This window comes from Halorarius halobius (assembly GCF_024298865.1).
Lineage (GTDB): Archaea > Halobacteriota > Halobacteria > Halobacteriales > Haloarculaceae > Halorarius > Halorarius halobius.
In genome coordinates this window covers 1-55029 of sequence record NZ_CP101161.1, presented here as the reverse complement: position 1 = coordinate 55029, position 55029 = coordinate 1, and the positions used below count along the sequence as shown (strand labels likewise).

Genomic DNA, 55029 nt, shown 5'->3' with positions numbered 1-55029 from the left:
CGTGTTTCTCGAGGAGATACGGCGTCCCGGGCTGGCGGCCAAGCAGTTCGTCGGCGCGACGTTCGGGACGTTGGACATCGCCTACGAGACGCTGGCGACGCCGGACAACTACCCCGTCGTCCTGCGGGACGTCTCGGTGGCCGGCGACCTCCGCTGTGACCACGCGACGGTCGATGCCCCGGTGTTCGCGGGCGGGCTGACGGTCGCCGGCGACGCGTCGTTCCGACAGGCGACGTTCGAGGACGTGACCGCCGTCGAGGGCGCGCAACTCCGAGCGGTCGACGCCGAGAACTGTACGTTCGAGGGGGACGTCTCGTTCGAGGGGTCGGAGCTCCGGTCCGCGACGTTCGCGGACTGCTCGTTCGAGGGCGACGCGACGTTCGACCGCGTGAGCGTCCGGGAGTCGCTGGACGCCAGCGACGTGACGGTCGCGGACGACCTCGGCTTCGTCGGCGCGGCCGTGACGGGCGACCTCGACTGCGCGCACGCCCGTGTCGCCGGGTCGCTTCGCCTCCGGAAGACGACCGTGGGCGGCCGCCTCGACGCCGAAGCCGCGACCGTCGAGGGCGACCTCGTCGCCGAGGACGCGACTCTCCGCGACGACGTCACGCTCGCGCGTGCGACGGTCGACGGCGTCACGAACGCCGACGAGGCGTCTGTCGGCGGCACGCTCGAACTCCGCGAGGCGACGGCCGCTGGTCGGGTGTCGCTCGACGACGCGTCGCTCGACGGCGGGTTGGCGCTCTCGACCGGGACGTTCGGCCGCGGCCTGCAGGCCCGCGACGCGACCGTCGGGGGCGACGTCGACGCCGACTCCTGCCGGTTTCGGGGGGCCCTGAAGCTCTCCGACAGCCACGTCGCGGGCGACCTCGACGTGGGGTCGACCACTGCCACGGGGGCGGTGTTCGCCAACCGGGCGTCGCTGGACGGTTCGGTCGACCTCTCGCACGGCGAGTTCGAGTCGGACCTCCAGTTCCGGGAGACGAGCGTCGGCGGCGACCTCTCGGGGGTGTCGAGCCGGTTCGACGGGCCGTTCACGCTCGCCGACGCGCGAATCGAGGGGGCGACGACGTTCGACCACGCCCGCTTTGCGGAGGGCGTCACGTGTTCGGACGCCGCGTTCGCCGACGCCTCGTTCGGTAACTGCACGTTCCGGGGGCGGACGACGTTCGAGCGGTCGACGTTCGCCGGGGCGTTCTCGGCGGAGGCGGCGGCGTTCGACGACCTGCTCGACCTGACGGCGACCGCCTTCGAGGCCGGCGTCTCGTTCGACGACGCCGACATCGCGGACGGACGGTTCGACGGACCCACCGTCGAGGACGGCGGCGTCGTGAGCCTCCGGAACGCGACGCTCCGGAGCGGGGCGATAACACTGCCGTCCGACGTGACCGTCGGCTACGACTGCACGGGGGCGACGCTCGGCGACGTGCAGTTGGGGGTCGCGGGGCGGGCCGACCTGATAGGGCAGACGAGCCATCCGCTGTTCGACCACTTCCGGTTCCACGACACCACGTTCGACGGGTTCGACTTCGGACAGGCGAAGGGCGCGCTCGCGGCCGCCGACTGGCGGCTCCACGACACCGCCGACGAACTCGACTTCGGCACCGAGGCGGCGTTCGAGCGGAAGCTCGTCGGCTGGCTCGGCACGCTCTCCCTCGAGCGGGGCGGCCGGAACAAGCTCTCGATGGCGTACGTGTTGCTCGTCGGGCGACTGAAGTACGGGATTCCGTTCGGCCGGCAGCTCGACCTCCTGAAACAGGTGAACGACGACGCCTCCGGGGAGGTCGTCGACGACCCGACCAGCGAGTGGCAGTCCCACGGCGAACTGGAGAACACGTACCTGAAGGCGAAGAACGGCGCCGACCAGGTGGGCGACCGGAAATCCGCCGCCGAGTTCTTCATACAGGAGATGGCCTACCGACGCCGGAAGAACCGCGACCTCGCGCTCGGGGTCGGGGCGTCGCGGTCGGCGGGCGTCCGTGACCGCCTGACCGCCGCCGGACAGTGGGTCGGCAACTACCTCCTGCACGCCACCTGTGGCTACGGCGAGCGGCTCTGGCGCGTCGTCTACGTCTCGTCGCTCACGGTGTTTCTGTGGACGCTCCTGTACACGCTGTTCACCGAGGGGACGACGGCCTCGACGTCCGGACTGACGACGCGGGGCATCGGCGACCTCGGGGTGCTGGCGACGCCCGAGGGACTGGACGTGCTCTCGAAGAACCTCTACTTCAGCGTCGTCACGTTCACGACGCTCGGCTACGGCGACATCCAGCCAGTGGGGACGACCGCCCGCTTTCTCGCCGGCCTCGAATCGTTCGTCGGCGCGCTACTGGTCGCGCTGGTCGTGTTCGTGCTCGGGCGGCGGGTCGCGTGGTGACTACCGTTCGACCCACTCCAGTTCCGTCGTACACCAGTGACAGAAGTCCAACTCGGGGTCGACCTCCTTCCCGCAGGCGGGACAGGTCGGCTCCTCGCCCGGGCGTCGACGGTCCGTCCGCCCGGCCACGACGTAGGCGTCGACGACGGCGAAGCCGGTCACCGCGGCCAGCGCCAGCGAGCGTGCCAGCGGGAGGTCGGTCAGCGCCGCGAGGAAGCGGTCGATGAACGCCGTCAGGCCGGCGACGGTCGCCGGCGGCACCGTCGAGATGCCGGCGGCGAACAGCGCGGTGGCGACCCACAGCAGGAACCACGACAGCCCGCGACTCCACTCCCGGAGGTAGAGATGGCCGACCCCCGGCTGGAGAAACGAGAGGAGCGCCGCGACCCAGCGCCGCCGGTTCGTCGGCATTGTTTGCCGGGAGTTCGCTCCGGAGGCTGATAAACCCCCGTGTGACGGTCGTCGGGCGTCAGCGGCCGCCGAGGTCGGCCACGAGACGGTCGAGCGTGGCGAGGTCGTACTGGCCGGGCGCGGTCGCCTCCGCGGGGTCGACCGGCGCGTAGCCGATGCGGGAGCCGTACAGCGGCGCGACCACCCGCGAGTGGCGGCCGGCCTCGCCCATCGCCATCGTCGCCACGCGCTCGCCCTGCCGGTCGAGCGCGTCCGTCACGGAGAGCAACCTGAGCACGTCGCCGCGGTCCTCGGCGGTGACGGCGACCTTCCCCACGTCGCCGGCCGCCGCGGCGCGGGCGACCAGTTCCGCCAGGTCGTCGCCCGGCGGGGTCGACTCGAAGTCGTGGACCGACGCGACGACGGTCGCGCCGTGGTCGTGGGCGTGGTCGAGGGTGGCCTGTGCGCCGTCGGCGATGGCCGCCACCTCCACGTCGATGGCTTCGACGGCGGGGTGTTCGACCGCGCTCTCGAGCGTCCCGAGCCGGTCGGCCTCGTCGGCCTCGCAGTCGCCGCCCTCCCAGTCCGGGCGGTTCGTACACAGCAGGGGCAACTCGCCGTCGTAGTCGTCGAGTGCCGCGAGCGGGTCGGCCGCGAGGTCCATCCGGAACTCCACGAGGTCGGCGTGCTCGCGGGCCGCGGGCTCCTCGCTCAACTCGGCGGTCGCGGCCGCCAGCCGGAACGCGTCGAACTCCATGCCGGCCCGTGGCCGCGACCGGACAAAAAGCCAGTCACACCGGCCGGTACTGCGCGGTCCAGCGGTCCCCTTCGCGGTCGACCGACTCGACCGCATACAACTGTATCCGGCGCTCCATCGCCGTCTTGACGCCGAACTCGTAGTTGTCGGTCTCGTACTTCAGGTCCGCGTCCGCGGCGAAGGCTCGCTGGGCCGCCAGCCGCTCCTCGATGACCTCCTGTGAGAGCGCGGGCGCGTCGGCCGCGGCGTCGGCGAACGCCTCCACGAGGTCCGCGTCCCGCTCGTAGCCGACGGAGTTGCGGCCGGCGACCAGCGCCGCCAGCGACGTGGTGCCGGTGCCCCAGAACGGGTCCAGCACCGTGTCGCCGTACACCGAGAACATCGACACCAGCCGGTAGGGTATCTCGAACGGGAACGCCCCCGAGCGGTCGCGGGCGTCGGCGTCCAGGCTCTGTCGGGTGCCCCGAATCTCCCAGGTGTCGGTGAACCACTCGTTGCGCTCCCGCCAGAAGTACGCCGACTCGTAGCGGTCGTCGTCGTGGGGTGGGAACTCGCGCGTGTCGCCGTTCCGGAAGATGAGGAGATGTTCGTGCTCCAGTGTCGGGTAGGCGTTCGTCGGCAACATGCCGCTTCCCATGAAGTCCGCCGAACTGTTCGACGGCTTCCGCCACACGATGTCCGGAAGCGGCTGGAACCCCTGTTCGCGCATCCGCCGGGTTATCTCGGCGGCGTTGGGGTACTGCTGGAACGTCTCGAAGTTCCGGGTCGCGTCCCCGACGTTGATGCAGACGATGCCGCCCGGACGAACGGCGTCCGCGAGGTTGGCCCACACCGCCTCCAGCAGGTCGTGCATCAGCGCGAACGCGCGGTCGCCGTCGCCGTCCTCGAGCGCCGTCTCGATGCGGGGGTCCTGTGCGGCGAAGCAGTCGTCCCACATCTCTATCATCGGGTACGGCGGCGATGTGACCACGAGGTCGACGGCCTCGACGGACAGTTCGCGGGCGTCGCCGACCCGCACCTCGTGGCGCGTCTCCATCCTGTCGGCGGCGAGGTGGGGGGCGGTTACGGGGCTTTCGGTCTCGACCGGGGCTCACCACCCGACACGCGGGGTAGATTCTTGTTGCTCGGCCGACAGCTGGGGGTATGCCGCAACCACTCCGTGCCGGCCGCCGACTCCACGGCCGGCACCCGGTCGCCGTCGACATCGCGGTCGCGGTCGGGTTCCTGTTCGCCGTCCGCCTGTGGGTCGGACTCGTCGGCCTGGCGTATCGGCCGCTCGCAGACCTGCTTCCGGCACCGCTCGCGTCGCCGTTCGTGCTCGGGTCGGCGCTGACGTTCGGCGCCGGGTTCGCGCTGGCGGCGGCCGTCTACCTCCGGGCGGCCGGCCTCGGGGTCGGCCTCGCGCTCCCCACCAGGACGACGGCGCTCCCGACCGCCGGCGCCGTTCTCGCGCCCGCGCTCGCGGTGCTGGCGGTGGCGACGCTGGCGAACGGGCTGGGGTCGAGTCTCGGGGCCGTCGTCCGCCTCGGCTACGGCGAGGCGGCCACGCCCGCGTACCTGCTCCGGAGCGCCCTCCCGGCGGCAGTCCTTGGGGCACTCGGCTACGGGCTGGTGTTCCACGGCGCGGTACTGGGCACGCTCCGGACCCGACTCCCCGCCACGTGGGCGGCGGCGCTGACGGCCGCCGTCGCGGGCGCGTACCGGGCGGTCGGGGACGCGACCCGGCCCGACCCGGTCGCGCTCGCGGTGTTCCTCCTGGCGGCGGTCACGACCGTCGCGCTCGGATTCACGCTCGGTCTGGCGTACCGCACCTACCGCGAGCGGTCGCTGTCGGCGGTGGCCGACCGACGGCTCCTCCCGGTCGTGGCGCTGGGCGCGTTCGGCCTCGTGGGGGTCGCCTCCGAACTCACGACGCCGGACGCACTGCTCCGGTGGGGGCTGTGGGTGACGACGGTCGCGGCGGGTGCGTACGGCACCGCCCGCGCCGAGTCGGTGTGGCCCGGCGTCGGCGCGTTCTTCGCGTACCTGCTCGCGGTCGATTTGGTCGTCTACGCGGAGGTCGTCGTCGGCCTCGCGGCGCCCGCGTGACTCAGTCCCAGGCGTCGGGCGCGAAGTCGGGGTCGACCTGCCGGTCGCGCTCCTCGATGGCGTCGATGGTCGCCACGTCCTCGTCGTCGAGTTCGACGCCGAGGCTCCCCCAGTTGTCGCGGATGTGTTCCTCGCTCGTCGCCTTCGGAATCGCCGTGATGCCCTTCTCGCGGAGCCACGCGAGACTCACCTGCGCCTCGCTGACGCCGTGTTTCTCCGCGATGTCGTTCAGTTCGTCGACATCGAACACCTTACCGCGGGCCAGCGGCGAGTAGGCGACGAGTTCCACGTCGTGGTCGTCGGCGTACGCCCGCAGTTCCTCCTGCTGGAGCAGGGGGTGCATCTCGACCTGGTTGGCGAACGGCTGTTCGCCCAGCACCTCCGCGGCACGGTCCAGATGCTCCGGCTCGAAGTTGGAGACGCCGACGTGTTTGACGTGGCCCTCCTCCTGGAGTTCCGCGAGCGCCGACAGCGTCTCCTCGGGGTCGTAGTCGCCGGCCGGCCAGTGGACGTACATCAGGTCGGCGTAGTCGGTGCCGAGCTTCTCGAGACTCTCCGTCGTCGACGAGGCGACGGCCTCGGCCCCGAGGTTCGAAATCCACACCTTCGACGCGAGGAACACGTCCTCGCGGTCGACGCTCGACCGGGCGATGCCGTCGCCGACTGCGTCCTCGTTCCCGTACGCCTGTGCGGTGTCGACGTGGCGGTACCCCACGTCGAGCGCCGTCGCCACGCTCTCGGTACACTGGTCGGCGTCGTCGTTCTGCCAGGTGCCGAGCCCGAACATCGGCATCCCACGCCGCTCCGGCACGTCGAACTGCTGTCCTTGAGACATAGCTACTCGACGGTACGCGAGGCGAGGGAAAATGCGTTGGGGCACGGAACACGCGTGCCGGGAACTGTGAACGTGTTTTGAATGGCTACAGATAGACGGCAGAACAGGTAGGCGGCTCTACACGGGACAGAGACGTATGAACGACGAGGAACTGACCAGACGCACGCTGCTGCGTGCGGCCGGGGTGGGGGCGGGCGCGGGCCTCCTGCCGGCCCGCGCGCTGGCGGCCGACGACACCGGCGATCCGCTGGCGCGGGCCGCCGCCGAGACGGACGCGGTGCCCCGACATCTCGTGCCGGGTGCCCGCGGGACGCTCCCGGACGGCGTCCCATCGGGGGAGGGGGTCGACGACCTCGAACAGTGCTACTACCAGAACAACGGGAAGGAACTGTACGGGCCGACGGACATCAACGCCCAGACGGGCAACCAGGGGCTGTCGGTCGCGCTGAACGGCCGTGGGACGGTGACGGTCTGCAAGTGGCCCCGCCCCTCGTTTTACGACCAGGTGAAGTACTACGCGTCGGACCGGTCGGCCGACCACTACGGCGCGGACCCCAACGCGGGGTCGTTCCTCGGACTCCGGGTGGCCGGCGACTGCCAGCGCCACACCGAGTGGCTCCGCGAGTGGGAGACGACGCAGGCGTACGTCGACGACTTCTCCGACACGATACTGACGAGGTACCGCTCCGAGGACCTCGGCCTCACGGTCGAGGTGCGCGACGTAGTCGCCGCCGACGATGACGCGCTCGTCCGCGACGTGTCCGTCGAGCGGGACGACGGCTCGCCCGTCGAGACGGCAACCCTGCTTGCCGTTGCCAACGTCAACCCGGTCGTGAGCAAGATACAGCGGTTCCCCGTCTCCGACTGGTGTCTCGAGGAGACGAACCAGAGCATCGCCCGCTACGACGACTCCGTCGGCGCCGTCGTCCACGAACGTGCGGACGTGGACCGCTCGACGGGCGAACCGGGGTCGGTGGCGGTCGCGCTCGGGTTCGCCGGGAACGCGACCGAACACCAGGTCGGCGGCGACGCCTACGAGGAGGCCGCCACGCCGCTGGGCCGTGGCGGGCCGACGGTCGACGCGTACGACGACGCCAGCGACGGCACGCCGCTGTCGGGCAACGGCCGCTTCGTCGGCCAGTCGACCGCCGCGCTCGCGCGGCCAGTCGACCCCGACGGCGGAACGGCGACGGTGATACTCGCGGCCGCCGAGGACGCCACCGGCGTCGGGGAGACGCTCGGCTCCGTTCGGGAACGCGACCCGGCCGACGTGCGCCGGGAGAAGGCGGTGTTCTTCGACGAGCACGTCGGCGACGCGCCGATGCCCGACACCGACGACGAGGCGGTGCGGTCGCTGGCGGCCCGGGCGCTGGTGACGCTCGTGCAGGCGTACGACCCGGAGACGGCGACCATCGTCGCCTCGGTCGCCACGCAGTCGCCGTACGGCGAGGACTGGCCCCGCGACGGCGCGTACTTCAACTACGTCCTGTCGGCGCTGGGCAAACACGACTGGGTCGAAGCCCACAACCGCTTCTACGCGCGGGTCCAGCAGGGGAGTACCGACGCCCATCCCGACCCGGCGATTCCGCCGGGCAACTGGGCGATGAACTACTACGCGGACGGCGTCCCCGGCGGCCCCATCCCCTACGAGATAGACGAGACGGGCTACGGCGTGTTCACGCTGTACGACCACTACGCGGTCACGGGCGACGAATCCTACCTCGAAGACGTGTGGCCGGCCATCCGACGGGGCGCCGACTATCTCGTCCAGTGCAAGGACCCCCAGACGGGGCTCCAGTGTACCGCCTGGGAGGACGACATCCCCCAGCCGAAACAGACCATCGTGGGCGCGGCGACCGTCTGGACGGGGCTCGACGCGGCCGTGAACGCCGCCGAAGCGCTCGGCAACGATGCGAAAGCCGAGGAGTACCGCGCCCGGCGTGACGAACTCGCGGCCGCCATCGACGCGGAACTGTTCGACGACGAGGTGGGCGCGTACGGCCCGGTCAAGGCCGGGTTCGTGATGTCGGAGGTGGCGTGGCCGCTCGGCTTCCGCCCGTCGGTCGGTCCCGCCCCGGAGAACCCGCTGGACCATCCGCGCATCCAGTCGCACATGGACGCCGACTGGGCGGAACTGGCGACGACGTTCGCGGAACCCGAGGCCGGAAACCGGTCGAGCGGGCTCTACGAGGCGAAGGGGCTGGTGCCGCTCGCGAAGGACCGCCGGTCGTCGGGTCCGGGGAGCCTCGACCAGGTGCGGGAGGGGCTCCGCTGGATTGCCGAGCGGCACGCCACCCCGGATACGAACATCCTCGGGGAGGTGTGGACCGTCGAGGAGACCGAGGCGGGCGAGCGCGAGGTGAAGAGCATCATCTCACAGCCGCACGTCTGGGAGCAGGTGCTGTTCTACATGGCCGCGCTCGAAGCGCATCCGCCCGAGGACCTCGATTTCGACCCCGAGTCGTACGGCGGCGTCCTCGGCGCGCTCCGCGAGCAGAACGCGCCCGACCAGCGTGGCCCGCCCGACGACGTGCCGGGCGACCCGCCCGAGGACCCTGGGCGGCGGGAGTAGCAAGTCCGTCCGCGCCCGACCGGAGGGAGGGCCGTAGCGCGCACGGACTGGAGCGCGCCGAAGGCGCGTGGAAGGAGTACGCGCGCATATTTTCCACCAGTTTTTGCCCGACCGAGCGGCCCGCAGGGCCGCGAGGGAGGTGCAAAAAGTGGGGCTACTGGAACCCGCGGATGGGTCGCGCCTCCGTCGACTCGTCGCCCTCGGCCTCCTGAACCTGCCGGGCGAGTCGCTCGCGGGCCTCCTGTATCTTCTCGGCCTGGTCGACCAGCGCGTCCGTCTCCACCTCGATGCCGGCCAGCGGCTCGATGCCGTTCGAGATGACCGCGCGGGCGGCCTCGGGGTCGGGGAACTGCGCTTCCGTCTCCGCGATGAGGCCGACGCTGGCGAGTCCCGAGACGTTCGCCTCGTGGATGAGCGCGCCCGTCGGGCCGGAGACGAGGCCCGACTCGCGGGGCGGGACGACGCCGGCCTCGTCGAGGCGGTCGGTCGCCCCGCCGGTGGCGATGCCGTACACCTCGGGAACGCCGTCCTTCTCCTCCGGGAGCCCCGAGAGGTACAGCGGGAACACGTCGTTGTCGGCGAACCAGCCGGTGAGACAGCCGGCGAACTCGTCGGCCTGCGACGGCGACACCGGCACGTCGCTCTGGAGGACGAGCAGGTTCCGCTCCTCGTCGGCGTAGATGCGGACGGGGGGCATCGTCTCGGAGCTGTTCCCCCGGTAGACGGCGACAGGCGGCAACCCTTCACAGAAACAGCTTGCGACGTGGGTCATCTCGAACTGCTCGACGAGGTGGTCGGCGGCTATCTTCCCGACGAGCCCCGCGCCGGGGAGGCCTTCGACGAGCGTCGGCGAGTCGAGGTCGAACTCCGCGTGGACGTCGACGTGTGCCATGCGCGTGGTGACGGGGGCCGGTGGCTTAAGCGTGTGTCACGGGTGCGTGGCGAACCCGAAACCCCAAGCCCGCCGACGCCCGAACGCGGGCATGGACGTCCTCGCGCGCTACGAACCGCTGGTGGACGACCCGGCGGCGTTCCGGGCGGCCTGCGAGCGGCCGCTCCCGCAGGCCGTGCGGGTCAACACCCTCAAGACGACCGTCGAGCGTGCGCGCCGGGCGCTCGACGAGGCTGGCGTCGACTACGACCCGGTCGCGTGGAACGACACGCTCCTGCGGGTGCCGGACGCCAAGCCGGGCAACACCTGGCCGTACGTCCACGGCTGGCTCTACGGCCAGGAGGAGGTGTCGGCGGTGCCGGCGCTGGTCTGTGACCCCGACCCCGGCGACCGGGTGTTCGACCCCTGTGCGGCGCCGGGGTCGAAGACGACGCATCTGGCGGCGCTGATGGAGGACGAGGGCCTGCTGGTCGCCAACGACTCCAACCTGGGGCGCATCTCTGCGCTCCGGTCGAACGCCGAGCGGTGCGGGCTGACGAACGTCGCGGTGACGAAGTCCGACGCGCGGAACTTCTCGCTGAAACCGTTCGGGGGGGAGAGCTTCGACCGCGCGCTGGTCGACGTGCCCTGCTCGTGTGAGGGGACGATACGGAAGAACCCCGACGCCCTCGACGAGTGGACGATGGACCACGTCGAGGGGGTCGCGGGCGTCCAGCGCGGCATCCTCGGGCGGGCCATCGAGTGCACCCGCCCCGGCGGGACGGTCGTCTACTCGACGTGCACGTTCGCCCCCGAGGAGAACGAGGCGGTGCTGGACTTCGCGCTCTCGGAGTACGACGTCGACGTGGTCGACTACGAGTTGCCCCTGGAGCACGCCCCGGGCGTCACCGGGTGGGACGGCGAGGAGTACGACCCCGCGGTCGAGCGGGCCAAGCGCATCTACCCGCATCTCAACGACACGGGCGGGTTCTTCTGTGCGAAACTGGAGGTCGCCACATGAGGGAGAACGACGGCCACCAGTTCGGCCGCCTGCCCGCGACGAACGACGACCGCGAGGTCGAGGACCGCCCGTCGCGGGAGGCGGTCGTCGCGTTCTGGCACGACCGGTACGGCATCCCCCGGGAGACGTGGGCCGACTACTCCTTCTGGGAGCGGGGGAGCGGGAAGATATGGGCGTTCCACGGCGAGGTGCCCACTCCGGCCCGCATCCAGGGGCTCGGGATGGCTGTGTTGCGGACGGGCGGCGAGCACTGGAAGCCGACGACGAACGCCGTCCAGCGGTTCGGCGACCTGGCGAGCGACTGCGTCATCGACCTCCCGTACGAGCGGGCCAGCCGGTTCCTCGCGGGCGAGGACCAGGAACTCCCCGAGTGGGACGGCGACTGGGGGTATCTGATAGCCGCCCACGACATCGCTGGCGGGCGGGAGCCCATCGGCGTCGGGCTCTACGTCCACGGGGAACTGCGCTCGCAGATGCCGAAGGGGCGGCGCCGCGACCTCTGAGATGGACCGGACGTTCCTGTTGACGGTCGCGGCGGCGCTGTTGTTGCTCGCCGGGGGCGTCGGCGCCGGCGTGTATCTCGGCGGGACGGGCGCGTTCGACCAGCGCCCACGGGTCGAGCCGGCCGTCACCGGGTTCTCGACGGGCAACGCCTCCTGTGTCGGCACCGCGACGGTCGCGCCCCGCGTCCAGGTGGACAACACGACCCGCGGGAGCTTCCTCATCCTGCGGGCGAACCTGACGCTCGCGGACGACCGCGTGCCGACGAACGCCACCATCGAAGAGGCCGGACTGGCGAACTACACGCTCCGCGTGACCGACGAGGCGGGAGCGGTCACCGCGTGTCCCGACGGGAGGACGGCTGTCGCGCCCGTGCAGGTGTTCTTTCAGGTACCCCACCCCGGAGCGGAGCCGTTCGGCGTCACCGTCCGCTACCGGGAGTCGACGCTGTTCCGACTCCGCAACGGCCCCGAGGGGCTCCGCGTGGTGAACGCGTCGAGTAACTGAAAGCCGTTTTTGTTCCTCCGCGGCGTCTAAGTGGACTCCCCCGCTACGCCCGACTGCGGCGAGCCGTCCTGGCACCTGCCTCGCAACTGGGGGCGCGCGAGGCTCGTCGCAGGCCCCCGCCCCGCCACCCCGTTCCCCGCCTTTCACTTCTTCCGCAGAGTGCCGCCGCCGAGCCCCTCCCACTCGACGCGGTAGCCGAGCTCCGACAGCGCCGCGCTCGCGTCGTCGACGCCCCGCTCTTCGAGGACCGCTTCGGCGGCCGACAGCTCCATCCCCGCCTCGATGCGCTCGCGCAGGTCCTCGAGGACCGCGGGCCGCACGAGCGTCCGCCCGACCCGCTCGTGGTCGGGGAACTGCTTTCCCTCGATGGCCTGCTCGCTCACGCCGTGGTCGGCCGCGACGGCCGACAGCGTCACCACGTCGGCGTCGGGCGTCAGTTCCTCGGGCAACGCATCGGCGGCTTCGGCCACCAGTTCCGACTCGTAGGCGTCGAGCGCGTCGACCACGTCCTTCACGCGGACCAACCCCGAGTAGGGGATGGCGCCGTCAGTCAACTCCTCGACCTCCTCGCCGACGCCCAGCGACTCGTCGACGGCGACGAGGAAGGCCACGTCCTCCAACTCGCGGAACCGCGAGAGCTTCTTGGCGACGTACTCGGGCGTCCAGAAGCCCATTATCTCGAAGAACACGCGGAACGGCCGTTCCTCATCGCCACCGGGCCGGTAGTCGAACGCGAAGTCCGGGATGACGACGTGTTCACCCGCCGCCAGCGGCTCCGGTTCGCGGACCAGCGTCCAGTCTAAATCGAGCGACTGGAACCGGGCGGCGAAGTCGGCCTCGACGCCGGAGTCGAACGTCATCTCCCCCACTGGCTCCGTCCCCGGCACCGTCACGTCGCCGGTCGAAAGCTCCAGGAGGCGGTCGGTCCCCCGGTCGTCGATGGTCGCCTCCAGCCGCCACTCGGCGGCGGTCGCCACCGTCCGCAGGAGGCGGGCGAACCGCGTGCCGTAGCGCCGGGAGCGCCGGAACAGGGCGTCCGGCCCCGTGACGACCACCTCGCGCCCCTCCTCGGTGTCGCGTATCTCGTACAGCAGGCGGAGCCGCTTCACCGCCGAGACGAGCGCCTTCGGGTCCGAGGAGCGCACCCGGACCTCGGTGGCGTCGAACAGCGCCGTCTGGGCCAGCGAGAGGTCGTACTGGTCGACGAGCGTCTCGGGCTCCCACCGGGGGTCGAACGCCGTCAGCGTCTGCCGGGCCTCGAGGTCGCCGTACAGCGACGCCTCCACGGCCTCGGGCGTCGCGTCCAGCCGCTCCGCCGCGCGGTCCAGCGCCGCCGCGCGCTCCGCGTCGGTGACGACGCCGTCGGGTTCGGCCGCCTCGAAGGCGGCGGTGCGGGCCCGCCGTGGGTCGACGGGCGTGGTCGTTTCGAAGGTGGCCTCCCGCTCCAGCAGTTTGGCGACCCCGCGGACGAGTTTGAACGGGTACTCGCCTTCCAGGTCGGACAGCGCCTCGTCGAGCGTCTCCCGCGACTCGCCGACGTGACCCTGATACACGCCGAGGACGCGGGCCGCGAGGTCGGTCGCCCCCTCGCCGGCGAACTGGGGGTGGTAGCCGCCGCCGGCCCGCGACACCCGGAGGAGGTCCTTCGTGAGCATCCTATCGCCTCCGGTCCGCGACGCGCTCCTCGGCGGTCTCCTCGGTCACGACCTCGTACAGCAGGGCGCGGCCGCCGTCCGTCTTCGGTCGGAGGACGCGCCCGAGCCGTTGGGTGAACTCCCGTTCGCTTCCCGACCCCGACAGCACGACGGCGACGTTGGCGTCGGGCACGTCCACACCCTCGTCGAGTACGTTCGCGGTGACGACCCGCGAGTAGGTGCCCTCGCGGAACCGCGACAGCACCTCGCGGCGCTCCTCCGCGCCCGTTTCGTGGGTGATAGCCGGCAGGAGGAACCGCTCCGACAGTCGGTAGACGAGGTCGGTGTAGGCGGTGAATACGATGACCCGGTCCCCGCGGTGGCGCTCCAGCAACTCCGCGAGCGTCTCCACCTTCGCGTCGGCGTTCATCATCACCTCGCGGGCCCGCTGTTTGGCGAGCAGGGCCTCGCGCGCCTCGGGGTCGGTGCCCGACCGCTTGACGAGTTCCTGGTAGTCGCTCCCCGAGGTCATCCGGATGTTCGACGAGGCGAGGTAGTCGGTGAAGATGCCCTGATACTGTTCGTAGCGCTCGCGCTCCTCGGCCGAGAGCGACACCTCGACGCGCCGGATGTCGTAGGGTGCGAGGTGGTCGCCCGCCAGCTCGTCGGCGTCGAGGTCGTACACCTTCGGGCCGACGAGTTCTTCGATGGTCTCGTGGGCGCCGTCCGGGCGCTCGAACGTCGCGGTCAGGCCGAGACGGGCCGGCGCGGCGAGCAGGCGGGCGATGTCGCGGTAGCCCTCGCCGCCGAGGTGGTGGACCTCGTCGAACACGACGAGTCCGAACCGGTCGCCGAGTTCGTCCGCCCGGAGGTACGCCGAGTCGTAGGTGGCGACCGTCAGCGGCTCGACGCGCTGTTCGCCGCCGCCCAACTGCCCGACGGCGACGCCGAACTCGCGTTCGAGTTCCTCGCGCCACTGCCCCAGGAGGTCGATGGTCGGGACGACGACGAGCGTCGCTGTCGCCAGCCGCTCGATGGCGGCGATGGCGATGACGGTCTTCCCGCTCCCGGTCGGCAGTTCGAGCACGCCACACTGGCCGTTGTCGTCCCACGCGTCGAGGGCATCCTGCTGGTACGCACGGAGTTCGTAGTCGCTCGACAGCGCCGGCACGTCCGGGCAGTCGAGCACGCTGTCGTCGACGCTCACGTCGAGGGGGTGGAGCGCGTCGCGGACCCCCGCGTAGCGGTAGGCGGGCGCGCGCTTCGACGCCGAGCGGGAGTCGGCCTCGACCCCCGGAAGCGGGACGCCGGGGTCGCCGTCGACCCGAATCGTCCCCTCGTCGTAGGTGAGCGTCACCGCTGGCACACCACCGCGTCGGGCACGCCGCGGTATAAGTCCGCCGCGTCGCTCCGGCGGCCTCCCGCTGTGGGGTCGCTACAGCCCGCTTACCGAGACGCGTTGCGGGGTCGTACGTCGGGGAGGGTGCTCGGTCGACGCGCCCGGGTACATCCGGCTTACGCGTCGTACCCGGCTGATAACGAACCGGTCGGGCGACGGACTGCCGGACGATGGCGCTCCAGCCGTTGTCCGTCACCGGTGCGTCGCTCCAGTACGGTATCGTGTTCTCGGTGCTTTCGGTGCTGGCGGCGCTGGCCGGCCGGCGCGGCGTCGCGGGCGTCACGGCGACCCGCGGCCGCCTGCTCGGGCTGGCGTTCCTCGCGCTGGCCGTCGGGAGCATCCTGCTGTAGTCGGCCCGTCAACACGGTCCAGCGCGTGACGAGCGACCACGCCGAGGGGGCGCGGGCAAGCCGTAACTACGCGTCGGCAACGCGCAACTCGACTTATGTCGACCGGCCGATTACGACGCTACTCCGGGGACGTGCGGCCCGACCGACCCGCCGAACGACGGTTCGACGACTCGACACTCAGGACCATGTCCACGCCGACTCGACTCGTAGTCGTCGTCGCGCTCCTCGTCGGGCAGACGGCGCTCGCTCCTGTCGCGCTGGCCGGAGCGGGAGACGCGCTCGACGAGCGAACCGACACGGCGGCCAGCGCAGACGCGGCCGGGACCCTGCCCGCAGACGTCGTGGAGACGCTGGACGGCGTCGTGCCGGCAGTCGACGCCGTCGACGACGTCACGGTCGGGGTTCTGACCGTGCTGGTGCCCCCGGCGAGCCACCGATGGGCCGGCGAGTTCGACCCGTTCGACAACGACGTCCGCGAGACGGTGTTCGCGGCCGTCGAAGCGACGCCCGGCGTCCACCTCGCGGGCGTCGCCGAACTGACGGACGTCGCTCCTTCGACGGTCCGGTACCACGCCCGCGTGCTCGAAGCCGAGGACCTGGTGCGGACCGAGACCCGTCGCGGCAAGCGGCGTCTCTACCCGGGCGACGCCGACCCGTCGCCGGTGACGGCCGCGCTCAGCGACGACGCGACGGCCCGACTCGTCCGCGCGGTCGCCGAGCGGGAACCGGTCCGCGTGTCCGACCTCGCTGACGCGGTCGACCGCGCACCCAGCACCGTCTCGTACCACCTGTCGCGGCTCGAGGCCGACGACGTGGTCGTTCGCGAACGGGACGGCGAGGCGGTGCGCGTCTCGCTGACGACCTCGGCCCGGCAAACGCTCGACGACGGGGTGGCCTGACCACCCCCTCGCACGGCCCCGGACCTTCTTCGCGAACCCTTTCGAGAGATGCGCGAGAACCGCTTTACCAACCCGGTTCCTCGTCCGAGTGCATGACGATGGACGAGCGGACACGGCCCGTATCGGTGGACGACCTGTTTGACCTGCTCGGTAGCTCCCGCAGGCGGTTCGTCCTGCGGCGTCTCGCAGGTCGGTCGGAGTGGGTCGACGTCGAGGCGCTCGGCCGCGAACTCGCGGCGTTCGAGACGCGCGACGCGGCCGGCGACGGCGCGGGACTCCTCGCGGTCCAGTCGTTGCACCACGTCCACATCCCGAAGCTCGCCGACGCGGACCTGGTCCGGTTCGACGCCGAACGGAACGCGGTTCGGCGCGCGGACTCGGCCGAGCGACTCCGCGCGTCGCTCGACGACGCACAGGGGGTCATCAGTGGGCTCCGACGGGTGGACGCCGACGGACGATTCGCCGACAGCCCCGTTCGATAGCCGGCGGCACCCCCGTCGCGGGCGTGCCTCGTTTCTATACGCTTTTACGGCGCGCGCGCCTCCCTCCGTGCATGAGCGAGAACGAGGGCGCGGAGACGGCGACCGACTCCGCGGCCGGCGACGACGCCACGGCGGGGGAGACCGCTCCCGCGGACGACCCGGTCGAGGACGTCGACCCCGACGAGGAGTTGGTCGACCGCGTGCGCGAGGCGTCGGCCGAGGACGCGGCCCGCGAGATAGCCGCCCTGCGCGAACGGGTGGACGCGCTGGAGACGAGCCTCGCCGACGAGCGGGAGCGTGGCGACGACCTGGAGTCGAAACTCAAACGCAAGCAGGCCGACTTCCAGAACTTCAAGAAGCGCCAGAAGCAGAAGACCGAGGAGGCACGCCAGCGCGCGACCGAGGACCTCGTCGAGCGCCTGCTCGACGTGCGCGACAACCTCGTGCGCGCGCTCGACCAGGACGAGGACGCCGACATCCGGAGCGGCGTCGAGACCACGCTCCGGGGGTTCGACGACGTGCTCGACGCCGAGAACGTCGAGCCCATCGAACCGGACGCCGGCGCGGACCTCGACCCGGTGCGTCACGAGGTGCTGATGCGCGTCGACAGCGACCAGCCCGAGGGGACGGTCGCGGACCTCCACCGTGCGGGCTACGAGATGGCCGGGAAGGTGCTCCGGCCCGCGCAGGTGACCGTCGCCGACGGGAGCGAATAGCGGTTCTGTTTAAGGGTAGCGGTCCGCCGTTTCACCTACAGCGAAAACCACGGGACTGCACCGTTGCGGTTCGAAGTGCGTGTCGGCCCATCTAGCAACTTTTAACCGATTCTGACCGGTAGTGACGGGCAAGATGGCGAGCAACAAGATTCTCGGTATCGACCTCGGCACCACCAACTCCGCGTTCGCGGTGATGGAGGGTGGCGACCCCGAGATCATCGTCAACGGCGAAGGTGAGCGGACGACCCCCTCCGTCGTCGCGTTCACCGACGACGGCGAGCGTCTCGTCGGGAAGCCGGCGAAGAATCAGGCCGTCCAGAACCCCGAACGGACCATTCAGTCCATCAAGCGGCACATGGGGGAGGAGGACTACACCGTCGAGATAGACGACGACGAGTACACGCCCGAGCAGATATCGGCGATGATCCTCCAGAAGATCAAACGGGACGCGGAGGAGTATCTCGGCGACGACGTCGAGAAGGCCGTCATCACGGTGCCGGCGTACTTCAACGACCGCCAGCGGCAGGCGACGAAGGACGCCGGCGAGGTCGCCGGCTTCGACGTCGAGCGCATCGTCAACGAGCCGACGGCGGCGTCGATGGCGTACGGCCTCGACGACGAGTCCGACCAGACGGTGCTCGTGTACGACCTCGGCGGCGGGACGTTCGACGTCTCGATCCTCGACCTCGGCGGGGGCGTCTACGAGGTCGTCGCCACGAACGGCGACAACGACCTCGGGGGCGACGACTGGGACGAGGCCATCATCGATTATCTGGCCGACGAGTTCGAGAGCGAGCACGGCATCGACCTCCGGGAGGACCGGCAGGCGCTCCAGCGGCTGACCGAGGCCGCCGAGGAGGCGAAGATAGAGCTGTCGAGCCGCAAGGAGACGACCGTCACCCTGCCGTTCATCGCGGCCGACGACGACGGCCCGAAGGACCTCGAAGGGACCATCACGCGCGCGAAGTTCGAGTCGCTGACGGGCGACCTGCTGGAGCGGACGGTCGGCCCGACGGAGCAGGCGCTGTCCGACGCCGGCTACGACAAGAGCGACATCGACGAGGTCATCCTCGTCGGCGGCTCCACCCGGATGCCACAGGTCCAGGAGAAGGTCGAGGAGATGACCGGCAAGGAGCCGAAGAAGAACGTCAACCCCGACGAGGCCGTCGCGCTCGGCGCGGCCATCCAGGGTGGCGTCCTCTCGGGCGACGTCGACGACATCGTCCTGCTGGACGTGACGCCGCTGTCGCTGGGTATCGAGGTCAAGGGTGGCCTGTTCGAGCGGCTCATCGAGAAGAACACCACCATCCCGACCGAGGAGTCGAAGATATTCACGACCGCGGCGGACAACCAGACGCAGGTGCAGGTCCGCGTGTTCCAGGGCGAACGCGAAATCGCCGAGGAGAACGAACTGCTCGGCGAGTTCCAGTTGACCGGCATCCCGCCGGCGCCCGCCGGCACCCCGCAGATCGAGGTCGGCTTCAACATCGACGAGAACGGCATCGTCAACGTCGAGGCCGAGGACAAGGGCTCGGGCAACGCCGAGTCCATCACCATCGAGGGCGGCGTCGGCCTCTCCGACGAGGAGATAGAGCAGATGCAGGAGGAGGCCGAACAGCACGCCGAGGAGGACGAGAAGCGCCGCGAGCGCATCGAGGCCCGCAACGAGGCCGAGAGCGCGCTCCAGCGCGCCGACTCCCTGCTCGAGGAGAACGAGGAGAACGTCTCCGAGGACCTCCGGCGCGACATCGAATCGGCGATGGAGGACGTCGAGGAGACGCTCGAGGACGAGGACGCGAGCACCGAGGATCTGCAGGACGCCACGCAGGCGCTCACCGAGGAACTCCAGGAGATCGGCAAGCAGATGTACCAGGAGCAGGCCCAACAGCAGGCCGCCGGCGGCGCCGGCATGGGTGGCATGGGCGGTGCCGGTCCCGGCGACATGGGTGGCGCCGGCCCCGAGGGCGACGACGAGGAGTACGTCGACGCCGACTTCGAGGACGTCGACGACGACACCGAGGACGAGGAGTCCTCCTGAGCGCCCCGTCCGCGGGCGCGTGAGACTCGCGGGTGGTGACCCGCGTCGCTGTTCTTCGCGTCGATGCGGCGTCGAGCGCCAGCAGTCGCTTCCCCTACCGGGTTCGGGCCCCCGACGGACCTGATAATTTCGCTAGAAAAGAAATTAAATATACTCAGAAACACGCCCGAAATGTAGTATGCGACGAGCCATCGACGCTACGAGGCGACGGTTCTTGGAGTTGAGCGGTGCAACCATCGCGGCGGCGGGGCTCGGCACCGGCACGGTGTCGGCCGAGTCTGCGCCGTGGCAGTCGGTGAAGAGTCCGGTCGACGTGACGCTGTTCGACGTCGCGAAGACCGCACGCAACGACTTCGTGGTCGGCGGCGGCGGCACGGTCGTCGAGCGGACGGCCCGCGGCTGGAAGACGGTCGTGAACGACGGCCCGACGAGCAACGGCAACGGGCTGTACGGGGCGGACGTCACCGACGACGGCCAGCGGCTCTGGTTCGTCGGCGCGTCGGGCGCCATCGGCGAGTACGACGTCAAGACGGGCGACCTCAACGACCACTCGGCGCCCAACGACGCGACGAGCAACTTCAACGACGTGGCCGTCACGGGCCCGGAGGGCGATGCGAACGTCTACGTCGCCGGCGGCTCCGGCACCGTCTACTACTCGTTCGAGAACGGCGCCAGCGGCACCTGGAACTCCGTGCAGGTCGGGCAGGGCAACGCCATCGAAGCCATCGACTTCTACGAGGGCCGGAAGGGGCACCTCGTCAACGGCAACGCGAACGCCTTCTACTCGGCGGACGGCGCGAGCTGGAACAAGATCGGCATCGCGGACACGAACGTCTCGCTGTACGGCATCGACTCGAACGGCCGCGAGGACGTCTGGGTCGCCGGCGGAAGCGGCGTCGTCTACCGCTACGCGCCGAACGCCCAAGGCCAACCGGAGTGGACGAAGACCACCATCGGCGAGCCGGGCCTGCGCGACATCGAGGTCGACGCCGGCGACGGCTACGCGGCGGGCAACTCCGGCGCGGTGTTCGACCGTGTCGACGGCGCCTGGGGCCGCGACGAGACGCCGACCGGCCAGGGGCTGATGGCCATCGCGGACGGCGAGAACAACGACGTCGCCGTCGGCGCGTCGGGCACCATCATCGCCACGAACCCCGACGCCGCGGCCCAGCCGGGGAGCGACGACGAGCAGGGCGACGCTCGCCGGATGAAGCGCGTCTCCACCCAGACCAGCGAGTCGAAGAGCCTGACGTTCACGCTCCAGAACGTCGGCGACCAGTCGGTGACCGTCGAGCAGTGGGCGCTGAACACGAACGTCCCCGTCGACTCCGTCGAGCGGAGCGGCGCCGAGGTGACGCTCCGGGCCGACCAGGTCGGGAGCGCGGACAGCCCCGACGGCTACCCCGTCGACGACGCGCTCCGGCCGCTCGACTCCGCGGCCGTCTACGACCCCGGGACGACCGGCGAGGCGGAGTTCGGCCTGTACGACAGCGGCAACGTCGCGCTGACCGTCGAGCCGGCCGCCGACAGACCCTCGGGGGAGTTCGTCAGCGCCACCCTCGAGTACGGCGACGGCAACCGCGAAACGTTCTACTTCGCGGTGACGAACATCAACTCCTGACCGGACGGTAGCGAGAGCCGCCTCAGCCCTCCCCGCTTTCTACGCGACGAGCGGGCTCGCTCCAGCACGAGTGAGCCGTACAGCCAGTTGAGCACGACCCAGCAGACGGCCGCAAGCGCCGCGTATACCAGGAGCCGCCGAGGTGAGGTGCGCACGGTCGGAGTCCCCGGGCCGTCCCGAAAACCGTGGCGGTCACGCCAGTCCCTTCAGCAGGTCGCCGACGACGAACGCGACGGTGGCGGCGGCCATTCCGACGACGAACATCTCGGCGCCGTTCGTCCACCAGCGGCGCGCGGTGACCAGCGAGCGACTCGCGCCGACGGCGAAGAACGTGACGCCGGTGACCACGACCGACAGCCGGAACGTCGCCTCCAGCGCGAGCACGTACGGGAGGAGCGGTGCCCACCCCGCGACGACGAACGCGAGGAACGTCACCGCGGCCGTCGCCCGAGCGTCCTTGCCGTCCTCTGGGCTAGCGGTGCCAGCCGCTCGCTGGTAGTCCTCCTCCGAGCGACGGCTGAGGTAGTTGCTCATCCCCATCGAGAAGCCGTCCGCAAAGAGGTTCGCCGTGCCGAGCACGAGCACGATAGAGGGCGACAGTGCCGCGCCCGCGACGCCCGCGACGACGGCGAACGTGGTGACGATGCCGTCGTTGGCGCCGTAGATGACCTCCGCGAGGTACTTCCCCGAGCGGTCGACATCGTCGTCGAGCAAGCGGTCGAGCATGCCCGGGCTACCACGCGAACGGTCCAAACCTCTTCGCCGGAGCGGTTAACCGTCGACGTGTGGTACCGCTACGCATGGGTGAGCGCATCCTCGTGCCGTACGACGGCTCCGAACTCTCCGAGCGCGCGCTGGAGCGGGTCGTCACCCGCCACCCCGACGCCGAGGTCAACGTCCTCTACGTCGTCGACCCGGTCCACGGCGTCTACACCGCCGAGAGCCGTGGCCTGCCCGACGCCGAACGCTGGTACGCGGAGGCGAAGGCGACGGCGACCGAGACGCTGGAGGCGGCGGCGGCGCTGGCGGCCGACCACGGCGTCGAGGTGGTGCAAGCGCGGGCCGTTGGCAACCCTCACCGCGTCATCGTCGAGTACGTCGACGCCCACGACGTCGACCACGTGGTGATGGGGAGTCACGGGCGGACGGGCGTCTCCCGGGTCCTGCTGGGAAGCACCGCGGAGAAGGTGGTGCGGCGGTGCCCGGTGGCCGTCACGGTGGTCCGGTAGCTACAGCGCGTCGCCGCCGCGGTTGAGCGTCAGCCCCTCCGCCTCGTAGATGTCGATGAGTTCGCTCACCACGTCGTCGTAGCTCTGTTCGTCGACTCGCAGGTCGTCGAGTCGTTCGACCGTCTCCTCGGAGAGGTCGACCGATGGCATGCGTGGGGCTACTCGCGTGGCGAAGAAAAATCCGGGGGGCTACTCCGCCTCGTGGAGCTTCTCGCCGCGGTGGAGCCGCGTCGCTATCGAGAACGTCCCCTCGTGCTCGCGCCGGGTCGGGAAGTGGGCGGCCATGTAGCGGGCCGGCGCCATCAGCGCCAGTCGCCGCTCCCAGTCGTCGGTCGCTCGCGGGTCGCTCTGCTCCCCGCTCGCACTGTCCGAGGCGCGACGCGCCTCGCTGTCAAAGCGCGCGAAGTGACCTTCGAGGTTCTGGAGCGTGTGGAACCCGGCGTCCTCGCGCAGGAGGCCGCGACCCAGCACGCGCTTCAGGTCCTCGGGGTCGCCGCCCGCGTCGAAATGCTCCGAGACGAGCGCGGCCGCGCGGTTCACCTGCCCCTGCTCGTCGAAGCAGTCGAGCAGTTCCTCGCGGACGTCGGCGGGGGCGCGGTCCGACTCGCCCGGGTCGGGAAGCGGCGCCCGCGGCTGGTTCAGGAAGCGGTCGAGGTAGACCGACATCGCGGCGTCGAAACAGCCCCGGTACAGTTCGACGGCGTCGGTTCGTTGGGTCGCCTCGTACACCGCGTTCGCGTACGAGAACGTGTGATGCACCGTGTTCCAGTCGCTGAACTCGTTGTTGGTGGCGAAGTACGCCACCCGGCGGGTGGCCGCCCGTGCGACGGCGTCGGCCAGTTCGGTCCGTGTCGCACCGTCGCGGATGGCGCCGGTGAGCGCGTCCAGTATCGCCTCGGGGTCGTCGACGAGCAACTGCTCGACGAAGCCGTCCGGTTCGTCCCACTGCTTGCCGTCGCCCGCCGCGACGAGTTCGGGCAGTCGGTCGTGGGCGTCGAAGACGAGGTCGGCGACGTCGATGGGGTTGCGCCACGACGATAGCTCTTCCGAGCGCGTGGCGTCCGTGAGTTGCTCGACCGTCGAGGCCAGCACCTTCGCGGCGTTGGAGTCCTCGTCGTCGCCCGTCCCCTCCCATCCAACGTGGTCCAGCGTCGTGAACGCCCTGTTGATGAAGTCGACGGTGTGGCCGGAGTTGAGATACAGCGAGTCGGTCGCCGCCGTGAACACGATGTCGGCGACGTCGTCGGGGTCGAGACACGCGACCGCGGTCAGCAGACACCGCTCCGCGCCGTCGGCATCGCGCACCTCGACGCTCTCGCGGAACCACGACTTCAGCCGTGCTTTCGAGAGGTCGCGGTTGTCGAACGCGTACTGCTGGAACCGCGGCGGTTCGCCCGCGCAGTCGTCGGCCACCTCGCGCACGCCGAGGAACATCGCGCGCCGCTTGTCGCGGCCGCCCACCTGCGAGTAGAGGTTCGCCATGCAACCGAGCGTCGTCAGCCCGCGGCCCCACCCGGAGGCGCGGTACTTCGTCCCGAAGTCGACGGCCGTCTGGACCGGCGTGTGGAACCCTTTAGCGTGTTCGTCGAGACCGATGACGCTCTTGGCCATCACCAGGCTCAGGTTCTCGTGGAGGCCGTCCGCGAGGCGGTTGCGCCAGTGGACGTTCTCGGGGACGTCACGCGGCGGGTCCGGGTCGAGATACACCTCGCCGTCCCGCACCTCCGTCGGGAACGTCTGTACGTCGTCGGCCCACGGGTCGAACGTGTCACCCTCCTCGAGTTCGAAGCGCGCGTGGTGCCAGTGACAGGTGAGTACGCCCTCCTCGACGGTCCCCCGCGTCAGGGGAAACCCCATGTGCGGACAGCGGTTGTCGACCGCGTACACCTCGCCCTCGTGATGGAACAGCGCGATGGCCTGCCCGTTCTCGGAGACGACGGTCCGGCCCGCGTCCCGCAGGTCCTCGAACGACGCTACGGGAACCATGGCGTCGGCGTCGGTTGCCATGCATGGGGGATGGTGGCACATCTACTTGGGCGTTCGCTGAAACCGGATTTGGTAGCGCGTCTGATAGATGGACACGGAGCTACGGCCGTCACCCACTTTGCATCCGGCGTCGACTCCCGAAAGCTGGCGGGCGACCGAGCGCCTTTCACCCTGCGCACCGCCGGGTCGGTATGGAGACGATACTGACCAGACAGCCCATCGTCGAGGGTGAGACTGACCGCGCTCGCGCCCTTCTTCGGGACCTCAGGGGCATCGACGACGAGGCCGCCATGGACATCATCGACCGCGAGGGGGTCCACACGGAGTCGGCGTTCGTCTGGAGCCACGAGGGAACCGACTACATCCTCACGTACATCGAGGCCGAGGACACAGAGCGCGTGAAGGAGGTGTACGACGCGGAGATGGCGGCGGCCGACCACGCGTTCATCGAGGCGTTCCAGTCGGTGGTCGCGGGGCCGCCGGAGCCGCTGGACGCGGAGCCGCTGTACCACCTCGTCCACCCCGACCGGCCGCGCGAGTGAGCCGAATCCGTCCTCGCTGGCACGACCCGTTCTTTTCAAGTGGTTCAGCGGATTAGGGCCTACAACGAATGAGCGAGGATTTCTACGAGGTGCTGGGGGTGTCGCGGGACGCCTCCGAGGAGGAGATACAGCAGGCGTACCGAGAGAAGGCCCGCGAGTACCACCCCGACGTCTCGGACGACCCGGACGCCGAGGAGAAGTTCAAGAAGGCGAAGAAGGCCAAAGAGGTGCTTCTGGACGACGAGAAGCGCCGGATGTACGACCAGATGGGTCACGAACGGTTCGAGCAGGCCGAGAAACGCGGCGCCACGGGTGGTGGCGGCGCCGGCGGCATGGGTGGCATGGGCGGCCGCGGCCAGGGCAACCCCTTCGGCGACATGGGTGGGATGAACGACATCTTCGAGCAGTTCTTCGGCGGCGGGGGCGGCGGCCGCGACGCCCCCCGGCAGGGCCAGGACCTCAAGACCCGGCTGTCGGTGTCGCTCGAGGAGGCGTACGAGGGGCTGACGCGCAACCTCACCGTCACCCGGCCGGAGACGTGCCCGGACTGCGACGGCGCGGGCCATCCGCCGGACGCGGACGCCGAAACCTGTCCGGAGTGTAACGGCCAGGGCCAGACCACCCGCGTCCAGCAGACGCCGCTCGGTCGCGTCCAGCAGACGCAGACCTGCCGCCGCTGTGAGGGCGAGGGGACGCTGTACTCGGAGACCTGCTCCACCTGCGGCGGCGAGGGGAAGGTCCGCAACGAGGCGACCCTGCAGGTCGACATCCCGCCGGGCATCCAGGACGGCCAGAGCCTCCGGATGGAGGGCGAAGGCGCGCCCGGCGAGTCTGGCGGCCGCAACGGCGACCTGCTCATCGAAGTCCGCGTCGAGGAGCACGACCAGTTCGACCGCGACGGCGACGACCTGCGGTTCACGAAAGCGGTGTCGTTCCCGCAGGCGGTGTTCGGCGCGACGGTCGAGGTGCCGACGCTCGACGGGAGCGTCGAGATGGACCTCGACGCGGGCACACAGTCGGGCGAGGTGCTCCGCCTGCAGGGCAAGGGGATGCCACGGCTCCGCCGCCGGGGCCACGGCGACCTCTACGTGCAGGTGCAGATTGTCACTCCCAGCGACCTCAACGAGGAACAGCACGAGGCGCTGGAGGCGTTCGCGGAGGCCGGCGGCGAGGAGATAGACGTCGAGCAGGGGTTCTTCGAGAAAATAAAGAACTCCTTCTGACCCGCTCGCCGGGCCGCCATCGCTTCGCGGACGTCGGCGACCTTCCCGCAGGCGCACGATTGATGCCCCCGCCGCCCCGACTGTCGGTCGATGGACGTACTCGGCGACGTGCTCGCCCGGGAGCGACGTGACGCGCTGGGCGATGCGCCCGCCCTCCGGCACGACCCGACCGGCCGGCGGATGGACTACCGGCGGTTCGCCACGACGGCCTGGAAGGCCGGCAACTTCCTCCGCAACGAGGGGGTCCGCGGCGGGATGGGCGTGACCGTCGCGCCCGACCTCGCGCCCCCGGCGATACTGTCGCTGTGGGGGGCTGGCCTGCTCGGGGCTATCGTCTCGTTCGACGGCGTCGACGAGGGGACGACGGCGCTGGTCGCGCCCGCCGACGCGCTCGACGGCTACGGCGCTGGCCCGGGCACCCGGCAGGTGGCGTACGGCGAACAGCACCCGGACCCGGCGGTCGCGTACTTCGAGCGGGACGTGTGGAGCGAGAACCCGACGGCGCCACCTGACCGCGTGGCGCCCGACGAGTCGCTCCTCCGTGTCGACGACCGGACACACCGCCACGGCGACGTGCTCGACGCCGCTCGCGAGGTGGTCGACCGGTACGGCCTCGGCGGCGACAGCGAGGTGGTCGTCCGCGCGCCGCTCGCCGACCCGGGTGTCGTCGCGGGCGGACTGGTCGCGCCGCTTCTCGCCGGCGGAACGGTCGTCGTGCCCGACGACGAGAGCCGGGGTGACGTGGCGGTCGGCGAGGGGCCGGAGCCGCGAGCGGTCGACCCGGCGGAGGTGCTGTAGCCGGCTTCCGGTGGCGAACGAGTTTTGTCCCCGGTGGGTCACCTCCGAACGTGCGTTCCCGCCTCGCTACCCTCGACGTCTACTACGGCTGGTTCGTCGCCGCCGCGTGCTTCTTAGCGGCCGGGTCGCTGTTCGGGATGACGTACTCGTTCTCGATATTCTTCGACGCGCTCCGGTCGACGTTCCGGGTCTCGCCGGCCCGCGTCTCCGTCGTGTTCGGCGTCCAGACGTTCGTCATCTACGTCGGCGGCGCGGTGCTCGGGCGCGCCCTCGACCGGGTGGGGCCGCGCCGCCTGCTGGCGGTCGGGGCCGTGTTTCTGGCGGCGGGGCTGGCCGGCGCGGCCCGCAGCGGCGACTACTGGACGCTCGTGGCGACGTACGGCGTCGTCACCGGTCTCGGGATGAGTTGCTGTTACGTCGTCGCGTACGCGACGGTGCCGACGTGGTTCCAGCGGCGCCGCGGCCTCGCCAACGGCATCGCCGCCGCGGGACTGGGCGCGGGCCTGCTCGTCGTCGCTCCCACGTCGTCGTGGCTCGTCTCGACGGTGGGGTGGCGGACCGCGTACGACGCACTCGCCGTCGGTCTCGCCGTGGTGCTTGCCGTCGCCGTCCTCCTTCTGGCCGACCGGCCCGCCGACGTGGGGGCGGACCGCTCCGTGGAGTTCACCGAACCCGAGACGGACGACGGCGGCGGCGCCGTCCGCGATACCGTCCTCTCGGTGCCGTTCCTGTTCGTCGTCCTCGGCTGGGTCGGCGTGTACGCGACGCTGTACGTGCTGGTGAACCACCTCGTTCCCTACGCCGCGGAACTCGGCGTCCGGTGGGCCGGCGTCACCGCCATCAGCGCGGTCGGGGTAGCGACGACCGGCGCCCGACTCGGTATCGGCGCCGTCTCCGACCGGATGGGCCGCGTCCGCATCTTCGTCGCCTGCTCGGCGCTGATGGGGCTGACCCTGCTCGCGCTCCCGCTGGTGCGGGGGCCGTACGCGCTGGTCGCGCTCGCCGTCGTGTTCGGCGTCGGCTACGGCGGCAACGGCGCCCTGCTGTCGCCGCTGGTCGCCGACCTGTTCGGAACGGGCGACATCGGGACGCTGTACGGCGTCGCCTCGGTCGCGTTCGCCGTCGCCGGTCTGCTGGCGCCGCCGCTGGCGAGCCTCGGGTTTCAGCGACTCGGCACCTACGCGCCCGTGTTCCTCGCCGTCGGCGTCGTCGGTCTCGGCGGCGCGGCGGCCGTCGCGGCCGCCGGGTGGACCGCACCCGGGACGGCGGAGTAGCCGTCAGCGCGCGTCCTCGAGGTCCTCCAGCGCCCCGGGGTTCTCGATGGAGGACATGTCCCCGAGGTCCTCGCCGGTGTAGGTGGCCTGGACCGCCCGGCGGATTATCTTCCCCGACTGCGTCTTGGGGAACTCGTCGACGAACAGCACCTCCCGCGGGCGGAACGGCTTGCCGAGTTCCTCGCCGACCATCTCGCGGACTTCCTCGCGCAGGTCGTCGGTCTCCTCGACGCCGTCCTTGACGATGACGTACAGCACGACCGCCGTCCCCGTGGTGTCGTCGGGGACGCCGACCGCGGCGGCCTGGTTGACGGCGTCGTGTTCCATCGCCGCGCCCTCGACTTCGGCGGGGCCGACCTTCCGGCCGGCGACGTTCAGCGCGTCGTCCGCCCGCCCGTGGAGGAACCAGAACCCGTCCTCGTCCTTCTGGGCCCAGTCGCCGTGGTCCCACATGTCCTCGAAGGAGGACCAGTACTCCGCGAGGTAGCGCTCGTCGCCCGACCAGAGGCTCTTGGTCATCGACGGGCAGGAGTCGCGCGCGACGAGGAAGCCGCGCTCGTGGGTGTCCGCGATGGACTCACCCTGCGAGTTCACGATGTCGATGTCCATGCCAAGCCCCGGGCCGCCCAGCGTGCAGGGTTTCAGGTCGTTGATGGGCATCGGCATCAGGAAACAGCCGCAGATTTCGGTGCCGCCGGAGATGTTGATGATGGGGGTGTCGCCGCCGCCGACGTTCTCGTAGAACCACATCCAGGATTCGGGGTCCCACGGTTCGCCCGTGGAGCCGAGCAGTCGCAGCGAGGAGAGGTCGTGGTCCTCCAGCCACTCGTCGCCCTGCTTGCGGAGCGCGCGGATAGCGGTGGGGGAGATACCGAACTGGGTCAGTTTGTGGCGGTCTATCATCTCCCAGAACCGGTCCGGGTTCGGGTGGTCGGGCGCGCCCTCGTACATGAACACGGTGCCGCCGAACGTGTGGGTGCCGATGAGCGTCCACGGCCCCATCATCCAGCCGATGTCCGAGACCCAGAAGAACCGGTCGCTCGGCTTCAGGTCGAACCCGAAGTGGAGTTCCTTGGCACACTGCATCTGGACGCCCGCGTGGGTGTGGACGATGCCCTTCGGCTTCCCGGTCGTCCCCGAGGAGTACAGCAGCATCGACTCCTGGCCGCTGTCGAGGTGCTTCGTCTCGTAGTCGTCGTCCTGCGGTTCGACGGCGTCGGCCCACCACTGGTCGCGCTCGTCGGTCCAGGGGATGTCCGCGCCGAGCCGCGAGTAGACGACGACGTCGGTCACGTCGGTGTCGGCCTGCTCGATGGCCTCGTCGGCCGTCCCCTTCAGGGTCACCTCGCTCCCGCGCCGGAGGAACCCGTCGCCGGTAAAGAGGACCGAACACTCGGGGTCCTCGATGCGGGTGGCGGTGGCGTCGACGCCGAACCCGGAGAAGATGGGGACGGCGATGGCCCCGACCTTGAAACAGCCGTAGAGGATGGACACCACCTCGGGCACCATCGGCATGTAGAGGCCGACCGTATCGCCCGTCTCGACGCCCTTCGATTCGAGGTAGTTGGCGACCTGATTCGCCTGCCGGTGGAGTTCGTGGTAGGTGACCTCCCTGACCTCGCCGTCCTCGCCCTCCCAGATGGTGGCGACTTTGTTTCGGGTCTCGTTGTCGACGGCGGCGTGACGGTCGACGACGTTGTGCGCGAGATTGATTTCACCGCCCTCGTACCACTCGTCGAACTGCGGGCCACGGGAGTCGTCCCGGATGCTGTCGTACTCCTCGTAGAACTCCACCCCCAGATAGTCGACGAGTTCGTCCCAGAACCAGTCGACGCCGCTCGCGTCGACCCCCTCGATGTCGGTCGTCGTCCGCTCGACGAGTTCGTCGTAGTCGTCGATGTCGTACGCCTGCATGAACTCCCAGACGTTCGTCGACTCGACGAACTCCTCGCTCGGTTCGTGGACGACCCGGTCGATGTCCTCCAGTGACTCGGTAGCCATACGCGAGTAGTCCGAACCTCGCACAAAGAACCTTTCTGACTGAACGAAACTAGAAACGAATTTACTGTTTTCGTCGGCCATGCGTCGCACGAGGAGTTTTCAGCGGTGGGTCCGTACCCCCTGGTATGTACGTCCGGGACGCGCGCAATCGTGACGAGGCCTGGCTCCTGGACCACATCGAGGCGATGGGGCTGGACGAGACGGCGTTCCGCTCGCGCGACTACGTCATCGCCGTCGACGACGAGTCGGGCACGAAGGTCGGGTTCGGCCGCATCCGCGTCCACACCGGCGAGCCCGAGCTCTGCGAGCTGACGAGCCTCGGCGTGCTCGAAAGCTGGCGGGGACAGGGCGTCGCCGCCCACGTCGTCGAGCGACTGCTCCGCAACGCCGACATCGCGGAGTTCGACGAGGTGTTCGCGCTCGCGCCCGAACCGGAGTATCTCGCGCAGTTGGGGTTCCGGGCAATCGACGCGGGCGACCTCGACGAGCGCCTGCAGGAGCGTCTCGAGGCGAAGCGGGCGGGCCACGACGGCGACGTCATCCCGATGGTGGTCGACCCCGAGCGGTTCCACATGCCCGACCGCCTTCGCAAGCGGTTCAAGGACGCCCACGAGGAGGTCGTCGACGAGACCCCCGACGAGGAGGCGCCCGAGGACTTCGGCATCGACCCCGACGAGGCGACCTACAAGTACGACACCGGCTGACGCATACGGGTCGAGGTGTACGACACCGGCTGACGCATGCGGGTCGAGGTGTACGCCACCGGCTGACGCATACGGGTCGACGTGTACGCCACCGGCTGACGCATACGGGTCGACGTGTACGCCACCGGCTGACGGTGCCGTCGTCAGTTCAGGCGCGCGAGGGCGTCCGCCGGCGAACCGCCGCGACCACCCGCTCGTGTTTCACCAGCGCGAACCCGACGGCGACCAGCAGGAACCCCGCCACCGCGTTCGTCGACGGGACGTAGCCGAACGCGACCCACGAGAGGCCCGCGGCCGCGACGGGTTCGAGGTAGCCGACGAGGCTCGTCTGGGTCGCACCCACGCTCCCGAGCAGTCGGAAGTACAGCAGGAACGCGACGACGCCCGGCCCGACGACGAGGAACGCCAGCGCCGCCAGTGCGGTCGGCGAAGCGGCGAGCGTCTGTGGCTCGCCGCGGGCGAGACTGCCCGCGTGGAGCAGGCCCGCGCCCAGCACCATCCCCCAGCCCTGCATCGCTCCCATCGAGAGCCGCGGCCGTAGACGCCGGAGCAGGACCGTGGCGAGCGCGAACACCGCCGTTCCCGCGAACACCAGCGCGACGCCGTCGACGGGCACGCCGCCGGCCGTCCCCGGTGCGGTGACGACGGCGACGCCGATGAAGCCGACGAGCACGCCGCCGTAACCGGCGGGTCGCAGGCGCTCGTCGCTCAACAGCACGGCGGCGAACAGCGCCGTCACCACGGGCGCGAGCGCGACGATGGCCGCGGCGACGGCGCCAGGCACCGTCTGCTGGCCGACGTACAGCAGGGCGTGGTGGCCGGCGATGACGAGGGCGCCGACGAGCCCCACGGCGAGCCAGTCGTCGCGCGTTCGGGGGCGCCACCGCCCCCGGAGCGCGGCCCACGCGAGCACGAGCGCGCCCGCGGCATCGTACCGCACCGCCGCGAACAGTAGCGGCGGCAGTTCCTTCACGCCGGCCTCGATGGCGACGAACGACGCACCCCACAGCGTGGCGAGCACGACGAACGCGAGCAGGTTCGTCGGAAGTCGACTCCAACTGTAATCCGAAATCATAGTTCTTGATTCGACGGAGTGGCTGTAGTGTTGTTAAATTCTTCTACTACGTTCTGCCCCTGTCTCTTCACTTCATCCGACGCCAGCGTCGCTGTCCGGGATGCAGTTCGATAGACGTGCTCGTTCGTCGGAGCCGGTGGAGTATTGAGGGCGGCGTCCGCGGAGACGGTATGGACGAGCGCGACGTCCGCATCCTGAAAGCCATCGCGGACCTCGGCACGGGGAGCCCCGAGACGCTCCACGAGGCGACCGACATCCCGGTGTCGACGATACACTACCGGCTGAACAACCTCCGGGAGGCCGGGGTCATCGAGAACGACCTGTACGACTTCGATTTGGACGAACTCGGCCTCGGCGTGACGGTGCTGGTGGAGGTGCTCGCGGACTACTCCGGCCACCACGAGGCGGTCGCCGACGAGATACAGGATATCGAGGGCGTCACGCACCTGTTCTCGACGATGGGCGAGACGGACTTCGTCGCCGTCGCACACCTGCCGGGCGACGAGACGGTCGGTGACCTCCTGCGCGACTTCGAGGAGGTGTCCGAAATCGAGCGCACCAACTCCACGTACGTCATCGACACGCTGTACGAGGACGACCGCGCGGTGTCGTCGTACTCGCTGGAGTCGCTCGTCGCGCACCTCGCCGACGAGTAGGTCGGGTCGGGCATCGCACCTCGCCGACGAGTAGGTCGGGTCGGGCATCGCACCTCGCCGACGAGTAGGTCGGGTCGAACGTCCCTGCCCGACGGTCGACGTTCCGGTCCCGACAACATTCAAGCGCCCACGCCGGGAAGGTGGTGCCATGTTCGACGAGGAGGACCTCGAGGAGATACGCGAGGGCCGCGAATCCTGGGAGGAGGAGACGTACGGCCCGACCGTCGACCGGTTCGGCGAACGCAACGAGAAGTTTACCACCGACACCGGGGGTCAGGAGGTGAAGCCGCTGTACACGCCGGCCGACATCGGGGACCTCGACTACGACGAGGACGTCGGCTTCCCGGGCGAGGAGCCGTACACGCGCGGGGTCTACTCCACGATGTACCGGGGTCGGCTGTGGACGATGCGGCAGTACGCCGGGATGGGCACTGCCGCGGAGACGAACGAGCGGTTCAACTACCTGATGGAGGAGGGTCAGACGGGGCTGTCGATGGCGTTCGACCTGCCGACGCAGATGGGGTACGACTCCGACGCCGAGATGGCACAGGGCGAGGTCGGGAAGTCGGGCGTCGCCATCGACTCGCTTGCCGACATGGAGACCGTCTTCGAGGGCATCCCGCTCGACGAGGTGTCGACGTCGATGACCATCAACGCGCCCGCCTCGGTCTTGCTTGCGATGTACATCGCCGTCGGGGACAAGCAGGGCGTCGACCGCGAGGAACTGCGAGGCACCATCCAGAACGACATCCTCAAGGAGTACATCGCGCGCAACACCTACATCTTCCCGCCGCGCCAGTCGATGCGGCTCATCACGGACATCTTCGAGTACGCCGCCGAGGAGATTCCCAACTTCAACACCATCTCCATCTCCGGCTACCACATCCGCGAGGCCGGGTCGACGGCCGCCCAGGAGATAGCGTTCACGCTCGCGGACGGACTGGAGTACGTCGAGGCGGCCGTCGACGCGGGGCTGGACGTCGACGAGTTCGCCCCCCAGCTATCCTTTTTCTTCGCCTCATACAACAACATCCTCGAGGAGGTGGCGAAGTTCCGCGCGGCCCGCCGGATGTGGTACAAACTGATGGAGGAGCGATACGGCGCCGAGAAGCCCGGCTCGAAGCAGTTGAAGTTCCACACCCAGACCGCGGGGTCGACGCTGACGGCCCAGCAGATAGAGAACAACGTCGTCCGCGTCGCGTATCAGGCGCTGGCGGCGGTGCTGGGCGGCACACAGAGCCTCCACACCAACGGGAAAGACGAGGCGCTCAGTCTGCCGACCGAGAAGTCCGTGCGGACGGCGCTTCGCACCCAGCAGATACTCGCTCACGAGTCGGGTGCGGCCGACACCATCGACCCGCTCGCGGGCTCCTACTACGTCGAGTCGCTGACTGACGAACTCGAATCGGAGGCGTTCGACATCCTCGACGACATCGACGAGCGCGGCGGGATGCGCGAGGCCGTCGAGAGCGAGTGGGTCCAGGGGGAGATTCAGGACGTCGCCTTCGAGCGCCAGCGCGAGATAGAGTCGGGCGAGCGCGTCATCGTCGGGGTCAACGAGTACACCGTCGACGAGGAACCCGAGGAGGACATCGAGGAGGTAAGCGAGGAGGACCAGCGCCGCCAGCGCGAGCGCCTCCAGTCGGTCAAGGACGACCGCGACGACGAGGCCGTCGACGCCGCTCTCGCGGCGCTCAAGGACGCGGCCGCGGGCGAGGAGAACCTGATGCCGTACATCGTCGATGCGGTGAAAGCGTACGCGACGACCGGCGAGATATGCAACGCCCTCCGCGACGAGTTCGGCGAGTACGGCGCCGGCATCTGACCGCGACCGCGTGACTCGGGGCTTTTTGCCCCGCCGCGCGAACCGACGGGTATGCAGTTCGACCACGCTGGCATCGCCACGACCGAAGCGGACTCGCTCGTCTTCCTGTTCGAGGACCTGCTGGGTGCGGAGGTCGCCCACGAGGAGATATTCGACGGTATGAAGGTCGTTTTCCTCGACCTCGGCAACGGCTATCTGGAACTACTGGAACCGGAGTTCGGCGGCGGTACCATCGCGGACTATCTAGAGGCCAACGGCCCGGGCATCCACCACCTCGCCTTTGCCACCGACGACATCGAGGCGGCGCTGGAGCGGGCCCGCGACCGCGGCGTCGACCTCATCGACGAGGAGCCACGCGAGGGCGCGTGGGGCCACGACGTCGCCTTTCTCCACCCCAAATCGACGGGGGGCGTACTCGTCGAGTTCGTCGAGCACTGACCACCCAAGACTCTTGAGTCGGCGACGTGTCCGTCCTGGTCAGGTGCAATAATGGGAATACAGGACAATATCACTGCCCGGAGAGCGGTGCTCGGCGGCGTTGGGTCGCTCGTCACCGCCGGCGGCGTCTGCGCTCTCACCCGGCGCTGTTCGGGTGCAATCGACGGCGGCGCGTCGGGCGCCAACGCCTCCGACGGCGGCGGTGCGACCCCGGCCGAGTCTGCGGACGTGCCGCCGATGCACAGCAGTACGGAGACGACCGGTCTGGGTGTCGACCTGTCCGGCAACCCCCTCACAGGGTCGATGGACGCGCCGGTCGACATCTACTACTACAGCGACTTCCAGTGCCCGTTCTGCGAGCAGTTCGAGCACGGCGCGCTCCCGAAACTCCTCGACAACGAGGTGGCCGACGGCACCGCACGGCTGGTGTTCCTGGAGTTCCCCTACATCGGGAATCGGTCGACGACGGCCGCGGTGGCGGCCAAGTGCGTCTGGCGGCAGGTCCACGCGTCGTCGCCGCGGACGTACTGGCGGTGGCACTCGGCGGTGTTCGACGCGCAGGGGAAGCCCAACTCGGGGTGGGCGACGCGGGCGAACCTGCTCGACATCACGGCCTCGGTCGACGGCGTGGACGCCGACACCGTCGGGACCTGTATGGACGAACACCGGTCGGCCATCGAGTCGTCCCTCGAGGCGACGGTGGCGCAGGCGACGGAGTTCGGCGTCGAGGGGACGCCGACGTTCGTCCTCTACGACCGCGAGGGAGGTAGCGCCGCTCGACTCGTCGGGGCACAACCCTACGAGCGGTTCGCCGAGGCCATCACGACGGTCAGGGACGGATGACGGTGTCACGACGTGCGGCAGACGCTTTCGACGAGCTAGGTGCCGCGCTGGCGTTCCCGTTCACCGACCGGCGCCGCGCCGTCGGCACGGTGCTCGTCGCCGCAGTGACGTTCGTGGTGCTCGTCGTGAGCACGTTTCCGGCGTTCGCGGTCCAGATGCTCGGGGCCGGCCTCGGCTACCTCGACTACGTGGTGGTGTCGCTGGTGCGCAACACCTACCGGACGAGCGGCGCCGTCGGGCTCGCGCTCGTCGTCGGCTACGCGCTACTGACCGGCGTGGCGGTCACGAACGCGGCCGCACAGCTCCGCCTGACGGGCGTGTCGGGGCTCTCGGACCTCTCGGGAGTGGTCCCGGGACTGCTCGCGTCGGGATGTGCGAGCTGTGGGGCCGGCATCCTCGGCGTCCTCGGGTTCGCCGGCGCGCTCGCGGTGCTCCCCTTCCACGGCAACCTCCTCCGCCTCGGCGGTGTTCTCCTGCTGACCGGCTTCCTCGCGCGGTCGGGCGACCCCCGAGAGTGTACCGTCTGATTCGTCAGCGGCCGCTACTCCCACTCGTCCCACCCGAACGGGTCATCCTCGATAGAGGGATGCAGGCCCCCGGGCAACTCGTGGAACCACGCCGCGCCGTTCAACTCCGACTCCATCACGTCGATGCTCCCGCCCAGTTCCCGGGCCGTAAAGAACACCCACAGCGTGTGTATCTCGTCGCCCTCGCAGTGGAACACCGTGTTCTCGACGCGGCGGCAGTCGACGAGTTCGCAGTCGACGCCCGTCTCCTCGCGCACCTCGCGGACGGCGGCGTCCTCGTACGTCTCGCCATCCTCTCTCCCTCCGCCGGCCGGCCCCCACCCGTCAGCGCCACGACCCAGACCGAGCAGGACGCGCGGGTACTCCTCGTCGACGTCGGGCATCGACGCCGAGAGCGCCGGTGGCTCCTCCCGGACGACCCACGCGTAGCCGCCGCCGGTGTAGCCGTCGCTCGCCACCTCGGCGAACGACGCGAACTCCTCGGCGTCGAGTTCCACCTCGCTTTCCTCGACCACCGGGTCGTACGTCTCGCGCAGACGCGTCAGTCGGCGCTGGACGTCCGCGGCGTTGTGGGTGACCATCGGGAGTACGTGTCAACTCGCCCGCCAGCAAAAGCCGTTCGGAATCAGGGCGCCCGTTCGAGCGCGGCCTCGGCCTCCGCGACGAGCGCGTCGACCACCTCGGCGGCGGGCCGTACCTCGTCGGCGAGTCCGGCGCTCTGGCCGGCGTACAGCGCCCACGCCTCCGTCTCGCCGGTCGCACCCGCGACCGGGATGTCGTCACCGTACCGCTCGACGGGATGGCCGTCCGGGTACGCGCCCACGGTGTCGGACTCGCCGGGTCGCTCTCCGGGGCCGGGCCGGCCCGCCTGCTCCCACGCTTCGATGGTGCTGTTCTCGAGCACGCGGTGGTCGCGGCCGGGCCACCCCTTGTCGAACAGGTCCGTGCGGACGGCGTCGGTCGCATCGGCGTCGGCCACCCGCTCGCGGTAGTCGTCGACGACGTTCGCCTCCTCGCAGGCGACGAACCGGGTGCCGAGCCACGCGCCGTCCGCGCCGAGCGTCAGCGCCGCCGCGACGCCTCGGCCGTCCGCGATGCCGCCCGCGGCGATTACGGGCACGTCCACCGCGTCGACCACCCGCGGCACGAGCGGCATCGTCGCCACGTCGCTCTGGAGGTGGCCGCCGGCCTCCCAGCCCTGCGCGACGACGGCGTCGACGCCCGCGCGCTCGGCCTCGCGGGCCTCCGCGGCGGTGCCGACCGTCGCCAGCACGGTCGCTCCCGCGTCGTGAATCCGGTCGACGTGCGGGGCCGGGTCGCCGAATGACAGCGAGACCACGTCCGCGCCCGCGTCGAGGGCGGCATCGAGGTGGTCGTCGGTCGGGCGGTGGGTCGTCCGGTCGTCGAGCGCGAGGTTGACCGCGAACGCACCGTCCGTGCGCTCGTGGGTCCGACGAATCACGTCGCGGGTGTCGTCCAGCGAGCGCCAGGTCACCGCGAGATGGCCCACGGCACCGGCGTCAGCGACGGCCGCCGCGAGGTCGGGACAGGTCGCGCTCCCGATGGGTGCCTGCACGATGGGGCGGTCGACGTCGAGGAGGGAACACAGCGGGGTCTGCATATGTGGGCGTCGCGGCGCGCGGGCCAAAGCGGTTTCGTCGGCTCCGGAACCGTAGCATACGCCGAGCGAGCGCAGCGAGTGAGGCGTTTCACTGCCGGCGAGCGGCGTGTGGTTCGAGCACCGCGAGAACCACGAAGCGAGCCGGCAGGCGTTTTTGATGAAGATTTTTGCAAGGAGCGGTGCCGCGCCACCGGCGCGGCACCCGACGCAGTAAAAAGGTTCAGCCGAAGTTCTCGATTTTCGCCGTCTCGGTCGTCCCCCCAGCGGCTTCGACGGCGTCGGTGGCGACGTCGAGGAAGTCGGCGAAGCCGTAGACGAACAGCTGTTGGTCGTCGTACACGTCGGCGACGGCCTCGGCCACCGCGTCGGCGTCCGCGAGGACGAACACGTCGCCGCCCGCCTCCGAGACGGCCGCGAGGCGGTCCTCGTGCATCGGCGCCTCGTCCAGATAGACGACGGCGACCTCGTGACCGTCAGCGAGCGCGGCCTCCGCGATGCCGACGGCGGGGCCGACGCCCGGCCCCCCCGCGAGGACGAGCACGCGCTCCTCGCCCTCGTAGAAGTCGGAGCCGAACGGGCCGGCGACGGTCACCTCGTCGCCGGCCTCCAGCGCGAGCAGGTACTCGGAGAACGGGCCGCCGTCTTCGGGGTCGTAGCTGACGGTGAGTTCGAACTCGCCGTCGGTGTCCGGCGAGGAGATGGTGTAGAAGCGGGACTCCGCCTCACCCTCGACGGTCGCGGAGAGCTTCACGAACTGGCCGGGGCTGGCCTCGAACCCCTCGGGGCTCTCGAGGTCCAGCGCGACGGCGTCGGCCCCGACGTCGCGCACGGCGACGACGCGGGTCTCGGTGGCGTCCATGTCCGACGGTGCGAGCCTCCGGCGAAAGGCCCTTTCGGTACTGTTGCGCGCGCCGCGGCCGTCGGCGCCGTGGCCGACTCCCCACCACACGCCAGTTGTGGACGAACGCGGAGCGTACTGCCGCTTTCGCCCGAATCGGTGGACGAACGCCGGTGCAAATACTGCGCGAGCGCGGCAATATTCAGAAGCCTTAACGTGTGCCGGATGGAACCGCGACGTAGTATGCCAGAGGATCTCAACTGGGCCATCGGCGGCGAAGCCGGCGATGGGATCGACTCCACGGGGAAGATCTTCGCCCAGGCCCTCTCGCGTGCGGGACGCCACGTCTTCACGTCGAAGGACTTCGCGTCCCGTATCCGCGGAGGGTACACGGCTTACAAGGTTCGAACGTCCGTCGACCAGGTCGCGAGCGTCGTCGACCGGCTCGACATCCTCATCGCGCTGACCCAGCGCACCGTCGAGGAGAACATGGACGAACTTCACGAAGGGTCGGTCATCATCTACGACGGCGAGCGGACGATGATGGAGGACTTCGAGGCGCCCGAGGGGATGATCGGCCTCGACGTGCCGCTGAAGCGGCTCGCGGAGGACGCGGGCGGCGCCATCATGCGCAACATCGTCGCGCTCGGCGCGGCGTGTGAGGTCACCGACTTCCCCATCGAGAACCTCGCGGAGTCGCTCCAGAAGCGGTTCGGTGACAAGGGCGAGGCCATCGTCGAGAACAACAAGCAGGCCGCCCAGCTCGGCCAGGAGTACGTCGCCGACGAGTACGCCGACACCGAGTTCGACTACGAACTCGAGACCACCGACGAGGACTACGTCCTGCTGAACGGCGACGAGGCCATCGGCATGGGCGCCATCGCCGCGGGCTGTCGGTTCTACGCCGGCTACCCCATCACGCCCGCGACGGACGTGATGACCTATCTGACGGGTCGCATCGACCAGTACGGCGGGAAGGTCGTGCAGGCCGAGGACGAACTCTCCGCCATCAACATGGCGCTCGGCGCGGCGCGGGCCGGCGCCCGCTCGATGACCGCCACCTCGGGGCCGGGCATCGACCTGATGACCGAGACGTTCGGGCTGGTCGCCACCTCGGAGACGCCGCTGGTCATCTGTGACGTGATGCGGTCGGGCCCCTCGACGGGGATGCCGACCAAACAGGAGCAGGGCGACCTGAACATGACGCTGTACGGCGGCCACGGCGAGATTCCGCGGTTCGTCGTCGCTCCCACCACGGTCTCGGAGTGCTTCTGGAAGACCGTCGAGGCGTTCAACTACGCCGAGAAGTACCAGACGCCCGTCTTCCTGGTCTCGGACCTCTCGCTTGCGGTCACCGAGCAGACGTTCTCCCCCGACACGTTCGACATGGACGCCGTCGAAATCGACCGCGGGAAGGTCGTCGACGACGGCGACGTCGAGGAGTGGCAAAACGAGAAGGGGCAGTTCCAGCCCCACGCGCTCACCGACGACGGCGTCTCGCCGCGCGCGTTCCCCGGCACGGAAGGCGGTGCGCACATGTCCACCGGCCTCGAACACGACGAACTCGGGCGCCGGACCGAGGACACCGACATGCGCGTCGAGCAGGTCGACAAGCGCAACCGGAAGGTCGAGACCGCCCGCGAGAACGAGGACTGGGACTACCGCGAGTTCGGCGACCCGGACGCCGACGACCTCGTCATCTCGTGGGGGTCCAACGAGGGCGCGATGCGGGAGGCCATCGGCCTCCTCGAGGCGGAGGACATCGACGTGCGGTTCCTCTCGGTGCCGTACATCTTCCCGCGTCCGGACCTGAGCGAGGACGTCGAAGCGGCCGACAACGTCGTCGTCGTGGAGTGTAACGCGACGGGCCAGTTCGCCGACCTCATCGAGCACGACGTGCTCCAGCGGGTCGAGCGCATCAACAAGTACAACGGCGTCCGCTTCAAGGCGGACGAACTCGCCGCCGAGGTCAAGGCGGCGCTCGGCTACGCCGAGGAGGAAGAGGTGGAAGCATGAGCGAGAACGTTCGATTCACGGACTTCAAATCCGACAAGCAACCGACCTGGTGTCCCGGCTGTGGCGACTTCGGGACGATGAACGGCATGATGAAGGCGCTGGCGAACACGGGCAACGACCCCGACAACACGTTCGTCGTCGCCGGCATCGGCTGTTCGGGCAAGATCGGGACGTACATGCACTCGTACGCCATCCACGGCGTCCACGGGCGCGCGCTCCCGGTCGGCATCGGCGTGAAGATGGCCAACTCCGACCTCGAGGTGATGGTCGCGGGCGGCGACGGCGACGGCTACTCCATCGGCGCAGGCCACTTCGTCCACGCGGTCCGCCGGAACGTCGACATGTCCTACGTCGTCATGGACAACCGCATCTACGGGCTGACGAAGGGGCAGTTCTCGCCCACCTCGCGTGAGGACTTCGAGACGGCCACCTCGCCGGACGGCACCCACCAGCAACCGGTGAACCCGCTGGCGCTGGCGCTGGCCGCCGGCGGCACGTTCATCGCCCAGTCGTTCTCCTCGGACGCCCAGCGGCACGCCGAAATCGTCCAGCAGGCCATCGAACACGACGGGTTCGGCTTCGTGAACGTCTACTCGCCGTGCGTCACGTTCAACGACGTGGACACGTACGACTACTTCCGCGACGCCATCGTCGACCTCGACGAGACGGACCACGACCCGAACGACTACGACGCCGCCAAGGAGAAAATCCTGGACCGCGACAAGGAGTACCAGGGAGTCATCTACCAGGACGAGGAGTCGACGCCGTACGAGGTGCTCGAGGGCGTCGACGGCAACGACATGTCCGAGGTCCCCGACGGCGCGCCCGACGACGCGATGGACCTCGTCCGCGAGTTCTACTGACGCGGCGTTTCCCACCGCGACCCCACTTCGTTCTCTGCTCGCTCCGCTCACCGGTAGCTACCGGTACCGCCGTCGCTCGGGCGGGCGTCACCGCCTCGCCGACTCCGCGCGCCGGACCGTCACGCCCGGTGGCACGGTCACGGTCGGCTCCTCGGTCGCGTCCACCTCGATGACGCCGTCGACGGCGTCGACCGGAATCCGACGGCTGACCGTCCCGTCGTGCACCACGATTCGTCCCATCCTCCTACGTGTAGTTAGGTAACACGTACCAAAAGGTTTGCCCGTGCTTGGCGGTCGGCGTCCCGACTGTTTTTTTAGGGTCCACACGGTATCCGTGCGACATGCCAGCGGAATCCTACGACGTGGTCGTCGTCGGCGGCGGGACGGCGGGTGCCTTCGCCGCGGCGACGGCCGCCCGCGAGGGGCTCGACGCGGTCATCCTCGAGCGGAAATCCCCCGACCAAGCGGGCCACATCGCCTGTGGTGACGCTATCAAGGGGACGTCGACGTTCCCGGACGTCATCGACCTCGACTACCTGCGCGAGGAGTCGTTCACCAACGAGAACATCGAGCGCGCGGTGTTCCTCAACCCGCAGACCGACGAGAAACTCGACATCCCGTTCGGCGAGACGGCCGGGTCGGTCGTCGACCGCAAGCGCTACGGCGAGGTCATCCTCGAGGAGGCCGAGCGGGTCGGCGCCGACCTCCACTACGACACCGTCGTCCAGGACGTCAGACAGGAGGACGGCGTCGTGACGGGCGTCACCGCCGTCCGGAAGGGGTCGCCCGCGAAGTACGACGCCGAGGTCGTCATCGACGCCGCGGGTGCGCTGTCGCTGTTGCAGGACAAGACCGACTTCTCGGCGTCGACGTTCGACACCAACGTCAACTACTCGCAGTTCTGCTCCGCGTACCGGGAGATCATCGAGACCGAGGAGCCGGTCGACTACGACGACGCCATCGTGTTCAAGCCGACGGAGGAGCTCGGCTACCTCTGGTACTTCCCGCGCACCGACCGCGACATCAACGTCGGGCTCGGCTTCCAGATGAACAAGGAGCCGATGAAGCTGGTTGACGCGCTCAAACGCGACGTCGAACAGCGCTCGGAGTTCGACAACGCGACGGTGAAGGACAAGCTGGGCGCGGCGCTCCCGACGCGTCGGACGTACGACTCCGCGGTCGCGCCGGGGTACATGGCGGTCGGTGACGCCGCCGCCCACGTCAACCCCTGTACGGGCGGTGGCATCCCCGGCGCGGCGAAGGCCGGCCACTGGGCGGCGACGGCCGCCGCCGAGGCCATCAGCGAGGCGACGGCCGACACCGAGGCGGCTCTCTGGGAGTACAACCGCGAGGTGCAGACGGATTTCGGCAAGCGGTTCGCCGCCATGGACCTCTACAACATCTGGGGTGGCACCTACGACGTCGACGACCTCGTGGGGCTCATCACCGCGCTCCCGGGCCAGCAACTCGCCGATGCGGTCGCCCGCGAGGGCACCGCGTCCATGGGGCTGGGGCTGAAGCTCAAGACGGTCCTGAAGACGTTCGACACCCGGCTGAAGAACTGGCGGACGCTGTACGAACTCGCGCAGGTCAACCGCATCGCCGGCCGCCTGAAGGACGTCTACGACGAGTATCCGAGCGGTCCCGAGGAGTTCGAGGACTGGCGCGCGCGCCGCGACGCCGTGATGGACGACTTCTACGAGCTGACTGGCGCGGACCCGAAGTACTGACGGCGCCTGCCGTATCTTCCCCGACCGCTCCGTCGCCACGAGCGTCCGCTCGTGGTCCGGGATGCGTGCGTTGAAGGGCGCTCGCGCCCTGGTCCGGACCATGAGCGACGAGGACCTCGAAGCGGCCGTCGAGCAGTTCGTCGCGGGCGCGGAGTCCGCGTTCGACGAGTACGAGAAGGGGTACGCCGACGCCGACGCGACCCTGCGGCTGGTACGAAGCCACCTCGACGACCTCGAGGAGGAACTGGATTGAAGCGCCCGGCGCACGTGGGGCCGGTATGCGAACCGTCTTCCATCTCACGACGGGCGACCCGGACGAGCAGGCACGCGGGCTCTCGAGCGTCGCCAACCTCCTCGCGGACGAGTCGGTCGACGTCGACGGCGTCGCGGTGGTCGCCAACGCCGACGCCGTCAGGATGTTCCTGAGCGGCGCGACGAACGCCGACCGGGTCCGCAAACTCGCGGACCGCGGCGTCGGCTTCCGGGCCTGCTCGAACTCACTCCAGCGGGCCGACATCCTCCCCGGCCGCCTGCTCGACGCCGTCGAGGTGGTTCCCTCGGGCGTGGGCGAACTCACCCGCCTCCAGTCTGAGGGGTACGCCTACGTCAGGCTGTGAGCGTCAGAACAGCCACGGGAGGGCGTCGGCCACGCCGGGGAACAGCGCCGGCACCGTCCCGCGGAATATCTTCAGCGAGACGACGAACAGCACCGCGACGACGAACCAGTTGAACGTCTCCTCGTCGACCTCCAGCCGCCGGAGATACGTGCCGACGAGCAGGCCGACGACGGTGACGACGGCGATGACGGAGCCGAGCCAGAGCCGGTAGGGCGTCAACAGCCCACCGGCCGACAGCAGGGTGACGCCCCCGACGGCGAGCGGTCCGTCGAGCGCGGTCGTAAGCCCCATCACCAGCAGTCGGACGGTGAAGATGGTGCCCAGCACCATCGAGAGACCGCCAATGTACCGCTCGGTGTCGCGCTCGAACGTGTGGAAGTACGCCGGCAACAGTGGGCCGAGGTTCGACGCGGCCAGCAGAAACCCTTCGAGGAACCCCGCGGTCGACAGCGCGACGGGGTGGTGGGCGCCTTCGACGGTGACGAAGTCCTCGACGACCTGGAACAGGACGTAGCCGAACAGCACCAGACCGATGAGGAACGGGACGACAGCCCCGGCGGAGTAGCGGGCGAGGAACGAGACGCCGACCACGCTCCCGACCACCGCAAGCGCCAGTAGCACCCACTCCTCGCGGACGAATGCGAGGCCGGTGTCGGTCTCGCCCACCTGAAACACGTTCAGCATCCACGGCGGGACCGCAAGCACCACCACCGCCACCGTGGGGTCGATGACGGTGGCGAACACCGGGGTGGTGATGAGCGCGTAGCCGAAGCCTATCATCCCCTTGACGACCCCCGCGACGACGGCGACGACGAACAGGAACGCCAGAAGCGGCGGCGTCAGGTCGGCCTGGAGGCCGGCGGTCACGTTCCCCGCGCCGGGGAACAGCAGTATCGACGCGGAGACGACCGCGAGCGTCGCGACGGCCATCGTCACCTCCCGGTACTGTGTCTCGAGGAGGTTCGACAGGAACCCACTCGCGTCTACCCGTGCGTCGCTCGACATACCGGTGGCTGTGTTCGCCTCGGTTAACGGGCTGGGCTCCCCGGAGAACCCTGCGGATACGCCTGTCGCCGGTACTCGGTAGAACTGGGTGACGGGGCGGTCGTCGACGGGGAACCGACGTCACAGGAAGGGGAACCCTCTGCCGGGGTCGTCCGGAAAGAACTAACCCGGTCGGGGCCGCCTCTCGGGTCATGCCACGCTTCTCGGACCGCGTCGAACAGGTCTCCATCTCGGGTATCCGTGAGGTGTTCGAGGCCGCCGGCGAGGACGCCATCAACCTCGGGCTCGGCCAGCCGGACTTCCCGACGCCCGACCACGCACGACAGGCCGCCGTCGACGCCATCGAGGCGGGGAAGACCGACGGCTACACCTCGAACAAGGGAACCCGCCAACTGCGGGAGGCCATCGCCGACAAGCACGCCCGCGACGACGACCGGTCGGTCGACCCGGAGAACGTCATCGCCACCGCCGGCGGGTCGGAGGCGCTCCACATCGCGCTGGAAGCCCACGTTTCGCTCGGCGAGGAGGTCATCTACCCCGACCCCGGGTTCGTCTCCTACGAGGCACTGACGCACCTCGCGGGCGGCACGCCCAGGCCGGTCGCGCTCCGCGACGACCTGACGATGGACCCCGCGGACGTGGAGGCGGCCATCACCGACGACACCGCGGCGTTCGTCGTCAACTCCCCCGCCAACCCGACCGGTGCGGTCCAGTCGCCCGAGGACATGCGCGAGTTCGCCCGCATCGCCGACGAGCACGACGTGCTCTGTATCTCCGACGAGGTGTACGAGCAGATCGTGTTCGACGGCCAACACCGCTCGCCCGCCGAGTTCGGCGAGAACGTCGCCGTCGTCAACGCCTGCTCGAAGGCGTACTCGATGACAGGCTGGCGGCTGGGGTGGGTCACTGCCAGCCACGAGCGAATCGAGCGGATGCTCCGGGTCCACCAGTACGTGCAGGCCTGTGCGTCGGCGCCGGCCCAGTACGCGGCGGAGGCCGCGCTCGACGGGCCGCAGGGCGTCGTCGACGAGATGGTCGAGGCGTTCGCCCAGCGCCGGGACGTACTGCTGGACGGCCTCGCTGACATCGGCCTGGAGACGCCGACGCCGCAGGGCGCGTTCTACGCGATGCCGAAGGTACCCGAGGGCTGGGTCGACGAGGTCATCGACCGCGGCGTTGTCGTCGTCCCGGGGGAGGCGTTCGGCGAGCACGGCGCGGGCCACGCCCGCATCTCCTACGCCGTGAACGTCGAGACGCTGAAGGAGGCGCTCGAAATCATGGGCGAGGCGACGGACGCGGTTCGATAGCGCTACGGACCAGGCCGGTTTTCCGTCGACGGTCTCGGTAGACCTACGGTAGCCATCGCCTCGAAAGCCCCGACGTCCCGGCGTTCAGGAGCTACTTCTAGCCGGGCGAGCGAATCAAGCGTCTGCGACCCGTAGGGGGAGCCGTATGGACCACCTCGCCCCCGCGAACGTACCGACCTACGAGACGCGCGAGGAGGGACGCGACGTGTGGGAACGCTGTGCCGACCGTCGGCTCCCCGTCGTCGCCGTCCGGGACGCCCGCCGCGGGTTCATCGTCCGGTACGACCTCCAGCATCTCGACCGCGAGTTGACGCCGCGGGCGCTCCAGGGGATGCGCGAGCGCGTCCGGATGTACCGCACCGGCGATACCGACGTTGAGGCACACCCCCACTCGCAGGCGGTCGGACTCGGGGGCGAACTCGGCCCCGTCTCCGGCGACGTCCACGAGGCGACGGCCGAGCGCGCCCGTGACCTCGCATCCCGGCTCTCGGTGACGGTGCTCGACCGCGACAACTGGCGGTAGCGCCGGGGTACGCTTTTGGTTCGGTCTGCCGTTAGGTAGCGCATGGCAATCGCACGCCACGGCGCGGGCCCGACCGCGGACCTCGGGGCGCTCGCCTCGCAGGTACATCCGGTGTTCATGTTACCGCCGCTCGCCGCCAGCGCGTTCGGCGCGGTGCTGGCCCGCGAGTTCGCGCCCGCGCTCGCGGCGGTGCATCTCGTGGCGGTGTTCTTCGGCCTCTACACCGCCCACCTGAAGGACGGCTACGTCGACTTCCACGTCCGCGGCGAGGACGACGACCACCCGCTCACCGAGCGGGGGTGTCGGCTCGCGCTCGCGGGGTCGACGCTGGGGTTCTTCCTCGCGCTCGCGGCCGTGACGGCACTGGTCGGCCCCGTCGCCGGCCTGCTGACGCTCCCGGGGTGGCTCATCGGCTATCTCCACGCACCCCAACTCGACACCAACCCGGTGACGGCGACGGCGGGCTACCCGACCGGCATCGCACTGGCGCTCGTCGGCGGGTTCTACGTGCAGGCCGGGACGGTCACCCCGGTCGTCGCCGCCTTCGCCGGCATCTTCCTCGTCGCCCTCTCCGGGGTCAAAGTCATCGACGACGCCACCGACGTCGCGTACGACCGCTCCATCGGCAAACGGACCGTCGCCGTGGTCCTCGGGCCGGCCCGTGCCCGGTCGCTCGCGTATCTGCTGATGGGGGTCGGGATGTTCGTCGTCGTCGCTCTCGCCGTGGACGGCGTGTTCCCGCCGTCGGCGCCCGTCGCGGCCGTCGCCTTCGCCGTCGTCGCGGCCGTCGCCTATCGCGCACCCCCGGAACTGGCGACGATGCTTCTCGTTCGGGGCGCGTACCTGTTCCTCGCGCTCCTGGTCGCGGCCGTCTGGTTCCGCCCGCTGGCGGTCGCCGCGCTCCCGGACATCACCGTCCTCGGGCCGTACACGTATCTCGCGACCGAGGTGGCGTTCGGGTCGGCCGCGGCGCTCGCGCTGTGGTACGCCGACGCGTGGTGGGCGGCCGCCCGGACGGTCGCCGTCTGCTACCCCGTCGCGTACGTCTGGGACTGGTACACCCTCGAAGTCGGCGTGTTCTCCATCCCGATGCGGACCGGCGTGGACCTGCTCGGCATCCCCGTCGAGGAACACCTGTTCATGCTCGTCGTGCCGGCGTTCGTCGTCGGCGTCCACGAGACGCTACGGACCGCGGGCGAACCGAAGGGAAGCGCTTAGTCGCCGCCCCGTCGACCCCCTGCTATGTCCGACTGGTGTGCCGACCGGGAGACCCTCCGCGAGCAGTACGCCGACGCCTCCAACCTCGACGACCGCATCGCCCTCCACGAGCAGTTCTCGACGGCCGACCGACCGCTGAACGCTTGGCGGTTCGACCTGCTGGCCGACCGACTGGACGACGACGCGGTGGTCCTGAGCGTCGGCGTCGGCCCCGGCGACCTCTGGGCGGAGAACCGCGACCGGGTGCCGTGGACGGTCCACGCCACCGACGCCTCGCCCGGGATGGTCCGGGAGTGTCGCGGGGCATTCGGCGACGAATCGTGGCCCCGGTTCGGCGTCTGTGACGCCGCTTCGCTCCCGTACCGCCCGCAGACGTTCGACGCCGTCACCGCCAATCACATGCTGTACCACGTCCCCGAGCGACGGCGCGCGCTCCGCGAGATGCGTCGGGTGCTCCGGCCCGGCGGCTCTCTGGTCGCCACGACGAACGGCGCCGACCACATGCGCGAGGTGGCCGACGTACAGGACGCCGTCGCGGGCGAGACGCTACCGCGGGCCGACGGGTTCCAACTGGCGGCGGGCCGAGACCTGCTCGACGACGTGTTCGAGTCGGTCGAACTCGCCCGGTTCGACGACGACCTTCGCGTGACCGAGGTGGAACCGCTGGTCCGCTACTCGCTGTCGCGCGAGGAGTTCGAGGAGAGCGACGCGCCGGCGCTCCACGAGGCGTTCGCCGAGCGGTTCGAGGACGGCGTGTTCGAGGTCCGGAAGAACGTGGGGGCGCTGGTCGCGCGCCGGGGCGAGTAGACGTTACGACGCCGTCGAGACTATCTTCACTACGTCGCCCTCTTCGAGTTCGTGGTCTTCCCCGATGCGGCGGTTCGCGCGGGCGTCGACGGCGTGGAGGTAGCCGTCGCCGATGTCCGAGTGGACCGCGTACGCGAGGTCCTTCGGGGTCGACCCCCGCGGCAGGAGGAAGGCGTCGGGCAGGACGTTCCCCTGACCGTCGGTCCACTTCGACTCGTTCTGGACCGGGTAGGCCGTGAGATGGTCGAGCAGGTCGTACGCCGCGGTGTCCAGCGACGCCTGGACGCCGGTGCCGCCGAACTCCCCCATCACCTCGCGGATGCGTTCGAGGCCCTGCCGCTGGGCGTCGCTGACGTCGGCCGTGATTTCGAAGTCGGGGTCGCCGGGGTCGTAGGCGACGGCGCCCTGTTCGGCGGCCTGCCGGAGCGCGAGTTCCCCCTCCGCCGTACAGGGAACGACCGGGCCGTCGGTCGCCTCTCGCAGAGCGTCGACGTTCCCCTCGGGCGCGACGTCGGCCTTGTTGGCGACGACGACGATGGGCTTGGTCTCCGCGCGGAACTCGCGGGCCAGCGCCTCCTTGGCCTCGTCGTCCCACGCCTGCGGGTCCGCGGGGTACTCCAGCGCCCGGAGCACCTTCGAGACGTCGTACTCGGTTGCGCCCACCCCGGTCAGCATCTCCGTCAGCGCCTCGTCGATGTCGAAATCGGGCGAGCGGGACTGCCGGACGACGGTCTCCCAGTTGCGCTCGATTATGCTCGCCAGCCAGAGGTCCATCTCCTCCTCGATGAACTCCACGTCACGGGTGGGGTCGTAACTGCCCGTCTCGACGGGTTCGCCCTCCTCGTTGGTGCCGCCGGAGGCGTCGACGACGTTGAGGATGACGTCGGCGCTGGACAGCGAATCGAGGAACTGGTTGCCGAGGCCGCGCCCCTCGTGGGCGCCCGGCACGAGGCCGGCCACGTCGATGAGTTCGACCGGGACGTACCGCTTCCCGTCGTGGCAGTGCTCGTCGCCACAGCGCTCCTCCAGCGCGAGACACGGGCAGTCCGTGCGGACGTGGCTCACCCCCCGGTTCGGGTCGATGGTGGTGAACGGGTAGTTGCCGACGTCCACGTCGGCCATCGTCGCCGCCTTGTAGAAGGTAGACTTCCCCGCGTTCGGTTTGCCGGCGAGCGCGATAGAGAGCATACCCGTCCTATCGGACGGGCCTACAAGGGGCTACCGCTCCTCGGCCTCCGCGATGACGCCCGCGAGGCCGTCCTCGCTGGGCATCTCGCCGTTGGTCGACTCCTCGGCGTCGGGTATCTCCACGCCGTCGGCGGGGTCGTCCGCGTCGTCGGCCGTGTCCTCGCTGTCGGCGTCGTCGACGCGGACGATGGCGGGGGTGGGGTCGTCGTCGACGCGGACGATAGCCGGCGTCGGCCCGGTGTCCTCGTCGGTCCCGTGTTCACCGTCGTCGACCGCCCCGGCGTCCGCGTCCGTGCCGTCGTCGGGGTCCGTGCCGGTCGTCTCCGACTCCTCGTCGGTCGACCGTTCGACCGATTCCTCGCCCTCGGAGCGGACGATGGACACCTCGCCGCGGGCGCGGATGGCGCCGTCGACCTCGGCGTCGTCGTCGAGTTCGAGGTCTTCACAGGAGACGTCGCCGCGAACCTCGACCCCGCGGTCGATGCGGACGGTGCCGCCGCGGGTGGTCACGTCGCCGTGGATGACCGTCCCCGTGGCGACCGACACGTCGTCTTTCGCGCGCAGGGAGCCGAATATCTCGGTGTCCTCGCCGACCGTGATGCGCTTCGCACGGAGGTTGCCGTGGAGGCGGCAGTCGTCGCCCACGGTGGCGGGCGTCGACACCCGCCACGCGTCGTCGGAGACGCGCGCCGACCGCGGGACGAGCACGGGGTCGTGCTCGCGGTCGTCTCCCGTGACCTCGTTCCAGACGTCCTCCGCGGCCTCCTGTTCGCCCATCCGCAGGAGTTGCGAGAGGTAGACGAACAGGAACACGATGGTCGGCATCGGGTTCCGGATGACTATCCAGCCGTTGGCCTCGAACCCCTCCTCGATGTCCACGTCGTCGCCGATGTCGAGGTCGCCCGACACCATCAACTGGCCCGCGACGTGGACGCGCTCCCCGAGATAGGCGTCCTCCCCCACGAGGACGTTCCCCTCGACGTCACACCACATGTCGAGGCGGCAGTCCTCGCTGGCCTCGATGTCGCCGCCGAACCGCACGCGCTCCCCGGCGATGACGTTGCGGCCGCGCACGCCGAACTCGACGACGCTCTGGCCGCCGACGACCACGTCCCCATCCGCAACGAGGTCGTGCTCCTCGACCGTGGTCCCGTCCGGGATGGCGAGACGGTCCAGCGGGTCCGAACGGAGCGACATACGGGTAGGTACCCGCGCCGCACCTTAAATCCCCACTCGCCGTCAGCCAGGCGTCAGACGCCGCGCCGGCGGCCGGAATTGCGAGCCGTGCGACTTTTGCTCGCGGGCGACCAGAAACGCCCATGACCGTTCTCTCGTTCGACGACAAGGGGGTCGACGTGGTGTACGAGAGCACCGAGTTCCGCATGGAGAAGGCACTCATCGAGGAGGCGACGGGGAAGAACTACCCCGAGGTGACCGACCACGAGGTGCTGAAACTCGTCGAGGAGAACCCCGCGCTGTCGGGCGAACCCCGCCGCATCGAGGACATCCTCGCGTAGCGGTTCCGTCCGCTCGGTCCGGCGGAAGCTATTTTATCGTGGGTATGTCACGTGGTGGCGTGCCCCGCCCCGTCACGCTCCTCCTCCCGCTAGCGGTGCTCGTACTCGTCACCGGCTGTTCGGCCCCGTTCGTGGACGACCCGACCGCGACCCCCGTCTCGACGGCGTCCCCGACGGGAACGCCGACGGCGACGCCCGAGTTCACCCCGACGGCGACGTTCACCTACGAGCCGCCGCCGACCGACACGCCGATAACCGGGCCGCAGATAGCCGCGACGAACTACGACCCGGCGTACGACCTGCCGACGGTGCTCTCCCGTGTCGAACGACTCCGCGGGCTGACTGCGACCGAACCGATACGGTACGAGGAGGTCGAACTCGACTACCTGCTCCGGAACGGCTCGACGATGGAGCCCGGCGACCCGTTCGACTACCCCGACGAGGCGGGTAAACTGGGCCAGAGCGGCGCGAAGGCGCTCCAGCTATACTCGTCGGCGCGGGTGCCGTATCTCGGCTACGCGGCCGCCGGCACGGCCGGGGCCAACCGCGTCACCGTCGGCAACGAGACGCACCTCGCCCGCGTCTCGGGGCAGGCGCCGGTCATCACCGCCGCCCACGAACTGACACACGCTCTGCAGGCTCAGCACGGACTCGAACGGCCCACCCGCCGCCCGACCACGACCGACGAGGACATCGCCGCGATGTCGCTCACCGAAGGCGACGCCACGCTCGCGGCCCAGCGCTACTGGGAGCGGCACGACCCCGGCGGCGTCTCGCCGTTCGCCGCCCGCAACGACACGTCCCCACGTGGCCGCTGGACGAAGGGCCTCTACGACAAGCCACGGCTCTACGGCGCGTTGTATCTCCGCCCGATGGCCGAATCGCCGGCCGAGCGCAACGCGGCCATCCGGTCGCCGCCGAACACGACGGCCGAGGTGATGCATCCCGCGCTCGACGCCGACCTGCCGGGCGAGGGGGTCCCACGACCCGCGGTGCCGTGGTCCGTCGCCGGCGTCGACCGCGTCGGGGAGATGCCCCTCCGGTACGCGCTCCGGACGAACGGCGTCCCCTACGGGCGAGCGGCGAACGCCAGCGCCGGCTGGCGAAACGACACGCTGGTCTCCTACGGGACGGACGCCGCCACCGTCTACTGGGGTACCCGGTGGGCGAACGCCACGGAGGCTCGCGAGTTCGCCGACGCGTGGCGGTCGATGCTCGACAGACGGAACGCGACCCGAAACGGCGACCTGCTGACCGTGCCCGGGACGCCGAACACCACGACGATGCAGTACCGGGTCGAGCGGTCGGGGTCGCTGGTGTTCGTCGCCGCCTCGGAGAACGCCAGCCACGCGACCCGCATCGGCGACTGCATCCACCTGCACGACCGCGACGCGTTCGTCGGCCGGGACCACGCGGACGCCGACGGCGACGGCGTCCCCGACGGCTGTGAGCGCAGTCGCGGGATGGACCCGACGGCGGCTGACACCGACGGCGATGGCATTTCGGACCGGGTGGAACTCACCCGGACGGCGTCCGGTTCCGTCGGTGCGTTGCCGGCGCTCGACCCCACCCGGAAGGACGTGGTTCTCGACGTGGTGTACGCGAGTTCCGTCGACGAGGCGGACCGGCTCTCGGACCCACAGGTTCGGAACCTCACGGCGACGTGGGCCGGGTTCCCCGTCGAGAACTCCGGCAACCGGTCGGGCGTCCGGCTCCACGTCCGGCGCGCCGCGGGCAGTCAACTCGCGGGCGCCTTCGGTCCCGACTTCGACACCGGCGAGGTGAACGAGTTGTACGAGGAGCGGTACGGGACGCCGCCCGGGAACAGCACGGTGAACATGCTGGTGGTCACGGAGATGGACGTCGGCTCCACGGACGTGACCGCGTTCGGCGAGAAGGGCGGCAACGTGGCCGTCGTCCGGGCGAGCGAGGCGCGCAACCTCGTCGTCACGCACGAACTCATGCATCTCGTGTTGGGGACCGTCCGCGGCGAGCGGGACTGCGATATTCCCGACGACGGCGGCCACACCTGCGACGGTTATCTCGCGCCCGGCGGCGAGGCGGAGCCACACCTGACCGACCTGCTGGTGCGGGCGCTGAACCGCGAGTGGGAGCCGTGACCTGCGGGAGTCGACACCGCTAAGGGGCGAGCGCCGAAGGGGGAGATATGAACCTCTCCGAGTATGACACCGAGTCGATGCGGGCGCTCATCGGCACCGCGGTCTCGGGCACCCTCATCCTCGCCGCCATGACGATACTGCTGTTCGGCGTGCCGTTCGCCGTGTTCTACTTCCTGTAAGCCGCTTCGAGAAGAAGCCGCGTCGACGGAGCTACGCGAACGCCCGCGAGACGTCGTCCGTCTCGTCGCTCTCCTCCTGCTGTATCTTCTCCCAGGCGTTCTGGAAGTCCTCCATCCGGACCTCGGTGCGGTCCTCGCGGATGGCGAACATGCCGGCCTCGGTGCAGATGGCCTTGATGTCCGCGCCGGAGGCCTCGTCGGCCATCTCCGCGAGCGCCGCGTAGGAGACGTCGTCAGCGACGTTCATACTCCGGGTGTGGATGTCGAAGATTATCTCGCGACCCTCGGCGTTCGGCTTGGGCACCTCGATGAGGCGGTCGAACCGGCCGGGCCGGAGGATGGCGCGGTCGAGCATGTCGAAGCGGTTCGTCGCGGCGATGATGGAGATGTCGCCACGCTCCTCGAACCCGTCCATCTCCGAGAGCAGTTGCATCATCGTCCGCTGGACCTCCGCGTCGCCGGAGGTCTTCGAGTCGGTCCGCTTGGCGGCGATGGCGTCGATTTCGTCGATGAAGATGACCGCCGGCTGGTGCTGGCGCGCGAGTTCGAACAGGTCGCGGACGAGCTTTGCGCCCTCGCCGATGAACTTGTGGACCAACTCGGAGCCGGCCATCTTGATGAACGTCGCGTCGGTCTGGTTGGCGACGGCCTTCGCCAGCATCGTCTTCCCGGTCCCCGGCGGGCCGTACAGGAGGACGCCGCTCGGCGGGTCGATGCCGACCTGGTCGAACATCTCGGGGTTCTCCAGGGGCAACTCGACGGTCTCGCGGACCTGCTCCATCTGGTCGTCGATGCCGCCGATGTCCTCGTAGGCGACCTGCGGCTTCTTCTCGACCTGCATGACGCGGGCCCGCACGTCCGTCTCGTCGTCGAGCACCTTCACCACCGACAGCGAGTTGTTGACCGCCACCCGGTCGTCGGGCGCGAGTTCCTCGCGCATCTCGTCGGTGACCTCCGTGAGCGCCTCCTGGTTGTTGCCGTGCTGTTTGATGATGACGCCCTCGTCGGTCACTTCCTGGACGGTGGCGACAAAGAGCGGGGACTGCTTCAGCTTCTTGTTCTCGTGGGTGAGCCGTTCGAGTTTCTGCTGGTACTTGTTGTTCTCCGCGTTGGCGTCCAGTAGCTTGTCCCGCATCTCCTCGTTTTGCGACTCGATTATCTCCAGACGCTCCTCGAGGGCGGCGATTTTGTCCTGCTGTGACGCGTCGTCGTCGTACGGCATCTCGACGTCGTCGACAGTGTCGGTCATTACTGGCTGTAAGCCCTCGCGCTCATAAGAGGCTTCGGGTCGTCACACCTTC

General features: G+C 69.8%; 55 protein-coding genes (1 of these 55 only partly in view). 35 read left to right on the top strand and 20 right to left on the bottom strand.

Annotated elements, in window-relative coordinates; genetic code table 11:
- Nucleotides 1-2377: the 3' portion of a potassium channel family protein gene (locus tag NL112_RS00280; RefSeq protein WP_255150618.1), read on the top strand. 224 nt of this gene lie to the left of the window's left edge; the window shows 2377 of its 2601 coding nt (coding positions 225-2601); its start codon lies off the left edge, out of view; the stop codon is at nucleotides 2375-2377.
- Here NL112_RS00280 and NL112_RS00275 read toward each other — a convergent pair whose 3' ends face one another.
- From NL112_RS00275 to NL112_RS00265, 3 genes are read right to left on the bottom strand one after another with little or no spacing between them, the layout of a single operon-like run.
- Nucleotides 2378-2788 (bottom strand): DUF7575 domain-containing protein, encoded by a 411-nt coding sequence (locus NL112_RS00275; protein WP_255150617.1) that lies wholly within the window; start codon nucleotides 2786-2788, stop codon nucleotides 2378-2380.
- A gap of 58 nt (nucleotides 2789-2846) precedes the next feature.
- A complete protein-coding gene (locus NL112_RS00270) occupies nucleotides 2847-3524 on the bottom strand; it encodes a type I 3-dehydroquinate dehydratase (RefSeq protein WP_255150616.1) in 678 nt (225 codons plus the stop codon).
- A gap of 34 nt (nucleotides 3525-3558) precedes the next feature.
- Nucleotides 3559-4560: a DNA-methyltransferase gene (locus NL112_RS00265; RefSeq protein ID WP_255150615.1), complete on the bottom strand. Its 1002-nt coding sequence runs from the start codon at nucleotides 4558-4560 to the stop codon at nucleotides 3559-3561.
- A gap of 107 nt (nucleotides 4561-4667) precedes the next feature.
- Between NL112_RS00265 and NL112_RS00260 the strand changes: the two genes are divergently transcribed.
- Complete coding sequence (locus NL112_RS00260) at nucleotides 4668-5612, top strand: hypothetical protein (protein WP_255150614.1); 945 nt, start codon at nucleotides 4668-4670, stop codon at nucleotides 5610-5612.
- Nucleotide 5613: 1 nt separating this feature from the next.
- On the opposite strand, the gene NL112_RS00255 is transcribed toward NL112_RS00260, so the two are convergent.
- Nucleotides 5614-6447, bottom strand: a complete 834-nt coding sequence (locus NL112_RS00255; protein WP_255150613.1) for an aldo/keto reductase — start codon at nucleotides 6445-6447, stop codon at nucleotides 5614-5616.
- Nucleotides 6448-6583: 136 nt separating this feature from the next.
- Between NL112_RS00255 and NL112_RS00250 the strand changes: the two genes are divergently transcribed.
- On the top strand, nucleotides 6584-9019 hold the full coding sequence (locus NL112_RS00250; RefSeq protein WP_255150612.1) for an alpha-L-rhamnosidase-related protein: 2436 nt from the start codon (nucleotides 6584-6586) through the stop codon (nucleotides 9017-9019).
- Nucleotides 9020-9173: 154 nt separating this feature from the next.
- Here the strand turns inward: NL112_RS00250 and NL112_RS00245 are convergent, their stop codons facing one another.
- A complete protein-coding gene (locus NL112_RS00245) occupies nucleotides 9174-9911 on the bottom strand; it encodes a proteasome assembly chaperone family protein (protein WP_255150611.1) in 738 nt (245 codons plus the stop codon).
- Between the two features lie 91 nt (nucleotides 9912-10002).
- Between NL112_RS00245 and NL112_RS00240 the strand changes: the two genes are divergently transcribed.
- Genes NL112_RS00240 through NL112_RS00230 form a run of 3 tightly spaced genes read left to right on the top strand, consistent with a single transcriptional unit; the run spans nucleotide 10003 to nucleotide 11919 of the window.
- Nucleotides 10003-10911, top strand: a complete 909-nt coding sequence (locus NL112_RS00240) for an RsmB/NOP family class I SAM-dependent RNA methyltransferase (protein WP_255150610.1) — start codon at nucleotides 10003-10005, stop codon at nucleotides 10909-10911.
- Nucleotides 10908-11414, top strand: coding sequence for a DUF7122 family protein (locus NL112_RS00235; RefSeq protein WP_255150609.1), 507 nt, complete (start codon nucleotides 10908-10910; stop codon nucleotides 11412-11414). The genes NL112_RS00240 and NL112_RS00235 overlap by 4 nt, the downstream gene beginning before the upstream one ends.
- 1 nt (nucleotide 11415) lies before the next feature.
- Nucleotides 11416-11919 (top strand): hypothetical protein, encoded by a 504-nt coding sequence (locus tag NL112_RS00230; RefSeq protein WP_255150608.1) that lies wholly within the window; start codon nucleotides 11416-11418, stop codon nucleotides 11917-11919.
- A 143-nt stretch (nucleotides 11920-12062) separates the two neighbouring features.
- On the opposite strand, the gene NL112_RS00225 is transcribed toward NL112_RS00230, so the two are convergent.
- Nucleotides 12063-13574, bottom strand: coding sequence for a DUF790 family protein (locus tag NL112_RS00225; RefSeq protein ID WP_255150607.1), 1512 nt, complete (start codon nucleotides 13572-13574; stop codon nucleotides 12063-12065).
- 1 nt (nucleotide 13575) lies between these two features.
- On the bottom strand, nucleotides 13576-14919 hold the full coding sequence (locus NL112_RS00220; RefSeq protein ID WP_255150606.1) for a DEAD/DEAH box helicase family protein: 1344 nt from the start codon (nucleotides 14917-14919) through the stop codon (nucleotides 13576-13578).
- A 203-nt stretch (nucleotides 14920-15122) separates the two neighbouring features.
- On the opposite strand from NL112_RS00220, the gene NL112_RS00215 reads away from it, so the two are divergent.
- The 6 genes from NL112_RS00215 to NL112_RS00190 all read left to right on the top strand — a co-directional run bounded on the left by NL112_RS00215 (nucleotide 15123) and on the right by NL112_RS00190 (nucleotide 21058).
- Nucleotides 15123-15302, top strand: a complete 180-nt coding sequence (locus NL112_RS00215; RefSeq protein ID WP_255150605.1) for a hypothetical protein — start codon at nucleotides 15123-15125, stop codon at nucleotides 15300-15302.
- 185 nt (nucleotides 15303-15487) lie between these two features.
- A complete protein-coding gene (locus tag NL112_RS00210) occupies nucleotides 15488-16201 on the top strand; it encodes a winged helix-turn-helix transcriptional regulator (RefSeq protein ID WP_255150604.1) in 714 nt (237 codons plus the stop codon).
- A 92-nt stretch (nucleotides 16202-16293) separates the two neighbouring features.
- Nucleotides 16294-16683 carry a DUF7344 domain-containing protein gene (locus NL112_RS00205; protein ID WP_255150603.1) on the top strand — a complete coding sequence of 130 codons (390 nt, stop codon included), beginning with the start codon at nucleotides 16294-16296 and terminating at the stop codon, nucleotides 16681-16683.
- A 71-nt stretch (nucleotides 16684-16754) separates the two neighbouring features.
- Nucleotides 16755-17399 carry a nucleotide exchange factor GrpE gene (locus NL112_RS00200; RefSeq protein WP_255150602.1) on the top strand — a complete coding sequence of 215 codons (645 nt, stop codon included), beginning with the start codon at nucleotides 16755-16757 and terminating at the stop codon, nucleotides 17397-17399.
- Between the two features lie 133 nt (nucleotides 17400-17532).
- Complete coding sequence (gene dnaK, locus NL112_RS00195; protein WP_255150601.1) at nucleotides 17533-19437, top strand: molecular chaperone DnaK; 1905 nt, start codon at nucleotides 17533-17535, stop codon at nucleotides 19435-19437.
- 178 nt (nucleotides 19438-19615) lie between these two features.
- Entirely contained in the window at nucleotides 19616-21058 is a 1443-nt protein-coding gene (locus tag NL112_RS00190; RefSeq protein ID WP_255150600.1) for a WD40/YVTN/BNR-like repeat-containing protein, read from the top strand.
- A 192-nt stretch (nucleotides 21059-21250) separates the two neighbouring features.
- Here NL112_RS00190 and NL112_RS00185 read toward each other — a convergent pair whose 3' ends face one another.
- On the bottom strand, nucleotides 21251-21784 hold the full coding sequence (locus NL112_RS00185) for a VIT1/CCC1 transporter family protein (protein ID WP_255150599.1): 534 nt from the start codon (nucleotides 21782-21784) through the stop codon (nucleotides 21251-21253).
- Between the two features lie 74 nt (nucleotides 21785-21858).
- Here NL112_RS00185 and NL112_RS00180 point away from each other — a divergent pair, with 74 nt between their 5' ends.
- Nucleotides 21859-22287, top strand: coding sequence for a universal stress protein (locus tag NL112_RS00180; RefSeq protein WP_255150598.1), 429 nt, complete (start codon nucleotides 21859-21861; stop codon nucleotides 22285-22287).
- Here NL112_RS00180 and NL112_RS00175 read toward each other — a convergent pair whose 3' ends face one another.
- Nucleotides 22288-22437: a DUF7557 family protein gene (locus NL112_RS00175; RefSeq protein ID WP_255150597.1), complete on the bottom strand. Its 150-nt coding sequence runs from the start codon at nucleotides 22435-22437 to the stop codon at nucleotides 22288-22290. It lies immediately after the preceding gene.
- A gap of 39 nt (nucleotides 22438-22476) precedes the next feature.
- The gene (locus tag NL112_RS00170; RefSeq protein ID WP_255150596.1) at nucleotides 22477-24294 is read right to left on the bottom strand and encodes a Rieske (2Fe-2S) protein; all 1818 of its coding nucleotides are present in this window, start codon (nucleotides 24292-24294) and stop codon (nucleotides 22477-22479) included.
- 170 nt (nucleotides 24295-24464) lie between these two features.
- Here NL112_RS00170 and NL112_RS00165 point away from each other — a divergent pair, with 170 nt between their 5' ends.
- From NL112_RS00165 to NL112_RS00150, 4 genes are all read left to right on the top strand, one after another.
- On the top strand, nucleotides 24465-24815 hold the full coding sequence (locus NL112_RS00165; RefSeq protein ID WP_255150595.1) for a DUF6176 family protein: 351 nt from the start codon (nucleotides 24465-24467) through the stop codon (nucleotides 24813-24815).
- A 68-nt stretch (nucleotides 24816-24883) separates the two neighbouring features.
- Entirely contained in the window at nucleotides 24884-26038 is a 1155-nt protein-coding gene (dnaJ, locus tag NL112_RS00160; RefSeq protein ID WP_255150594.1) for a molecular chaperone DnaJ, read from the top strand.
- A 90-nt stretch (nucleotides 26039-26128) separates the two neighbouring features.
- Entirely contained in the window at nucleotides 26129-26836 is a 708-nt protein-coding gene (locus NL112_RS00155; RefSeq protein WP_255150593.1) for a hypothetical protein, read from the top strand.
- Between the two features lie 50 nt (nucleotides 26837-26886).
- Entirely contained in the window at nucleotides 26887-28110 is a 1224-nt protein-coding gene (locus tag NL112_RS00150) for an MFS transporter (RefSeq protein ID WP_255150592.1), read from the top strand.
- A gap of 3 nt (nucleotides 28111-28113) precedes the next feature.
- Here NL112_RS00150 and NL112_RS00145 read toward each other — a convergent pair whose 3' ends face one another.
- Complete coding sequence (locus NL112_RS00145; protein ID WP_255150591.1) at nucleotides 28114-30111, bottom strand: AMP-binding protein; 1998 nt, start codon at nucleotides 30109-30111, stop codon at nucleotides 28114-28116.
- A 125-nt stretch (nucleotides 30112-30236) separates the two neighbouring features.
- Here NL112_RS00145 and NL112_RS00140 point away from each other — a divergent pair, with 125 nt between their 5' ends.
- A complete protein-coding gene (locus NL112_RS00140; RefSeq protein WP_255150590.1) occupies nucleotides 30237-30815 on the top strand; it encodes a GNAT family N-acetyltransferase in 579 nt (192 codons plus the stop codon).
- A gap of 148 nt (nucleotides 30816-30963) precedes the next feature.
- Here the strand turns inward: NL112_RS00140 and NL112_RS00135 are convergent, their stop codons facing one another.
- A complete protein-coding gene (locus tag NL112_RS00135; RefSeq protein WP_255150589.1) occupies nucleotides 30964-31890 on the bottom strand; it encodes a DMT family transporter in 927 nt (308 codons plus the stop codon).
- Nucleotides 31891-32060: 170 nt separating this feature from the next.
- Here NL112_RS00135 and NL112_RS00130 point away from each other — a divergent pair, with 170 nt between their 5' ends.
- The 5 genes from NL112_RS00130 (at nucleotide 32061) to NL112_RS00110 (ending at nucleotide 36179) form a co-directional block, all read left to right on the top strand.
- Nucleotides 32061-32546 carry an Lrp/AsnC family transcriptional regulator gene (locus NL112_RS00130; protein WP_255150588.1) on the top strand — a complete coding sequence of 162 codons (486 nt, stop codon included), beginning with the start codon at nucleotides 32061-32063 and terminating at the stop codon, nucleotides 32544-32546.
- Between the two features lie 148 nt (nucleotides 32547-32694).
- Nucleotides 32695-34371 carry an acyl-CoA mutase large subunit family protein gene (locus NL112_RS00125; protein WP_255150587.1) on the top strand — a complete coding sequence of 559 codons (1677 nt, stop codon included), beginning with the start codon at nucleotides 32695-32697 and terminating at the stop codon, nucleotides 34369-34371.
- Nucleotides 34372-34422: 51 nt separating this feature from the next.
- A complete protein-coding gene (gene mce / locus NL112_RS00120) occupies nucleotides 34423-34809 on the top strand; it encodes a methylmalonyl-CoA epimerase (protein WP_255150586.1) in 387 nt (128 codons plus the stop codon).
- Between the two features lie 51 nt (nucleotides 34810-34860).
- Complete coding sequence (locus NL112_RS00115; RefSeq protein ID WP_255150585.1) at nucleotides 34861-35652, top strand: DsbA family protein; 792 nt, start codon at nucleotides 34861-34863, stop codon at nucleotides 35650-35652.
- A complete protein-coding gene (locus NL112_RS00110) occupies nucleotides 35649-36179 on the top strand; it encodes a hypothetical protein (protein WP_255150584.1) in 531 nt (176 codons plus the stop codon). Before NL112_RS00115 ends, NL112_RS00110 begins: the two co-directional genes overlap by 4 nt.
- Before the next feature lie 14 nt (nucleotides 36180-36193).
- On the opposite strand, the gene NL112_RS00105 is transcribed toward NL112_RS00110, so the two are convergent.
- The 3 genes from NL112_RS00105 to NL112_RS00095 form a co-directional block, all read right to left on the bottom strand.
- Complete coding sequence (locus tag NL112_RS00105; RefSeq protein WP_255150583.1) at nucleotides 36194-36760, bottom strand: NUDIX domain-containing protein; 567 nt, start codon at nucleotides 36758-36760, stop codon at nucleotides 36194-36196.
- A 44-nt stretch (nucleotides 36761-36804) separates the two neighbouring features.
- Complete coding sequence (locus NL112_RS00100) at nucleotides 36805-37827, bottom strand: NAD(P)H-dependent flavin oxidoreductase (protein WP_255150582.1); 1023 nt, start codon at nucleotides 37825-37827, stop codon at nucleotides 36805-36807.
- Between the two features lie 193 nt (nucleotides 37828-38020).
- Nucleotides 38021-38659, bottom strand: a complete 639-nt coding sequence (locus NL112_RS00095; protein WP_255150581.1) for an FAD-dependent oxidoreductase — start codon at nucleotides 38657-38659, stop codon at nucleotides 38021-38023.
- 222 nt (nucleotides 38660-38881) lie between these two features.
- On the opposite strand from NL112_RS00095, the gene NL112_RS00090 reads away from it, so the two are divergent.
- Nucleotides 38882-40654 (top strand): 2-oxoacid:acceptor oxidoreductase subunit alpha, encoded by a 1773-nt coding sequence (locus NL112_RS00090; RefSeq protein WP_255150580.1) that lies wholly within the window; start codon nucleotides 38882-38884, stop codon nucleotides 40652-40654.
- Nucleotides 40651-41517 carry a 2-oxoacid:ferredoxin oxidoreductase subunit beta gene (locus NL112_RS00085; protein WP_255150579.1) on the top strand — a complete coding sequence of 289 codons (867 nt, stop codon included), beginning with the start codon at nucleotides 40651-40653 and terminating at the stop codon, nucleotides 41515-41517. Before NL112_RS00090 ends, NL112_RS00085 begins: the two co-directional genes overlap by 4 nt.
- Before the next feature lie 87 nt (nucleotides 41518-41604).
- Here NL112_RS00085 and NL112_RS00080 read toward each other — a convergent pair whose 3' ends face one another.
- Nucleotides 41605-41757: a hypothetical protein gene (locus tag NL112_RS00080; RefSeq protein WP_255150578.1), complete on the bottom strand. Its 153-nt coding sequence runs from the start codon at nucleotides 41755-41757 to the stop codon at nucleotides 41605-41607.
- Between the two features lie 101 nt (nucleotides 41758-41858).
- Here NL112_RS00080 and NL112_RS00075 point away from each other — a divergent pair, with 101 nt between their 5' ends.
- The 3 genes from NL112_RS00075 to NL112_RS00065 all read left to right on the top strand — a co-directional run bounded on the left by NL112_RS00075 (nucleotide 41859) and on the right by NL112_RS00065 (nucleotide 43864).
- Nucleotides 41859-43247 carry a geranylgeranyl reductase family protein gene (locus NL112_RS00075; RefSeq protein WP_255150577.1) on the top strand — a complete coding sequence of 463 codons (1389 nt, stop codon included), beginning with the start codon at nucleotides 41859-41861 and terminating at the stop codon, nucleotides 43245-43247.
- A 100-nt stretch (nucleotides 43248-43347) separates the two neighbouring features.
- Complete coding sequence (locus tag NL112_RS00070; RefSeq protein ID WP_255150576.1) at nucleotides 43348-43500, top strand: hypothetical protein; 153 nt, start codon at nucleotides 43348-43350, stop codon at nucleotides 43498-43500.
- A gap of 25 nt (nucleotides 43501-43525) precedes the next feature.
- Nucleotides 43526-43864 carry a DsrE family protein gene (locus NL112_RS00065; RefSeq protein ID WP_255150575.1) on the top strand — a complete coding sequence of 113 codons (339 nt, stop codon included), beginning with the start codon at nucleotides 43526-43528 and terminating at the stop codon, nucleotides 43862-43864.
- Nucleotides 43865-43867: 3 nt separating this feature from the next.
- Here the strand turns inward: NL112_RS00065 and NL112_RS00060 are convergent, their stop codons facing one another.
- The gene (locus NL112_RS00060) at nucleotides 43868-44869 is read right to left on the bottom strand and encodes a TSUP family transporter (protein ID WP_255150574.1); all 1002 of its coding nucleotides are present in this window, start codon (nucleotides 44867-44869) and stop codon (nucleotides 43868-43870) included.
- Nucleotides 44870-45060: 191 nt separating this feature from the next.
- Here NL112_RS00060 and NL112_RS00055 point away from each other — a divergent pair, with 191 nt between their 5' ends.
- The 4 genes from NL112_RS00055 to NL112_RS00035 all read left to right on the top strand — a co-directional run bounded on the left by NL112_RS00055 (nucleotide 45061) and on the right by NL112_RS00035 (nucleotide 48724).
- Entirely contained in the window at nucleotides 45061-46176 is a 1116-nt protein-coding gene (locus NL112_RS00055; protein ID WP_255150573.1) for a pyridoxal phosphate-dependent aminotransferase, read from the top strand.
- A gap of 145 nt (nucleotides 46177-46321) precedes the next feature.
- The gene (locus tag NL112_RS00050; protein ID WP_255150572.1) at nucleotides 46322-46699 is read left to right on the top strand and encodes a hypothetical protein; all 378 of its coding nucleotides are present in this window, start codon (nucleotides 46322-46324) and stop codon (nucleotides 46697-46699) included.
- A gap of 42 nt (nucleotides 46700-46741) precedes the next feature.
- Nucleotides 46742-47917 (top strand): lycopene cyclase domain-containing protein, encoded by a 1176-nt coding sequence (locus NL112_RS00045; RefSeq protein ID WP_350356142.1) that lies wholly within the window; start codon nucleotides 46742-46744, stop codon nucleotides 47915-47917.
- Between the two features lie 24 nt (nucleotides 47918-47941).
- On the top strand, nucleotides 47942-48724 hold the full coding sequence (locus NL112_RS00035) for a class I SAM-dependent methyltransferase (protein WP_255150571.1): 783 nt from the start codon (nucleotides 47942-47944) through the stop codon (nucleotides 48722-48724).
- Between the two features lie 3 nt (nucleotides 48725-48727).
- Here NL112_RS00035 and NL112_RS00030 read toward each other — a convergent pair whose 3' ends face one another.
- Both NL112_RS00030 and NL112_RS00025 read right to left on the bottom strand, forming a co-directional pair.
- A complete protein-coding gene (locus NL112_RS00030; RefSeq protein WP_255150570.1) occupies nucleotides 48728-49912 on the bottom strand; it encodes a redox-regulated ATPase YchF in 1185 nt (394 codons plus the stop codon).
- 30 nt (nucleotides 49913-49942) lie between these two features.
- Nucleotides 49943-51109 (bottom strand): polymer-forming cytoskeletal protein, encoded by a 1167-nt coding sequence (locus NL112_RS00025; RefSeq protein WP_255150569.1) that lies wholly within the window; start codon nucleotides 51107-51109, stop codon nucleotides 49943-49945.
- A 122-nt stretch (nucleotides 51110-51231) separates the two neighbouring features.
- On the opposite strand from NL112_RS00025, the gene NL112_RS00020 reads away from it, so the two are divergent.
- The 3 genes from NL112_RS00020 to NL112_RS00010 are packed head-to-tail and all read left to right on the top strand — an operon-like array spanning nucleotide 51232 to nucleotide 53728.
- Nucleotides 51232-51429 (top strand): DUF5800 family protein, encoded by a 198-nt coding sequence (locus tag NL112_RS00020; RefSeq protein ID WP_255150568.1) that lies wholly within the window; start codon nucleotides 51232-51234, stop codon nucleotides 51427-51429.
- Between the two features lie 59 nt (nucleotides 51430-51488).
- The gene (locus tag NL112_RS00015; RefSeq protein ID WP_255150567.1) at nucleotides 51489-53549 is read left to right on the top strand and encodes a hypothetical protein; all 2061 of its coding nucleotides are present in this window, start codon (nucleotides 51489-51491) and stop codon (nucleotides 53547-53549) included.
- A gap of 47 nt (nucleotides 53550-53596) precedes the next feature.
- Nucleotides 53597-53728 carry a hypothetical protein gene (locus tag NL112_RS00010; protein WP_255150566.1) on the top strand — a complete coding sequence of 44 codons (132 nt, stop codon included), beginning with the start codon at nucleotides 53597-53599 and terminating at the stop codon, nucleotides 53726-53728.
- A gap of 31 nt (nucleotides 53729-53759) precedes the next feature.
- Here NL112_RS00010 and pan1 read toward each other — a convergent pair whose 3' ends face one another.
- Nucleotides 53760-54977 carry a proteasome-activating nucleotidase Pan1 gene (pan1, locus tag NL112_RS00005; protein WP_255150565.1) on the bottom strand — a complete coding sequence of 406 codons (1218 nt, stop codon included), beginning with the start codon at nucleotides 54975-54977 and terminating at the stop codon, nucleotides 53760-53762.
- Nucleotides 54978-55029 lie beyond the last annotated feature (52 nt).

Excerpts from the sequence above, each read along its gene's own strand:
- NL112_RS00275 (WP_255150617.1), bottom strand. The coding sequence starts at position 2,788 with ATGCCGACGAACCGGCGGCGCTGGGTCGCGGCGCTCCTCTCGTTTCTC.
- NL112_RS00270 (WP_255150616.1), bottom strand. The coding sequence starts at position 3,524 with ATGGAGTTCGACGCGTTCCGGCTGGCGGCCGCGACCGCCGAGTTGAGC.
- NL112_RS00265 (WP_255150615.1), bottom strand. The coding sequence starts at position 4,560 with ATGGAGACGCGCCACGAGGTGCGGGTCGGCGACGCCCGCGAACTGTCC.
- NL112_RS00260 (WP_255150614.1), top strand. The coding sequence starts at position 4,668 with ATGCCGCAACCACTCCGTGCCGGCCGCCGACTCCACGGCCGGCACCCG.
- NL112_RS00255 (WP_255150613.1), bottom strand. The coding sequence starts at position 6,447 with ATGTCTCAAGGACAGCAGTTCGACGTGCCGGAGCGGCGTGGGATGCCG.
- NL112_RS00250 (WP_255150612.1), top strand. The coding sequence starts at position 6,584 with ATGAACGACGAGGAACTGACCAGACGCACGCTGCTGCGTGCGGCCGGG.
- NL112_RS00245 (WP_255150611.1), bottom strand. The coding sequence starts at position 9,911 with ATGGCACACGTCGACGTCCACGCGGAGTTCGACCTCGACTCGCCGACG.
- NL112_RS00240 (WP_255150610.1), top strand. The coding sequence starts at position 10,003 with ATGGACGTCCTCGCGCGCTACGAACCGCTGGTGGACGACCCGGCGGCG.
- NL112_RS00235 (WP_255150609.1), top strand. The coding sequence starts at position 10,908 with ATGAGGGAGAACGACGGCCACCAGTTCGGCCGCCTGCCCGCGACGAAC.
- NL112_RS00230 (WP_255150608.1), top strand. The coding sequence starts at position 11,416 with ATGGACCGGACGTTCCTGTTGACGGTCGCGGCGGCGCTGTTGTTGCTC.
- NL112_RS00225 (WP_255150607.1), bottom strand. The coding sequence starts at position 13,574 with ATGCTCACGAAGGACCTCCTCCGGGTGTCGCGGGCCGGCGGCGGCTAC.
- NL112_RS00215 (WP_255150605.1), top strand. The coding sequence starts at position 15,123 with ATGGCGCTCCAGCCGTTGTCCGTCACCGGTGCGTCGCTCCAGTACGGT.
- NL112_RS00210 (WP_255150604.1), top strand. The coding sequence starts at position 15,488 with ATGTCCACGCCGACTCGACTCGTAGTCGTCGTCGCGCTCCTCGTCGGG.
- NL112_RS00205 (WP_255150603.1), top strand. The coding sequence starts at position 16,294 with ATGACGATGGACGAGCGGACACGGCCCGTATCGGTGGACGACCTGTTT.
- NL112_RS00200 (WP_255150602.1), top strand. The coding sequence starts at position 16,755 with ATGAGCGAGAACGAGGGCGCGGAGACGGCGACCGACTCCGCGGCCGGC.
- dnaK (WP_255150601.1), top strand. The coding sequence starts at position 17,533 with ATGGCGAGCAACAAGATTCTCGGTATCGACCTCGGCACCACCAACTCC.
- NL112_RS00190 (WP_255150600.1), top strand. The coding sequence starts at position 19,616 with ATGCGACGAGCCATCGACGCTACGAGGCGACGGTTCTTGGAGTTGAGC.
- NL112_RS00185 (WP_255150599.1), bottom strand. The coding sequence starts at position 21,784 with ATGCTCGACCGCTTGCTCGACGACGATGTCGACCGCTCGGGGAAGTAC.
- NL112_RS00180 (WP_255150598.1), top strand. The coding sequence starts at position 21,859 with ATGGGTGAGCGCATCCTCGTGCCGTACGACGGCTCCGAACTCTCCGAG.
- NL112_RS00175 (WP_255150597.1), bottom strand. The coding sequence starts at position 22,437 with ATGCCATCGGTCGACCTCTCCGAGGAGACGGTCGAACGACTCGACGAC.
- NL112_RS00170 (WP_255150596.1), bottom strand. The coding sequence starts at position 24,294 with ATGGCAACCGACGCCGACGCCATGGTTCCCGTAGCGTCGTTCGAGGAC.
- NL112_RS00165 (WP_255150595.1), top strand. The coding sequence starts at position 24,465 with ATGGAGACGATACTGACCAGACAGCCCATCGTCGAGGGTGAGACTGAC.
- dnaJ (WP_255150594.1), top strand. The coding sequence starts at position 24,884 with ATGAGCGAGGATTTCTACGAGGTGCTGGGGGTGTCGCGGGACGCCTCC.
- NL112_RS00155 (WP_255150593.1), top strand. The coding sequence starts at position 26,129 with ATGGACGTACTCGGCGACGTGCTCGCCCGGGAGCGACGTGACGCGCTG.
- NL112_RS00145 (WP_255150591.1), bottom strand. The coding sequence starts at position 30,111 with ATGGCTACCGAGTCACTGGAGGACATCGACCGGGTCGTCCACGAACCG.
- NL112_RS00140 (WP_255150590.1), top strand. The coding sequence starts at position 30,237 with ATGTACGTCCGGGACGCGCGCAATCGTGACGAGGCCTGGCTCCTGGAC.
- NL112_RS00135 (WP_255150589.1), bottom strand. The coding sequence starts at position 31,890 with ATGATTTCGGATTACAGTTGGAGTCGACTTCCGACGAACCTGCTCGCG.
- NL112_RS00130 (WP_255150588.1), top strand. The coding sequence starts at position 32,061 with ATGGACGAGCGCGACGTCCGCATCCTGAAAGCCATCGCGGACCTCGGC.
- NL112_RS00125 (WP_255150587.1), top strand. The coding sequence starts at position 32,695 with ATGTTCGACGAGGAGGACCTCGAGGAGATACGCGAGGGCCGCGAATCC.
- mce (WP_255150586.1), top strand. The coding sequence starts at position 34,423 with ATGCAGTTCGACCACGCTGGCATCGCCACGACCGAAGCGGACTCGCTC.
- NL112_RS00115 (WP_255150585.1), top strand. The coding sequence starts at position 34,861 with ATGGGAATACAGGACAATATCACTGCCCGGAGAGCGGTGCTCGGCGGC.
- NL112_RS00110 (WP_255150584.1), top strand. The coding sequence starts at position 35,649 with ATGACGGTGTCACGACGTGCGGCAGACGCTTTCGACGAGCTAGGTGCC.
- NL112_RS00105 (WP_255150583.1), bottom strand. The coding sequence starts at position 36,760 with ATGGTCACCCACAACGCCGCGGACGTCCAGCGCCGACTGACGCGTCTG.
- NL112_RS00095 (WP_255150581.1), bottom strand. The coding sequence starts at position 38,659 with ATGGACGCCACCGAGACCCGCGTCGTCGCCGTGCGCGACGTCGGGGCC.
- NL112_RS00090 (WP_255150580.1), top strand. The coding sequence starts at position 38,882 with ATGCCAGAGGATCTCAACTGGGCCATCGGCGGCGAAGCCGGCGATGGG.
- NL112_RS00085 (WP_255150579.1), top strand. The coding sequence starts at position 40,651 with ATGAGCGAGAACGTTCGATTCACGGACTTCAAATCCGACAAGCAACCG.
- NL112_RS00080 (WP_255150578.1), bottom strand. The coding sequence starts at position 41,757 with ATGGGACGAATCGTGGTGCACGACGGGACGGTCAGCCGTCGGATTCCG.
- NL112_RS00075 (WP_255150577.1), top strand. The coding sequence starts at position 41,859 with ATGCCAGCGGAATCCTACGACGTGGTCGTCGTCGGCGGCGGGACGGCG.
- NL112_RS00070 (WP_255150576.1), top strand. The coding sequence starts at position 43,348 with ATGAGCGACGAGGACCTCGAAGCGGCCGTCGAGCAGTTCGTCGCGGGC.
- NL112_RS00065 (WP_255150575.1), top strand. The coding sequence starts at position 43,526 with ATGCGAACCGTCTTCCATCTCACGACGGGCGACCCGGACGAGCAGGCA.
- NL112_RS00060 (WP_255150574.1), bottom strand. The coding sequence starts at position 44,869 with ATGTCGAGCGACGCACGGGTAGACGCGAGTGGGTTCCTGTCGAACCTC.
- NL112_RS00055 (WP_255150573.1), top strand. The coding sequence starts at position 45,061 with ATGCCACGCTTCTCGGACCGCGTCGAACAGGTCTCCATCTCGGGTATC.
- NL112_RS00050 (WP_255150572.1), top strand. The coding sequence starts at position 46,322 with ATGGACCACCTCGCCCCCGCGAACGTACCGACCTACGAGACGCGCGAG.
- NL112_RS00045 (WP_350356142.1), top strand. The coding sequence starts at position 46,742 with ATGGCAATCGCACGCCACGGCGCGGGCCCGACCGCGGACCTCGGGGCG.
- NL112_RS00035 (WP_255150571.1), top strand. The coding sequence starts at position 47,942 with ATGTCCGACTGGTGTGCCGACCGGGAGACCCTCCGCGAGCAGTACGCC.
- NL112_RS00030 (WP_255150570.1), bottom strand. The coding sequence starts at position 49,912 with ATGCTCTCTATCGCGCTCGCCGGCAAACCGAACGCGGGGAAGTCTACC.
- NL112_RS00025 (WP_255150569.1), bottom strand. The coding sequence starts at position 51,109 with ATGTCGCTCCGTTCGGACCCGCTGGACCGTCTCGCCATCCCGGACGGG.
- NL112_RS00020 (WP_255150568.1), top strand. The coding sequence starts at position 51,232 with ATGACCGTTCTCTCGTTCGACGACAAGGGGGTCGACGTGGTGTACGAG.
- NL112_RS00010 (WP_255150566.1), top strand. The coding sequence starts at position 53,597 with ATGAACCTCTCCGAGTATGACACCGAGTCGATGCGGGCGCTCATCGGC.
- pan1 (WP_255150565.1), bottom strand. The coding sequence starts at position 54,977 with ATGACCGACACTGTCGACGACGTCGAGATGCCGTACGACGACGACGCG.